This window comes from uncultured Clostridium sp., assembly GCF_900547735.1.
Taxonomy (GTDB): Bacteria; Bacillota; Clostridia; order Lachnospirales; family Lachnospiraceae; genus Otoolea.
In genome coordinates, this window is the sequence record NZ_URHZ01000007.1 from 56558 (window position 1) to 98412 (window position 41855).

At 50.1% G+C, this 41855-nt stretch carries 37 protein-coding genes and 1 tRNA gene (1 of these 38 cut by a window edge); 5 read left to right on the plus strand and 33 right to left on the minus strand.

Going from position 1 to position 41855, the window contains the following annotated elements:
- The 11 genes from rplV to QZT18_RS03680 all read right to left on the minus strand — a co-directional run.
- Nucleotides 1-252, minus strand: partial view of a 50S ribosomal protein L22 gene (gene rplV, locus QZT18_RS03630; protein WP_294144625.1) — the 5' portion only. The gene continues 135 nt to the left of window position 1, outside the view; 252 of the gene's 387 nt are visible here — the first part of the coding sequence; it begins with the start codon at nt 250-252; the stop codon falls past the left edge of the window.
- 28 nt (nt 253-280) lie between these two features.
- A complete protein-coding gene (gene rpsS / locus QZT18_RS03635; protein WP_003497851.1) occupies nt 281-562 on the minus strand; it encodes a 30S ribosomal protein S19 in 282 nt (93 codons plus the stop codon).
- A 20-nt stretch (nt 563-582) separates the two neighbouring features.
- Nucleotides 583-1425, minus strand: coding sequence for a 50S ribosomal protein L2 (gene rplB / locus QZT18_RS03640; RefSeq protein WP_294144627.1), 843 nt, complete (start codon nt 1423-1425; stop codon nt 583-585).
- A 227-nt stretch (nt 1426-1652) separates the two neighbouring features.
- A complete protein-coding gene (gene rplW / locus QZT18_RS03645) occupies nt 1653-1952 on the minus strand; it encodes a 50S ribosomal protein L23 (RefSeq protein WP_125141991.1) in 300 nt (99 codons plus the stop codon).
- Complete coding sequence (gene rplD / locus QZT18_RS03650) at nt 1952-2572, minus strand: 50S ribosomal protein L4 (RefSeq protein WP_125141990.1); 621 nt, start codon at nt 2570-2572, stop codon at nt 1952-1954. Before rplD ends, rplW begins: the two co-directional genes overlap by 1 nt.
- Nucleotides 2573-2599: 27 nt before the next feature.
- Nucleotides 2600-3235 carry a 50S ribosomal protein L3 gene (gene rplC, locus QZT18_RS03655; RefSeq protein WP_294144630.1) on the minus strand — a complete coding sequence of 212 codons (636 nt, stop codon included), beginning with the start codon at nt 3233-3235 and terminating at the stop codon, nt 2600-2602.
- 124 nt (nt 3236-3359) lie between these two features.
- The gene (gene rpsJ / locus QZT18_RS03660) at nt 3360-3677 is read right to left on the minus strand and encodes a 30S ribosomal protein S10 (RefSeq protein ID WP_125141988.1); all 318 of its coding nucleotides are present in this window, start codon (nt 3675-3677) and stop codon (nt 3360-3362) included.
- A gap of 304 nt (nt 3678-3981) precedes the next feature.
- The gene (locus QZT18_RS03665; protein ID WP_294144632.1) at nt 3982-5136 is read right to left on the minus strand and encodes an ATP-NAD kinase family protein; all 1155 of its coding nucleotides are present in this window, start codon (nt 5134-5136) and stop codon (nt 3982-3984) included.
- Between the two features lie 243 nt (nt 5137-5379).
- On the minus strand, nt 5380-6942 hold the full coding sequence (gene gcvPB / locus QZT18_RS03670; RefSeq protein WP_294144634.1) for an aminomethyl-transferring glycine dehydrogenase subunit GcvPB: 1563 nt from the start codon (nt 6940-6942) through the stop codon (nt 5380-5382).
- 95 nt (nt 6943-7037) lie between these two features.
- On the minus strand, nt 7038-8429 hold the full coding sequence (gene gcvPA / locus QZT18_RS03675) for an aminomethyl-transferring glycine dehydrogenase subunit GcvPA (RefSeq protein WP_294144636.1): 1392 nt from the start codon (nt 8427-8429) through the stop codon (nt 7038-7040).
- A 45-nt stretch (nt 8430-8474) separates the two neighbouring features.
- Nucleotides 8475-9269, minus strand: a complete 795-nt coding sequence (locus QZT18_RS03680) for an SDR family NAD(P)-dependent oxidoreductase (protein WP_294144637.1) — start codon at nt 9267-9269, stop codon at nt 8475-8477.
- 759 nt (nt 9270-10028) lie between these two features.
- Between QZT18_RS03680 and QZT18_RS03685 the strand changes: the two genes are divergently transcribed.
- The gene (locus QZT18_RS03685) at nt 10029-11771 is read left to right on the plus strand and encodes a sigma-54-dependent Fis family transcriptional regulator (protein WP_294144638.1); all 1743 of its coding nucleotides are present in this window, start codon (nt 10029-10031) and stop codon (nt 11769-11771) included.
- Between the two features lie 288 nt (nt 11772-12059).
- A complete protein-coding gene (locus tag QZT18_RS03690) occupies nt 12060-13670 on the plus strand; it encodes a Na+/H+ antiporter NhaC family protein (RefSeq protein WP_294144642.1) in 1611 nt (536 codons plus the stop codon).
- Between the two features lie 88 nt (nt 13671-13758).
- Here the strand turns inward: QZT18_RS03690 and QZT18_RS03695 are convergent, their stop codons facing one another.
- From QZT18_RS03695 to QZT18_RS03755, 13 genes are all read right to left on the minus strand, one after another.
- Nucleotides 13759-14901 carry an aminotransferase class V-fold PLP-dependent enzyme gene (locus QZT18_RS03695; protein ID WP_294144644.1) on the minus strand — a complete coding sequence of 381 codons (1143 nt, stop codon included), beginning with the start codon at nt 14899-14901 and terminating at the stop codon, nt 13759-13761.
- A gap of 15 nt (nt 14902-14916) precedes the next feature.
- Nucleotides 14917-15156, minus strand: coding sequence for a DUF3343 domain-containing protein (locus QZT18_RS03700; RefSeq protein WP_294144645.1), 240 nt, complete (start codon nt 15154-15156; stop codon nt 14917-14919).
- Between the two features lie 20 nt (nt 15157-15176).
- On the minus strand, nt 15177-15380 hold the full coding sequence (locus tag QZT18_RS03705; RefSeq protein WP_294144647.1) for a sulfurtransferase TusA family protein: 204 nt from the start codon (nt 15378-15380) through the stop codon (nt 15177-15179).
- 18 nt (nt 15381-15398) lie between these two features.
- Nucleotides 15399-16496, minus strand: coding sequence for a YedE family putative selenium transporter (yedE, locus tag QZT18_RS03710; RefSeq protein WP_294144648.1), 1098 nt, complete (start codon nt 16494-16496; stop codon nt 15399-15401).
- Nucleotides 16497-16563: 67 nt separating this feature from the next.
- Nucleotides 16564-18477, minus strand: a complete 1914-nt coding sequence (gene selB / locus QZT18_RS03715) for a selenocysteine-specific translation elongation factor (protein ID WP_294144650.1) — start codon at nt 18475-18477, stop codon at nt 16564-16566.
- On the minus strand, nt 18470-19894 hold the full coding sequence (gene selA, locus QZT18_RS03720) for an L-seryl-tRNA(Sec) selenium transferase (protein WP_294144652.1): 1425 nt from the start codon (nt 19892-19894) through the stop codon (nt 18470-18472). Before selA ends, selB begins: the two co-directional genes overlap by 8 nt.
- A 32-nt stretch (nt 19895-19926) precedes the next feature.
- A tRNA-Sec gene (locus QZT18_RS03725) sits at nt 19927-20020 on the minus strand.
- A gap of 197 nt (nt 20021-20217) precedes the next feature.
- The gene (grdC, locus tag QZT18_RS03730; RefSeq protein WP_294144654.1) at nt 20218-22749 is read right to left on the minus strand and encodes a glycine/sarcosine/betaine reductase complex component C subunit beta; all 2532 of its coding nucleotides are present in this window, start codon (nt 22747-22749) and stop codon (nt 20218-20220) included.
- Nucleotides 22750-22870: 121 nt separating this feature from the next.
- A complete protein-coding gene (grdA, locus tag QZT18_RS03735; protein WP_294144656.1) occupies nt 22871-23344 on the minus strand; it encodes a glycine/sarcosine/betaine reductase complex selenoprotein A in 474 nt (157 codons plus the stop codon).
- Between the two features lie 88 nt (nt 23345-23432).
- The gene (locus QZT18_RS03740; protein ID WP_294144658.1) at nt 23433-23762 is read right to left on the minus strand and encodes a thioredoxin TrxA; all 330 of its coding nucleotides are present in this window, start codon (nt 23760-23762) and stop codon (nt 23433-23435) included.
- A gap of 28 nt (nt 23763-23790) precedes the next feature.
- Nucleotides 23791-24744, minus strand: a complete 954-nt coding sequence (trxB, locus tag QZT18_RS03745) for a thioredoxin-disulfide reductase (RefSeq protein ID WP_294144660.1) — start codon at nt 24742-24744, stop codon at nt 23791-23793.
- 14 nt (nt 24745-24758) lie between these two features.
- Nucleotides 24759-26075, minus strand: coding sequence for a glycine reductase complex selenoprotein B (grdB, locus tag QZT18_RS03750; protein WP_294144662.1), 1317 nt, complete (start codon nt 26073-26075; stop codon nt 24759-24761).
- 56 nt (nt 26076-26131) lie between these two features.
- Entirely contained in the window at nt 26132-27412 is a 1281-nt protein-coding gene (locus QZT18_RS03755) for a glycine/sarcosine/betaine reductase component B subunit (protein ID WP_294144664.1), read from the minus strand.
- Between the two features lie 384 nt (nt 27413-27796).
- Here QZT18_RS03755 and QZT18_RS03760 point away from each other — a divergent pair, with 384 nt between their 5' ends.
- The gene (locus QZT18_RS03760; RefSeq protein ID WP_294144666.1) at nt 27797-27940 is read left to right on the plus strand and encodes a hypothetical protein; all 144 of its coding nucleotides are present in this window, start codon (nt 27797-27799) and stop codon (nt 27938-27940) included.
- Between the two features lie 410 nt (nt 27941-28350).
- On the opposite strand, the gene QZT18_RS03765 is transcribed toward QZT18_RS03760, so the two are convergent.
- Nucleotides 28351-28752: a GrdX family protein gene (locus tag QZT18_RS03765; protein ID WP_294144668.1), complete on the minus strand. Its 402-nt coding sequence runs from the start codon at nt 28750-28752 to the stop codon at nt 28351-28353.
- Nucleotides 28753-29107: 355 nt separating this feature from the next.
- Here QZT18_RS03765 and selD point away from each other — a divergent pair, with 355 nt between their 5' ends.
- Complete coding sequence (gene selD, locus QZT18_RS03770; RefSeq protein WP_294144670.1) at nt 29108-30145, plus strand: selenide, water dikinase SelD; 1038 nt, start codon at nt 29108-29110, stop codon at nt 30143-30145.
- Nucleotides 30146-30359: 214 nt separating this feature from the next.
- On the opposite strand, the gene QZT18_RS03775 is transcribed toward selD, so the two are convergent.
- Entirely contained in the window at nt 30360-31745 is a 1386-nt protein-coding gene (locus QZT18_RS03775) for a cell wall-binding protein (protein WP_294144673.1), read from the minus strand.
- Nucleotides 31746-31993: 248 nt separating this feature from the next.
- Between QZT18_RS03775 and QZT18_RS03780 the strand changes: the two genes are divergently transcribed.
- The gene (locus QZT18_RS03780) at nt 31994-32863 is read left to right on the plus strand and encodes a class I SAM-dependent methyltransferase (RefSeq protein WP_294144675.1); all 870 of its coding nucleotides are present in this window, start codon (nt 31994-31996) and stop codon (nt 32861-32863) included.
- Nucleotides 32864-32872: 9 nt separating this feature from the next.
- Here QZT18_RS03780 and QZT18_RS03785 read toward each other — a convergent pair whose 3' ends face one another.
- The 7 genes from QZT18_RS03785 to QZT18_RS03815 all read right to left on the minus strand — a co-directional run.
- Entirely contained in the window at nt 32873-33934 is a 1062-nt protein-coding gene (locus QZT18_RS03785; RefSeq protein ID WP_294144678.1) for an acyltransferase, read from the minus strand.
- 26 nt (nt 33935-33960) lie between these two features.
- Nucleotides 33961-35319 (minus strand): S8 family peptidase, encoded by a 1359-nt coding sequence (locus tag QZT18_RS03790; protein ID WP_294144680.1) that lies wholly within the window; start codon nt 35317-35319, stop codon nt 33961-33963.
- A gap of 30 nt (nt 35320-35349) precedes the next feature.
- Nucleotides 35350-37206, minus strand: coding sequence for an alpha-amylase (locus QZT18_RS03795; protein ID WP_294144683.1), 1857 nt, complete (start codon nt 37204-37206; stop codon nt 35350-35352).
- A 77-nt stretch (nt 37207-37283) separates the two neighbouring features.
- Nucleotides 37284-39125, minus strand: a complete 1842-nt coding sequence (locus QZT18_RS03800; RefSeq protein ID WP_294144685.1) for an ABC-F family ATP-binding cassette domain-containing protein — start codon at nt 39123-39125, stop codon at nt 37284-37286.
- Between the two features lie 122 nt (nt 39126-39247).
- Entirely contained in the window at nt 39248-40003 is a 756-nt protein-coding gene (locus QZT18_RS03805) for an exodeoxyribonuclease III (RefSeq protein WP_294144687.1), read from the minus strand.
- 435 nt (nt 40004-40438) lie between these two features.
- Nucleotides 40439-41632: a dicarboxylate/amino acid:cation symporter gene (locus QZT18_RS03810; protein WP_294144689.1), complete on the minus strand. Its 1194-nt coding sequence runs from the start codon at nt 41630-41632 to the stop codon at nt 40439-40441.
- Between the two features lie 43 nt (nt 41633-41675).
- On the minus strand, nt 41676-41855 hold a 180-nt coding region (locus tag QZT18_RS03815), incomplete at its 5' end, for a hypothetical protein (RefSeq protein WP_294144692.1).

Genomic DNA, 41855 nt, shown 5'->3' on the forward strand with positions numbered 1-41855 from the left:
CGGGTTCATCTGGTTGTTATTCTCAGCATTGGCAATTGCTGATTCGAGTAATTTCTTTATTAAAGTAGAAGCATATCTGGTATTGTAAGTTACAATACCGAGTGCAGTCTGCACATCTTTGCCTCTAATGGCATCTAATACGAAACATGCTTTCTGAACAGATACTCTGGCATAAGACAGCTTAGCTGATGGTCTTGTGTCCTTCTGCGCATTTCTCTCTCTCTTAATTTGGGATCTATGTCCTTTAGCCATTGGTGAAACCTCCTTTCAAAAGCGTAAATTACTTACGGCCTGCTTTCTTTTCGTCTTTTCCGTGGCCTCTGTAAGTTCTTGTAGCAACGAACTCTCCGAGTTTATGTCCAACCATGTCCTCTGTAACATATACCGGAACGTGTTTTCTGCCATCATGAACTGCGATTGTATGACCTACCATCTGTGGGAAGATTGTTGAACGGCGGGACCAGGTTTTGATAACCTGCTTCTGGCCTGCTGCGTTCATATCATCCACTTTCTTTAAAAGATGAGCGTCTGCAAATGGTCCTTTTTTAAGTGAACGACCCATTGAATTACCTCCTTGATAACTTACTGTTTACCGTTTCTTCTTCTTACGATTAACTTGTTGGAATGTTTGTTTTTCTTTCTTGTCTTAAGACCAAGTGCTGGTTTGCCCCATGGTGTACATGGACCTGGACGGCCGATACCGGTCTTACCTTCACCACCACCGTGTGGATGGTCATTCGGGTTCATAACGGAACCGCGGACTGTAGGTCTGAAGCCCATATGACGTGTTCTACCAGCTTTACCGATATTGATCAGGTTGTGGTCTCCGTTTCCTACAACGCCGATTGTTGCACGGCAGATGCTCGGAACCATTCTCATTTCACCGGATGGTAATCTAAGGGTTGCGTATTTTCCTTCTTTAGCCATTAACTGGGCGGAGTTTCCTGCGGAACGAACTAACTGTCCGCCTTTACCCGGATAAAGTTCAATGTTGTGAATCTGAGCACCGACCGGAATCTGGCTGAGTGGTAAACAGTTACCAACTTTTGCTTCTGCCTGTGGGCCGCTCATTAATTTTGTTCCTACCTGTAAACCGGCCGGAGCAAGGATATATGCTTTCTCGCCGTCTGCGTAGCAGATTAAAGCGATGTTTGCTGTTCTGTTCGGATCATATTCGATTCCCAGTACGGTTGCCTGAATTCCATCTTTGGAATTTCTCTTGAAATCGATGATTCTGTATTTTCTCTTAGCACCGCCTCCGCGATGTCTAACTGTAATCTTACCCTGATTATTACGACCTGCGTTCTTCTTACCTAACGCTACAACTAATGATTTCTCCGGTGTTGTCTTAGTAATCTCAGAGAAATCAGAGCCTGTCATCTGTCTTCTGGAAGGTGTATATGGGCTGTATGTTTTAATTCCCATGACTCTAACTCCTTTCGTTCAACGCCTCCTGGCGTTTCTTTTCATTTTTAGAAGCCGCCCTGCGGACTTACGGATTCCTCCGTCTGTCCTTTGCAGACTTCATTCTTTATCACGGCATAGTGTTCGCCGTATAGTTGCCAAACAACGAAAAGCGCGCTTCGCGAACTTTTCATTGCCGCTCAATCAAAGCCGTCTCCGGTATTCCCTTCAACTAAGCTGTTCTCGTCCTACAGACCGCTGAAGATTTCAATCTCTTTGCTGTCTTCTGTGAGCTGAACGATTGCTTTCTTTGTCTTAGCTGTTTTACCGAAGGTCATACCTCTTCTCTTTGTCTTACCGTCGAGATTCATGGTATTAACGCTCTTTACTTTTGTTCCCGGGAACATTTTTTCAACAGCCTCTTTGATCATGGATTTGTTTGCTTCCGTATGAACTAAGAAAGTATATTTCTTATCGCTCATAGCGTTCATGCTTTTCTCAGTTACCACTGGTTTGAGGATTACGTCATAGTACTGTACGTTTGCCATTATGCATACACCTCCTCGATAGAAGCTACAGCAGCCTTAGTTGCCACTACTGTGTTATATTTTAAGATATCGTATACGTTGATTGTGTTTACGGATGCAGTCTTAACTGTAGGAATGTTTCTTGCAGATAATACTGTGTTGCCGCATTCGTCGTCTAAAACAACAAGTGCTTTGTTCACTTTGAGGTTGTTCATAACGCTCTGGAATTTCTTTGTTTTGATCTCGTCGAAGTTCATTGCATCTACAACGATGAATTTATTCTCGTTTACTCTGCTGGATAATGCAGACTTAAGAGCAGCTCTCTTCTCTTTCTTGTTTAACCGGATTGTGTAATCACGTGGTGTTGGTGCAAATACCACACCGCCGCCTGTCCACTGAGGAGCTCTTGTTGAACCCTGTCTTGCATGACCGGTTCCCTTCTGTCTCCACGGTTTCTTACCGCCTCCGGAAACTTCGGAACGTGTTTTAGCTTTCTGTGTTCCCTGACGTTTGTTAGCTAACTGAGCTACAACTGCAAGGTGTACTAAATGCTCATTCACTTCTACACCGAATACAGCATCGTTTAACTCTAATGTGCCAACTTCGTTGCCTTCAATATTGTAAACAGATACGTTTGCCATCTGTATGTTCCTCCTTTCCTTTAAAGCTTACTTACCAGCTTTTACCGTTTCTTTAACTGTTACTAAGGATTTTTTAGGTCCTGGCACTGCGCCTTTAACAAGGATTAAGTTGTTGTCAGTATCTACTTTGACAACTTCCAGATTCTGGATAGTAACTCTTACGCTACCCATATGTCCTGGCATTCCTTTGCCCTTGAATACGCGGCCTGGTGTGGTTGCAGAACCGTTGGAACCCTGATGACGATGGAATTTGGAGCCGTGAGCCATAGGTCCTCTGCTCTGGCCATGTCTCTTGATGGCGCCCTGGAAACCTTTACCTTTGGAAATAGCAGTTACGTCAATCTTATCGCCTGCTGCGAAGATTTCTGCCTTGATTTCGTCTTTTACGGAATACTCTTCAGCATTCTCAAAACGGAACTCTCTTACATATCTCTTGTAAGCAACGCCTGCCTTGTCAAAGTGTCCCTTAACTGGCTTTGTAACAAGTTTTTCTCTCTTGTCAACGAAACCAACCTGTACTGCTTTGTAACCGTCGTTCTCTTCCGTCTTAACCTGTGTAACAACACATGGTCCTGCCTGAAGAACAGTTACTGGAGTTAAAACTCCGTCTTCGTTGAAGATTTGAGTCATTCCGACTTTCGTAGCTAAAATCGCTTTCTTCATTTTTTGACCTCCTGTCTTTTTCTACAGCGGAACGCGGGATTCGCGTTCATCCTAGAACAGTCCAGAAATCTATCTAAATCTGTTAGGATATGCATTGAATGCTTAGCTGCTGAATATTCGCAGCTTATTTTGTTTTCATCTTTACGTCGATGTAAACACCAGCCGGCATTTCGAGTCTCTGCAGTGCATCAACTGTCTTCTGGTTTGGAGCAATGATATCGATGAGTCTCTTGTGAGTTCTCTGCTCGAACTGCTCTCTGGAATCTTTGTACTTATGAACAGCTCTCAAAATTGTTACTACTTCTTTCTTTGTTGGTAACGGCACCGGTCCGCTCACCTTTGATCCGTTTTTCTTTACAGTCTCGATGATTTTTGCAGCGGAGCTGTCTACCAGCTGATGCTCATAAGCTTTTAATGTGATTCTCATTACTTGACTTGCCATAAAAAAAGTCGCCTCCTTTTCGTACTATTTAAGCACGACAAGCGGTGACTGTACACATGCCCGGGTGTGTCATCTAAGACCTCACACGGAATCCTTCTTTATTATCGGGATATTTCTGTAGTTGTACAGTGACTTGTCGCCAGTTTCTTCGACTTGACATTCGCTCCACGGAAAACCTGCCTTATTCTCAGGCAGCAACCTCACGCTTCATAGCTATCATGCCACAGCTTTGATAGCATATCATACATTTACAGGGATTGCAAGGATTTTTTTTATTTTTTTTTGGCTTTTTTTCAAAGCTGAGTCAGTCCATTGCAACTCTGCACATTGTATATTCACCATACCCCGTGACTGCCCGGTAATACCCGCAGAGGGAAAGGTTACACGCTTCATCATAAGTGTCCACCAGCAGCGGCCTGCCTCCCAGCGCAGCCAGTTTTGTTTTCGTAGCTAAGATAATTATATTTTCTCTGCCAATCTCTTTTAGTACCTCCGGCGTAAGCTGCTGGTTGCCGCGGCCGAACAGAAACCCCTGGCCTCCGGTTACCGTCACTATCAGTTTTGTCCTTTTTCCCTGGATTTGCGATAAGATACCGTTCCCGTACAGATCGGACGCCACGAGTTCTTTATTGCGGACCAGATCCACTCCAATCAGAGTGTTATTAAGGCCGAGAAGATGCATAATCCCCCTGGTCGTGGTTCCGGCTCCGATGAGGTAACATGTCTCCGGCTCCATTGCTTCAATTATATCCCAGGCAATCGACTCAATCGATGCCGTCTCGGAGACCGGGGTCGGCGCTTTGCGGTTCTGGGTCAGAGTCCTCTCCTTCGGCACCTGAAGATAACCGTAAAGCCTTGTGCCGATTACCTCTCTCCGGTATTCCTCCTCGTTAATATCAAGGACTTCCAGTTCCTCTGTTTTCTGCACCTTCCCGCTGAGCCACATGGAAGCCAGCCGGCCGGCAGCCGTGGGATTTTTTGCATAGACCGGCGAATGTATCTTCACACCGGCCGGGATCCCCACACAGGGCAGGTTAAGCCCCACCGCCTGATAAATATCCCTGGCCGTCCCGTCGCCTCCCGCAAACAGAAGTAAATCCACATTCTCCTCCAGCAGCTTTTCTGCCAGTGCAATTGTATCTCCGGCATCCGTATGAACGGGGGCTTCATAATCGGGGGCTTCATCAGCCGCATCCACATCCAAATTTCCCGATGCCAGAAGCGCCGTAGTAAATCCCAGTTCTTTTGCCGCCTCTCCCCCCATTTTGCCCGGATAAGTATAAACCGTAATATTAGCCCTGTTGTCTAATAGCTCTTTCAGCGCTGCTTTTACCCGCTCCCCTGCTCTCGGCTGCGCTCCGCGCCTGATCGCCTCGTCCGCCACATAATCAGTGCCTTTCAAGCCCACACTTCCGCCCATGCCGGCAATGGGATTAATAATGAGTCCCAGCTTCTTCATTGGCCCTCCTTATAATAAACAGGACTGCTTCAAAATGATACTTCACTCCAAAGCAGTCCTTCTTAATAATATCATTTATTCATAACATCTTTTATTCATAACATCTTTTATCACATCGGCACAAGGCATATCCGCCGATAATACCTTCTACATATTAGCGCTTTCCTGCCGTATTGTCGGCAGTCCTGTTACCAGTTTCTTCTATATATAATAGCATTTCAATAACCGTGTCTCGCAATGTATCTACTCACTGTATTTCTTCAGGTACGTCTTCCATGTTGTTGCCCATCTCGCCGGATCATCCATGCCGGATTCATCGACCTGATGGATAACGCTCCTGTGAGGCGCGGTCTTAATGATATCAGGATTTTCATGAGCCTCTTTAAATACATATTTTAGGGTTTCGATGTATTCGTCAATGTCTTTTTTGGAAGGTGTCTCCGTAGGCTCCAGTGTCATCGGTTCAGGCAGATAGAAGGGGTGGTGGGAAGTCCAGTAATGCATACCAAAATCCATCATACGCCTCTGTATATCCAGTGTTCCGATACCGGTTTCTTTTTCCATCGTCTCCAGGGAATAACGGGCCTGCTCGATCCGCTGGTTGCTGCCGTCCTCATAGTAAGCAGTCACCTCCGGAAGCTCCATCAGCTTCTTAAACATATAATTGTTGTTGAGAACTGCCGTCTTTGCCACCTGATACAGTCCGTCCGGACCCATACTGCGGATCCAGCAGTATGCTTTCAACACGACAGGAGCAACGCCGTACCATTCCCTCACTTTGCCCACTGCGCATGAATTGCTGCAAATATCATAGTTCAGGAAATATTTCTCCCCGTCATAGTCTACAATCGGGGCCGGCAGATACTGAACCAGTTCTTTCTGTACTCCCGTCGCTCCGCAGGCGGGGCCGCCGCAGCCGTGAGGCGTTGAGAACGTCTTATGGAGGTTGAAGAAGCACATATCAAAGCCAGCGTCTCTTGCCCTTGTGACCCCTAAGAGTCCGTTTGCATTTGCCTGATCATATCCACAAAGCCCGCCGATGGAATGAATATAATCCACAAATTCCTTCACATGGCTGTTATAAACTCCCGTATCCTCCGGGTTTGCCACAATATATCCGGCTGTTTTCGGGCCTGCCGCCGCTTTCAACTGCTCTAAATCCGGTATGCCCGTCGTCTGATCCGGCTGCAGGTAAACAATCTTGAAGCCGGCTACCGCGGGAGCGGCTGCATCGGAGGGATGTGAATAAATGGTAGTGATAATCTCATCCCTGTCTTCACCTCTATCTTTAAAATATGCCCTCATAACAGAGGCCATCGTCAAAATACCCTGGGAACCTCCGCCCGGCTGGAAGGTAAAATGATCCATGCCGGAAATTTCACTCATATATTGATCGGTTTCATGGAAAATCTCAAGCATCCCCTGTACGGTATCCACATCCTGTAGCGGATGATACTCCCGGATTAGGGCGGATAACTGCTCGTTTACCTTTGGGCTGTATTTAACGGTACAGGTACCCTGACCAATCTCAATATTCACATCTGCGCCAAGTGTCTGCTGCGCCAGCCTGGCATAGTGTCTTAAGACACGGCTCTGTGACAGTTCCGGCAGGTTCAGCTTCGTATTTCGCCTCATGCTGTCCGGGAGAGCGGCAGCTCCTTTTGTCTCTCTTGCTATCTCTTCCTCCGGCTCCCCCACTAAGATTCCGCGTTCGCCCGGAGTGCTAAGCTCATAAATTATCGGCTCATCCCATTTTGCCTGGTGGAAATGAACTCTGACCTTTTCTGATCTATCTATTCTTTTCACGTTATCATTCCTTTCTGAAAGCTTATTCAGTGATACTGTCCACAGCCCTGTCTAAGGGCAGAGGCTGATTCGTGAACAGCAGCAGTTCCTATCGGCTATTCGGTGACCTCTCTAAGCGCCGCGATCAAAGTATCGATATCTTCTTTTGTATGGATTTCGGTTACACAGTAAAGAGCTGACTCCGAAAGCCCCGGGAAATCCTTCGACAGGTCCTTTCCGCCGAAAATACCTTTTTCAAGCAGAGCCTTGTTGATCTGTTCCACTGTCTTTCCGGTTTTGCTGAAATCCACGACAAATTCTTTGAAGAATACGCTGCCGAACGGATTGGCCCTCACACCCGGAATCTCACTCATCTTACCGGCTGCATACTGTGCGTTGGACATAATAATCTGCCCCACTTCTTCCATGCCCCGGGGACCCATGGTAGCCAGGTAAACACCTGCCGTGATGCCCCAAAGAGCCGACTGGGTTCCCACATACTCTTTTCCATGCTCCCTGTGATGTCCAAAGGAAGTCCTGTCATAGGCCACATCGCCAAAGCCGTATTCCCCGGGTTCTGTCGTGGGAGCAATGCCAAACAGGCGTGACGGGAATTCCATGACAAATTTTTCTTCATCTCTTGTCGCCATGAAGCCGGACTGGCCACCGCCGTAATTCATGTGGATGCCGAGAGGCTGCAAATCACCGCAGACAATATCCGCGGCGTAGGATGCCGGCGACGCAAGTACTCCCAGGGAAATCGGGTCAATGCCGACCAGGCTCAGCCCTCCGGCCTCGTGTACCATATCCGATATCTTCTGCCCGTTTGTCTCAATCACACCGAGATATCCCGGGTTCTCAAAGTAAATACCTGCCGTATCCTCATTCAGCTTTCCTTTTAGATCCGTCAAATCGATGAGTCCGTTCCCATCGCATTTTACCTTCTCAAAACGGAGGCATGATTCCGCATAGTTTTCCATGATTTTCAATTTCTCGGCATCGATATATTCCGATACCAGGAGAACAGAACGGTTTGTAATCCGCTGTGCCATTCTGACCGTGGTGGCCGCCGCCTGCGCCCAATCCATGGTCGGTACATTGACCACTTCCATATCCACCAGCTCCGCCACCATGCTGGCATACTCGAACAAAGTCTGGAAACGGCCTTCATCGTTGTAAGGCTCCCCGCCGTACGCGGTCAGGAATTCACCCTTCCCGTTCACCTCGTCGCAGATGGCAGGGACGTAATGCTGCCAGCAGCCGGCGCCCAGGAAATTAAGGTTTCTGCGGCAGTCCGTATCCTTTGAAAGAATACGCTCCACATGTCTTCTCAACTCATACTCAGAGCCAAATGCCTTCGGCAGGTTCATCTCATTTTTTAACTTTAAAAGTTCAGGTACATTCTTATGGAGTTCCTCTATGGAACTAAGGCCGATTTCACGGAGCATTTCCTCCTGCACTTCCGGAACCGAGTTTGGTATGTAAGGATGGCTTTCAAATCCTTTCATGTGCTTGTTTCCTCCTTTTTATGCTGATTATCTCTATTTGGTTATTTAAGCGATTCCGCCGCCGTCCACCACTAATGCGGCTCCTGTCACCCAGCTTGCCAGATCGCTTGCCAAAAATAATACGGCATTGGCAATATCTTCCGGCATTCCGATCCGTTTGAGCGGCCTGTCTGTTCCGCAGTCCTTTAAATAAGCATCCTGATCCGCTTCCTCTTTTACAATTCCCGTCTGCCGGCCTTCGTCGCGCAGCATAGCCGTATCGGTATCTCCCGGGTTTACGCTGTTGACCCTGATGTTCTTCGGGCCGTGGTCGATTGCCATGGCCCTCGTAGCATTGACAATGCCGCCCTTCACCGCACAGTAGGCAACCGCCTGGTCTCCGCCCTTAATCCCCCAGCCTGAACCGGTATTGATAATGCTGCCGCCGCCGTTTGCTTCCATCACCGGAATGACATGCTTGGAGAACAGGAACATGCCCTTAAGCCCTACATCCAGCACGAAATCCCATTCCTTCTCCGTGAGGTTGTCGATGGTTTTACGCACCGTAACGCCGGCATTGTTATGTAAAATATTGATTGGCCCATATTTTTTAACCACTTCTTCCACCGTTTTTTGAACCTGCTCTTCGTTCGTCACATCACACTGAAAGAAAGCAACGTCTCTGCCTGCGTCTCTCAGTTCCTGTACTTTCTCTTCCCCTCTGGGGCTGATGTCCACCATGGCGACTTTCGCTCCATATGCCGATAGAATCTCCACAACACCCAGCCCGATTCCAGAACTTCCGCCCGTGACAACTGCAACCTTACCCGTCAAATTCAATGGTTCTTTCTTTTCGATCATTATTTTCCTCCTTTATTTCTACTGCCTATCCCTTTTGTTTTTAACCAATCAGGAGCCGGCGCCTTCTGCCCTACTATTTAGCAATCATCATGCCAACTTTTACACCGTTTTAGTCCAAACTCACTTTTTTCCTTGAAAATATTTCTGAAGTCTAATATATCCCCTTAGAATCCAGGTGTTTTTTCAATCATAAAAAAATACCGAATTACATTTCACCATATCATTTCTCAATTTTCCCTTTGCAATCCCAAATAAAATTGCCAAAAAATACAAACCAAAGCGTGTCATTTGTCAATTATTGTCAAATGACACACATTTGCCAAATTTGCCATTTTCACTGTCACTCCCAGTAATTCTATGGTATAATGTGCGCATAGCGGACATTATACCTGCGCATGCCGGATTCTGCGTCTACCGCAGAATTCGGGCGCTAAGTTCCGTCGGAGACACCGTATTCACGAAGTGGATACGGTATAATGTGCGCATAGCGGACATTATACCTGCGCATGCCGGGTTCTGCGTCCACCGCAGAATTCGGGCGCTAAGTTCCGTCGGAGACACCGTATTCACGAAGTGATTACGGTATAATGTGCGCATAGCGGACATTATACCTGCGCATACCGGGTTCTGCGTCCACCGCAGAATTCGGGCGCTAAGTTCCGTCGGAGACACCGTATTCACGAACTTAGTGGGAGTCATGCCTGAATACATATTACAGCAAAGTGCGTTTTATCACCACCATCAAAAAGGAGGGCTAACATGGCAAATCTGGAGGAAATCCGTACCTCGGCCGAAAGGCTGGTGACCGCAGTCAGCGATGCGCTCCGTCTGGAAATCGCTATCTTTGACGACAGCAGCAACCTTTTCTTCTGCACCCCTACCTACTTAAAGAAAAAAGGCCGCGTGGTACACGCGCCGTTTATACGGGAAGTCATTGAAAACGGCAGTGTTCTTGTCAACAAGCCTGGCGAAATGCCGTCCTGCATCGGCTGCCGATTTAAAGAACACTGTCCATCCACAATTGAAGTCCTTTGCTGTATCCATGCCGGCACTGAGATTGTGGGAGTAGCGTCATTTACTTCTTTTACAAAGGAGGGACAGCGGCGCATTATTGATAATACGGCCGTTTACCTGAATGCAATCACCGAGTTTGCCAATCTGATCGGGGATCTTCTGGCTAATAAGACAGGAAAAAGCGGATTTGCCAATCTGGACGCCACATTAGTCGCCTCCATGGAGCTTTGCCCCCAGCCGGTGCTTCTCACCGATCCCCACGGGGTTATCCTTCAGTATAACCAGATGGCTTCCAATTTTCTTAAGTTCTGCAACAGCACAAGCTCCTCTCTCTGGCAGATCTTTCCGGAGGCCGTTGTCAGAAAAATCATGGACGGAAATAACCTGTTTGAGAAAAATGTAACCATTGGAAATATGGCGACAAAGGTTACCACGCGAACCGTCATGAACGGGGAGCAAATAAACGCCTTTTTCATCCGGTTGTCCGGGGAGCTTTCCGAGCCGCAGGAGGAATCGGGATTTTTCGGAAAAATCGTAGGCCACAGCCCTCAAATAGAAACGGTACAGAGGCTGATTAAAAAAGTAGCAGACAGCCCTACCCCTGTCTTAATTACAGGGGAAACCGGAACCGGCAAGGAGCTGGTGGCCCGCGCCATCCACGAACAAAGCAGCCGAAATAAATATCCCTTTGTCGCGGTGAACTGTTCAGGGATTCCCGATACGTTATTTGAAAGTGAGCTGTTTGGCTATGAGGAAGGAGCTTTTACCGGAGCAAAAAAAGGCGGTAAAATCGGTAAGATAGAAATGGCGCAGGGAGGAACCCTGTTCCTGGATGAAATAGGAGAGCTGCCGTTGTTTGCTCAGCCCAAGCTTCTGAGGGTGCTGCAGGAATATGAACTGGAACGGGTGGGATCGAATAAGAAGGTCCACCTGGATATCCGGATTATCGCCGCGACAAACAGGAGCCTCAGTGATATGGTGGCGGAACGCACATTCCGCGGGGATTTATTTTACCGGATTAATGTGATTAATCTGAAGCTGCCGCCTCTGCGTGCGCGGAGGGAAGATATCATGCCTATCGCAGCCAATTATCTTGAGACTCTCCGCACCAGAATGCGCACCCCTCTTAAAAAATTCGCCCCGGAAACCGAGGAGCTGCTGGTGTCTTACGACTGGCCCGGCAATGTACGTGAACTTCAGAATATGCTTGAATATGCCGCCAATCTCTGTGAGACGGATACACTGGCCCCGGCAGATCTCCCGGAAATCCTGACGCTGAAAACACAGACTTTTGAAAAGATGGCGTCGAGGCCCATACCTGCGCGAAGCAGCAGTGAACAGGTACTCACCGGACTGCTGGAAAAATACGGATATACGTTAGAGGGGAAAAAGCAGATCGCGTCCGAGCTGGGAATCAGCCTCAGGACCCTCTATCGGAAACTCAACCGGCTCAACATACAGCAGCCGGATATCACGCTGCCACGCTAAAGTTTATTGGGTTTAATTGACAGACTTTACCAATTGTCATTTCAAAATGTCATTTAACTGTCAATTAATATTTCGTTTTAATGAAACCTAGCTTCATAATATATTTTCTATCTGTCCCTTTTTGCTTGTTAATCATATATATTTACATGTTTCCTCATTGCATTTGTCCTTTTTGGCACGTTATTTGCTTTTAAAATGAAGCATCAATGGCTGGCTTAACAAAGGGGCGCATACCTGATAACGAAAATGAGGGTGCCGCCTGCCGGCCGACAAAAAGGAGGAAGATATATGGATATGCAAGTCAACTATGGGATACTGGCCTTAGTTCCGCCTATTATCGCTATCGGTCTATGTTTTGCGACAAAGCAGGTTCTAATCTCCATGTTCGCAGGCCTCTTCGCCGGTTCACTGATCATCAGCAGCTGGAACCCGCTGGGGGCATGCTCCTATGCATTATCTGTCATTTCCACAAATATGGCGGATAATGTGATACTGTTACTGTTTACCCTCTTTATGGGTGTCGGAATTTCCTTTATATGGAAACTGGGCGGAAGCTTTGCCCTGGCGGAGGCCGCAAAGAGACGATTCAAAAAGAGGCGTTCTGTCTGCCTGGGCACGTGGGGTCTTGGAATGGCGTGCTCTGTCAACGACTGTCTGGTTGCCGCCGTAGACGGCAATGTATTCCGTGACATTTGTAAGGATTACAGAATCTCTTCCGAGAAGCTCTCCTACGTACTGGATTCTACTGCAGCCCCCGCGGCGGCCCTGTTTATTTCCGACTGGATTGCCTATCAGATCAGCATGATCGATCAGGGGCTGGAACAGGCCGGTATCACCGGAATCTCACCGGTCAGCGCATACATAAAGGGACTTCCGTTTAACATGTATTCTATTTTTACCCTCATTTTCGTAGGTATGTTAATGTACACCGGCCGCGATTACGGCCCTATGCTGAAGGCGGAGGTCCGCGCCCTGAAGACCGGACAGTACACAAAACCCGAGGCGAACCCAATGCTTGATGTCGGCAATGAACTGGGTGAGCCGAAACGTACAAAACCGATGATCCGCTCCTTCGTCCTCCCGATCGCAGTGGCATTTACAATTATTATATCCGGTATTATTTACACAGGCTACACGAATCCGGCCAGAACCGCCTCTGGCGTAATGGCAATCCTCGACGCATGTGACGCACAGATGGCTCTTTACTGGGGTTCCTTCGGTATGGCGGTAACGGGCATCGTAATCGCTCTCACCAGCCATATTATGACCTTCGAAGAAACGATGAATACTATCGTTGACGGTTTCAAGCTCATGGCCTTAACCGGCGCCATCCTCGTTATGGCATGGTCCTTAGGGTCTGTAACCAAAAGCATGGGGCTGGGCGCTTTCGTAGCCCAGTATGTCGGCGCCAGCATCCCGACCGGCTTCCTTCCGCTTCTCGTTCTCGGCTGTTCCATTCTTGTTGCATTCGCAACCGGAACCTCCTGGGGGACAATGGCCATCATGACGCCTCTGGCCATCCAGTTGGGCTATACGCTCACCGGCGATGTGGAATTCTCGGTCGGTATGTGCGGCGCAGTCCTTTCAGGCGCAATTTTAGGCGATCATGCATCTCCTGTATCCGATACCACGGTTATGGCTTCCATCTTCTCAGGCGCCGACCATATCGACCATGTGGCGACACAGCTGCCATATGCCCTTACCGTCGGAGGTGTTATCGCAGTTTTATACCTGATATTCGGTTTCACCGAGGTGTCACCGTTTGTTCTGCTTCCAATCGGCGTGGTCATACTGTTTTTCCTGCAGATCATTCTGCATAAGTTCTATATGAAGCGCTACGGCATCGATCCGAATTATTCCAAGTCCATGACGGAAGATCATGTGAAGCAGGAAGCCTGAATCATCGGGCCAGGCAGTGATAAAAGGCAGTAAGAGGCGGCCGCAAAATGGATATTCAGCAGGATAACCCATTTTGCGGCCGCCTCTCTTATTCTATCTCCGCCAGTTCTTTCACCGCACGGATTCCCTCTTCTATCTCCTCCTCCGTATTAAACCAGGAAAAGCTGAACCGCACCATTCCCTGATGCACCGTCCCCATAGACTGGTGCATCAGGGGGGCGCAGTGGGCGCCGGGCCTGGTGGAAATCCCGTAGACGTCCGCCAGCTCATCGCTGACTCTCGCCGAATCGTAATCCAGGATATTGAGGGCCACAATCGGCGCCCGGTTATCAGTTGAAAAATCTCCATAAATACGCACCCCGGAAATCTCTCTCACGCCGTCGTAGAACTTTCGCATCAGCTTCATCTCCCTGCTGTGAATCACATCCATGCCCGTCCCGTCGATAAACTCCAGGGCGGCATGCAGCCCCGCGATCCCATGGCCGTTCAGGGTTCCTGCCTCCAACGCGGCGGGCATCTCCAAAGGCTGTTCTTTATTATAAGTCTGGATGCCGCTTCCGCCTGACTTCAGCGGTGATATCCTCAATCCCTCACGGACGCAGAGCCCTCCGGTTCCCTGGGGACCAAAAAGGCCTTTGTGCCCGGTAAAGCAAAGCACGTCTATATTCATGGCCTGCATATCAATCTCCAGGGTCCCCGCTGTCTGGGATGCGTCTACCAGAAACAGCAGATGATGTTTCCGGCAAAAGTTTCCTATCCTCTTTAAATCCACGCTGTTGCCGGTCAGGTTGGATGCATGGGTGCAGACCACCGCTCCGGTATCGGGACGCCGGACGGTTTCCAGCGCATCGTAGCAAAGCTCCCCCCTGTCCCCGCAAGGCAGAAACGAAAGATCCGTCCCCGTTTTTTCCAGCCGGTAAAGCGGGCGCAGAACCGAATTATGCTCCATCACCGTCGTGATCACATGCCCGGAGCCCTGCAGCAGGCCGAGAACCGCCGTATTCAGCGCCTCCGTGGAATTAGATGTAAAAGCCGTCTGCCCCGGCTCCCCGGCGTGAAACAGCTTTGCCAGCCGCGCACGCGTCTCATAGATAAGGCGGGAGGCATCCATTGAGGATTCATGGGCCCCGCGGCTGGAATTCCCAAGGTGATTCATTGCGCGGACCACTGCCCCGATCACGCAGTCCGGCTTTTTCAGCGTAGTTGCGGCATTATCAAAATAGATTCCCATCCGGTTTCCTTCCTTTCAAAACATCATCTGCACCATGTCTTCCCATTCAATCTTTCTCTGCTCCAGCAGAGCGCCCAGCCGCTCTTTTTCACCTTCAGGCGAACACCACGCCAGGCCGCAGCCCGCCGATATCTCCCTCGGTACGGGTATAATCCGGCCTGGAACCTCCTGTGCTCTGCAGTTTTTCTCCATCTCAATGGCTCCTGCCGTCGTATGGAACGTAATGATTACCTTCGGTTCTTTTTTCCGTATCATGGCGCTCTCCCTTTTTTTCCTTAATAAATTCGTACTTCAAATTCCGCATTCCGTTCCGTCACGGCCACCTGCCGGCCCTGGTTTCTCGCATACTTTTCCACATTCTGCCTGGCATACGGTTCACTGACCAGCACCTTTATTTCTTCGTTCCCTGATTTTAAAGCCTGTGCCGTAAGCAGCACAGGTTCCGGACAGGACAGTCCCCTTGCATCAACCTCGTACATCTCTGCTCCTCCTGAATATTATATTTTATCTGTTCTTTTTTTCTTCACAAAACCTATCAGAAACAACACTGCGATACAGAGAACGAGCGCCGTCTTACCGGCCGCATTGAGTCCGCCGGCCGTCGCTTCCGTGGTCTGTGTCGCTGCCGCAGCCGCTCCCGCCGCAAGTCCGAAATTATGGCAGAAGGCCGCACCCACAAGCAGTCCCAGGAAAGTCACCGCCGAATCGGAAGAGCCCTGGCCGGCCAGTACAAGCTGCCTTAAGGGACAGCCTCCGGCCAGTACGGCCGCAAATCCCACCGCATACAGCCCAAGGAAATTCCAAAGATGGTCAGAATGCGAAATTGGCTGGCCGTCGAATGAAAGTTTGAAGCCGCCTGTAGTCAGGTTAAAGAGAAGCATTACGATAAAAAAGCCGCCAATGACCGATAGCAGGTCAAAGTTCTTCATTAAAATTACATCTCGGATGCTGCCCGCAAAGCAGGCCCTGTTTTTCTGGGCAACCGCACCGAATAAAAGGCCCGCGATCAGTGAAATAAGCACAGGCGCATGCATGCTGCCGGGACCTTTCTCACTGAAGGCAAATAATGCCGTAATATTACACAGCAGCAGCAATAATGCCAGGACGATGGGAAGAACTGCACCCGACCCGGTTGACGCCGGATAAGCCCTGCCCAGGGAAAAACCTTTTTTCAATGCCGCCGTTCCGGTGAATACGCCTGCGCCAAACCCCAGCAGCCCGACGTAGGCATTCAGGTCCCCTGCCGACATGCGGATGAGCATGCGCAGCGGACAGCCGAGGAATGCCAGGGAACCTGTCATCATGATGACTCCTAAAAGGAAACGAATCATCGGTGAAGAACCTGCCGTAGAGCGGTATTCCTTCGTTGCAAGCGCAATCAGGAACGCTCCGCAGACAAACCCCACTATTTCCGGCCTCATGTACTGTACTATGGGGGCTGTGTGGAGTTTCATGGCCCCGGCGGAGTCCCGGATAAAGCAGGCGACACAAATCGCCATGTTTTTCGGATTGCCTGAGCAGGCCAGGAGGGCGCCAAGCAGCCCCATCACTGCCCCGCTTATCAATAAAGTTCTTTTATTCTGACAGATATTCATATAATCCACTCTCCTTTTATTTTTTTGGAGCATCCTGAATTCCTATTTCCCTGTGAACTCAGAAACTTTATTTTATGTACAGAACGCGGACCTCCCCCTGTTTTTTCGTAATCTTTTTCTGATCAAACGCATCCAGCAGCATGACCGCGTATTTTCTGGACGTTCCAAGCATATCCCTGTACTCACCGAGTGAGATATCAGGATGATTTTCCAGATGGCCTTTGAGGAGGGCAACCGCCTTTTCCCATTCGGGTTTTTCCATATAGATCCCCGGCGCGGTTTTGACCAGAGCTTCTTTTTTAACCAGTTCCGCAATAATCTGCCTGGCCTGCTTTTTATCTTTAAAACCTTCAATCACCTCATCGACCGACGGGGCCTCGACACCGGCCGTCCGGTAACGTTCCCGGATGGCTGCCATCATACCGGACAGCTCATTGGAATAACCGGCTGAAAATCCATCCAGGGCGGCCGTACTCCCGGAGACCGTCACGATACCGCGTTTGACCAGCTCCTGGAAAAGCTCCTCGGACCGTTTCGCATCCCTCAGGTAAAAATGTTCCGTCAGACGGCTTTTCAGTTCTTCCTTTTCCATACCGGACGCAATGGGGTTTGCCTCATGAAAGCGGTTCAGGCAGTTCTTTGTAAACTCGATTATTACGTTCCAATATTCTTTGTGAATACAGCTCTTACCGTTTACGGCCAGTATTTTCTTCTGCTTCTTTAGTTTTTCTAAAAGCCCCTCCGTATAAGAGGCTGCGGCATTCAGCCTGAGTGACAAGTCATGGAGATCCGGGAAATGCCTGCTTCTTTCTTTTATTATCACTTCCAACACTTCTTCGTCACTGCCGTGTTCCTTAATTTTGAGAGCGGCGATTGCCTCCTCCTGAAAACGCTTGTGTTTGCCTGCCTCCGAGTCCAGGATGATTCCGCCTCCAAATGTCTCCACCGGCGAATAGAAGCGGATAATAAAGCGGTCTCCCCGTTTAACGGAAACCGGCCCGTCAAACCGAAGCTGTGCATATGCCTCTTCCCCGGCTTTTATTTCATCGCAGTCCAGCAGAACCGCTTTACAGATGGACTGGGCCGAACCATAGCTGATGTGCACCCGGTCTCCGTTCCGGAGCAGGCGTCCGGAGCTTTTAAAAAGACGCACTCTGACATCCATCTGGCGGCTGACCGGCATGGAATCCACAGCCGCCAGGATCTCCCCGCGCTCCAGCTCTTCCTTCTTTATTCCCGCCAGATTGAGCGCCGTGCGCTGGCCTGCATAAGCGGTCTCCGACTTTTCTCCGTGATTCTCAATCCCCCGAATCTTTACGACACGGCCCTGAGGATAGACTTCTATCTCCTGTCCCAGCCGGCAGTACCCCTCCAAAAGTGTACCGGTCACCACGGTACCAAAACCCTCCATAGAAAACACCCTGTCTATCGGGAGGCGGAAAAGCTCCTGCTCTTCTCTGCGTTTCACCGTATCCCGTACCGCTTCCAGAATCATATTGCGCAGTGTCTCAATATTTTGTCCCGTATAGGAGGAAACGCGGACCGACCGGGCATTCTCAAGAAAACTTCCCTTCACCATCTCCCTGGTATCCTCTTCCACCATATCCGCCCATTCCCCGTCCACCATGTCTGCTTTGGTGAAAACGAGTATTCCCCGCCTGATGTTCAGCATTTTAAGTATCTCAAAGTGTTCCGTGGTCTGGGGCATTACCCCCTCGTCAAGCGCTACTGCCAGCAGCACCAGATCGATCCCCCCGATACCCGCAAGCATATTTTTGACAAACCGCTCATGTCCCGGCACATCGATGATTCCGATATGCTGCCCTTCTTCACCCGGCATACCGGCAAATCCCAGTTCAATTGTGATGCCTCTCTTTTGTTCTTCTTTCAGACGATCGGTGTCCGTCCCTGTCAATGCCTTAATCAGACAGGTTTTCCCGTGATCCACATGGCCTGCCGTACCGACTATTACATTATGCATCCTGTTCCCCCATCTGATTTTGTTCTAAAAATGCTTTTCGGACCCATTCAAATTCATCCTCCCCGATAGTTCTCACCGACAGCCAAAGCTTATCCCGGGCTATTCTTGCAATGACAGGGATTTCTGCTCTTCGGAGCAGCCGCTCCGAGCGTTCGGCATTAAAACCGTTTCCGGATACCGTTACCGCATAGCCCTCAAGCAGCACCGACGGCGCAGAGCCTCCTCCCACCTGATCCCTGCAGGGTACGGCCGTAAACTCCAGGGACGGAACTGCCTGTGAAAGCAGTCCGCACAGCATTTCGGCCTTTTCCTTCAACCGGTTTCCCGTCTCTGTAAGCATGCGCAGCACAGGAATTTCACGCAAAGCCCGCTTCGTATCCTGGTATTCGAAGAACGTTGCCTCCAGGGCGGCCAGCGTCATTTTATCCACCCGGAACGCTCTCGCCAGGGGATGCCCTTTCATCCGGTCCACATATTCCTTTTTACCGATAATGACACCGCACTGCGGTCCGCCGAGAAGCTTATCCCCGCTGAAGAGCACCACATCGGCCCCCTCTTTCAATGCCTCGGCCGCCGTAGGCTCTGCGATGCCGCAGCCGCTCAAATCGGCCATCAGCCCGCTTCCCATATCGTAAATCACAGGAACCTTAAATTCACCGTACTCATCCCTCAGGGCCGAAAGCTCTCTGACCGACACTTCCTGTGTAAAACCGATGATCTTGTAATTGCTTGTATGTACCTTTAAAAATGCACCGGTCGTTTCCCCGTGGAACGCCTTCCTGTAATCGGCCGGTTTTGTCTTATTGGTTGCGCCCACCTCCAGAAGGTGCGCTCCGCTTTCTTCCATAATTTCCGGTATCCGGAAGGAGCCTCCTATCTCCACCAGTTCGCCTCTTGAGGTGATCACCTCTTTTCCCCTGGCGAGTGCGGACAGGCACAGCATGGTGGCGGCCGCATTGTTGTTCACAACCATGGCAGACTCAGCTCCTGTGATTTTTCTGATCAGCTGCTCCACATGATCGTGACGGGAGCCACGGCTCCCCTTTTTTATATCGTATTCCAGGTTTGAATAATAACCGGCCGCTTCCAATGCATTTTCGCAGGCTCTTTTCGATAGGTTGGCCCTCCCGAGGTTCGTGTGCAGGACTACGCCGGTGGCGTTGATTACGCGGCGCAGGCTTCGTTCCTGCTCATCGAAAACCCTCTGCCTGACCAGTTTGGTTAAATACTCCACTGCCGGGATTTCCTCTCTTTTTCCATCGATTATATCGCTTCTCACCTGAGCAATCACCTCCCGGACAGCCTCCACGACTACCTGGCGCGGCATCATTTCCGTAAAAAAAATAAGATGCTCATCCTGCAGCATCTCATCAATTTTAGGGATCTTTCTCAGTAATTCCTGATTTTTTCCCATCATTTTCGCTCCTTCTGCCCCGGATATGGTTTGAACGGAGGAGGTGGGAATCGAACCCACCCAGGGGGCTCTTAACCCCCCACAACGGTTTTGAAGACCGCGAGGCACACCAGCAACCTATCTGCCTCCATATCCTTAACAGTCCTAATAACAGTTCCACTTAGGCTGTCATTATACTATCATGTATTAAATTGTGTGTCAATTTTCAGGTGGGAGTAATGGATACTCCCTGTTGGCGGCAGCGCCGCCGGACCGGCCGTGGGAAGGTGGGTGGGGGAAATTCATCATGTCATAACTCAGCCGGTATCCCGCCTTCCCTCAGGCCCTTATCCGATGTATCCGTTTTTCTTCAGCTCGGCAATTGCACGCTCCTGCGCAGCCTCCGCCGTAAGCACGATTGGGCCGGTACAGCCCATTCCGCTCTCTGCATAAATACCTGCTTTCCACAGCATTTTTACCGCATCCTCCAAATCCATTACTTCAATGCCCGGAATCTGGGCGGTGCAGATTACTTTTGGCGGCATTTTTATTTCCTCTGTAACAGCTTCTTTTTTATCGGCACCGTTCAGTTCTTTTAAAATTTCCTGAAGACCCGCCCGGTCCGCCGCGGCAAACTCTTCCGCGGCAATCCGCTTCCATCCATGATTCACCAGACTTGCAGCGAACTCCACCGCTCCGGCGGTAACCGGCGCACCGGATGCCCTGGAGACAATCAGAATCAGACGGCCGTATCCGGGACCGATTCCGGGACCGTATCCAAAGCCCAGGGACTCATAGCTTCCGCCCGTCGTATGGGCGGATAACATCTTCACCATCAGGTTTCCGGTGAGAGAATCCATAACCATGATATCCGGCGTTCCGCAGAGAAGATCATTGCCGCGCATCACTATGCCTCCGTCCGCCCGCGCCGAGTCCGCAAACCGGATGCCGTATCCTCCCTCCGTCAGCTTGAGAAGGGCGCGCTCCGCCTGTCTGGCTCCGTCAATATTGGCAATTCCAACCGTTGGACTCTCGATTCCATCCGCCTTTGCCGCAATGATCCCATAAACCGCATTCTTAACCATGCCGCAGACGCGGTCTGTGTCCGAGATGCCGGTCGTGGCTGCCAGGTACATGGATTTTCCCTTCCCGGGAGTCACTGCCTTGCCCACAGTGGCAACTCCTACCGGGAAGGGATAGTGCATCGTCACCGCTCCGTCTATTTCCCCGGCATCCAGCATTTCTTCCATTTTCCTGTGGACATCGCCGCCTTCAATCAGAATTGCCTTATTTCCGGCCCTTTCAATGAGACGCATCGCCTCATCTGCCGTTTGCCTGCCATGCTCACTGCCTTCCGGAGCAAAGCCAATCACCGGCTTTTTGCCGTACCGCCCCGTCTCCAGAGCATCCGCCCCCTCTGTCTTTGACGCTCCGTCATTGGCCTGAACCACAAACGAAACACCGTCGAAGAGGTTTGTCATTCTGCCCAGGAAAAGGCTACCTTTTCCGATAATCATGGCGCGGTTTAACTCTTTTCCAAGCATTGCCTCACGCATGACCCCCAGATACGGTATCCCCGACGGAATATGCCCCTGGGTCGGCGCCCAGCCGGTCATTCCGTGTTCTTTTACAAATGCGGCGATCCCGCTCCGTTCCAGCTCACCCTTTTTAACCCCCAGCGCGGCAATCATTTTATAATTGGACTCCGGCACATCCCCGGCGCCGGCCGGTTTTGTGATATCGGGGTTTTGCATCTCGGGTGCATATTTATCAACATCCAGAATACCCAGTCCCGCTTTCTCAAGCGGCGCCGTCACAAGGGACGATATGACATTCTGCGGTGCAGAACCTGTTCCGATGGTATGATACCCCACAATATCCGTGCGAAGCTGCGGATTAACACCGTCATCGGCGCTAATCAGGGCTGAAAATCCGGCAACGGCGTCCTCCAGAACAGGAAGGCCTTTTTTCACATGATCCTTCGCATTCATTCCAAGCTTCGCCGTACAGCCTCCCGCCGTCACAACCACGTTTTTAAATGTGCCTGCCTGCACCAGCGCCGCTGCATGGATGAGTGCATGGACAGGCCCTGCGCAGAAGCCCCTGACGTCGCTTCCCGTGGCATTGACAAAACCGGCAATTTCCGCCGCTGCTTTTGCAAAGTTTCCGCCGCCCCGCTGATTCATATCGCCGCACGCCTCCTCGCAGCAGTCAATGACGTAATCGACTGAATCAGGGGCAACCCCTGCCTTGTGAACCAGCTCCAGAAGAGAAAGGACATTCGACGCTTTTGTCACAAGATTTTCCAGCATCACATGGGCGGACAGGTTCGCGTCCACGTCATGTGCCCGTTTCACGGCGCCCACAAGCTCATGCTTGTGGTACAGCCCCTCTGCATGCTCTTTTTCCACCAGCTCTGTGATGAAATCAAATGTGTTTTCATTTTTATCTAAAACCGCCAGTTGTTCCTCAGTGAATAAGCACTGTTGTTCAAGCTTTCCCTTCACTCCGGCAGCAAATTCTCTCTCTAATACCACCAGTTCAAACACATCACAGATCTGGATTACTCCGTAGAATTCATCCTGCGGCATAATCTGGCCGTATCTGCCGTCACGTGCCGCACCAAGCCATTTTTTATCGTAGTATGGAAATTCCGTGGCAGCTAAATCAGACGGTTTCGCATTTCCGATGTACACCTGATTCGGTATGTAATTAACTGCATCCTCGAAGCTTCTCAAATGTCCCGGAAGTTCTTTTAAATATTCCGAATCCGGATTTACTACCCTCTCCGTTGTCTGTGTCGTCCCATTATGCAATACCATATCGGGCGTGATTGCCAGCGTATAGCTGGCGCCTTTTATAACCGGATATCCATTCATGCTTTTACTTTCACCTCGTTCGATTTGGTAGAAAGCTGTGAAGAATCCGGGAATTGATATCTGGCAAAAACGATATTTTTCTGATATTAATCCTCCGGATTCTTTGACAGCCACTCACGGATTACAGGTATTTACAATATTCCTCACGGATGGTGGTCATTTCCTTAGCGATGTCATCGACATCTAAAACCATCTCCATCATGCTGATCTGCTCATCATAAACACCGTCATCGACCTCTGACTTAACTCCATCTTCACAGATGTGATAAACACATAGTCCCAACTGGACTCCTGCCAACGGACCTGCAAATGTGGGATCACCTGCGGTTACGGTTTCGGCAGCAAGGCCTGCTGCTTCTCCCTCCGCCGCGCCGAGAACTACAACAATGTTCTCAGGACCATACTGGTCGGCATAATCCTTCACTCTTTTCTGATTTTCCAGATCCATGGCACCCGCGCTCGTTCAGACAAAGCATTCGGTAGATGAATATACTACGTCTGCGCCTGCCGTCTTCACGCATTCTGCTATGGCAGGGCCGGGAATTCCGTCGCGGTCGCCGATAATGACGACTTTTTTGTTTTTCAAAATTGCCATATGCGTACCTCCTTACAATTTTTTAACAGTTTCAAATCTAATCCTAATCTATAACAACGCCCTAAAAAGAGCGGCTGTTACCGTATAATCAAGTTTCCATCTGTATGCTGGCCTTGATCATGGCCTCGATGTTTTCCGGCGTTGCGTCGTCTTTTACACACTCCTGGATTTTTAATCCATCCCTATAAACGGCGATTACCGGAAGTCCCAGCACCTTCTGTCCAATCGCCAGCCTGCGGGCCTTTGTCGTGTTCAGAGCAGTGAACTTCATCTGCTTTCCATAGGTGTCCTCCATCGCATGAACATGCGGCATCAATGCCTGACAGGGCGCACAGCCGTCTCCGTAGAAGTCAACGAGAACAGGCCCTTCTGCTTTCAGCACTTCCTCCTCAAAATCGTCCTTAGTTAAGTCTACCATGGTATTACCTCCTCATATATTTTGCCTGTCAATAGACGTGGCCGTCCAATTCGGCAATGTATTTTTCCGCCTGCATGGCGGCGACTGCGCCGTCTGCGGCAGCGGTCACTACCTGACGAAAGCTCTTTACGCGGACATCCCCGGCAGCATAGACACCGGCAATATTGGTATGCATATCGTCGTCCGTTCTGATATATCCTCTTTCCATATCGAGAAGCCCTTCAAACAATTCACTTCTCGGGACATTTCCGATGAAACCGAACAAACCGATCATTCCATCGTCCGGATCTGCATCCACTCTCGTGAGTTCATCTGTCTTTACATTTCTGACCGTCATGCCGGATAGGATTCCATCTCCATGAAGTTCCTCCACCACACTATCCCACATGAAATTCATCTTTGGATTCCGGAATGCCTTCTCCTGGATGGATTTCGCCGCGCGAAGCTCATTCCTGCGGTGTATTACGGTAACCTTTCTGGCAAATTTCGTGAGGTAGATGGCCTCCTCCACCGCGGAGTCGCCGCCGCCTACGACAAACACCTCTAAATCTTCAAAGAAATTGGCGTCGCAGGTTGCGCAGAAGGAAACTCCCTTTCCAACAAACTCACCTTCCCGCCTGCATCCAATCGGTCTGGCATAAGCTCCGGTGGCAATAATCAGGGCGCGGCACCGGTACGTGTCTTTTGTACCGTGCAGCATTTTAACAGGTCCGTCAAGTTCCACACTGGAAATTGTATCGCTTGCACGCTCGGCGCCGAACCTGGCCGCCTGCCTTGTCATACGGTCGATTAGGGATGGGCCGCTTTCGCCCTCTACTATCTGGCCCGGATAATTTTCAATCTCATCTGTTATAGCAATCTGACCGCCGTCCCTGGCTTTTTCAATAATCAGTGTGGACAGGCGGTATCTGCCGGAATAAAGCCCTGCCGCAAGTCCGCCGGGACCCGCGCCAAGTATGATTACATCAAAAATTTTGTCCATCTGTCATGCTCCTCTTACTTCTTCCATTCAAATACGGTCTGCTCCGTCACAGGGATCTGCAGGGCCTCAAGCGCCTTTTCGACAATCTGTCTGCGGATCTCCTTCTCCTCCTCGTGAGTCAGGGCCGGATTACCGAGAGGATGAGGAATTGCGACGGCAGGGACAATTCTGTTCGCGCCAACCGTCAGTGAGATCGGCACGACCGTGGCAATATGAACTACCGGGATACCATAAGCTTCAATCGCTTTAACCATCGTTGCACCGCAACGAGTACAGGTCCCTCAGGTGGAGGTCAGGATCACGGCATCTACATGGTCGTCAACCAGCTTCTGTCCGATTTCCTTCGCATATTTCGTCGCGTTGGCCACACTCGTTCCATTGCCGACCGTCGTATAGAAATATTTGTGAAGGCTCCCGATTTTTCCTTCCTTTAAAAATTCACGGACAATATCTACCGGCAGGACGCGGTCCGCATCCCGGTTCGCATAGGACGGATCATAGCCGCCATGGGCCGTCTCATAGGTCTCTTCCGTCAGGTCCGTTACCTCCTCGATATCGTACATGCCGTATTTGGAGGCGCTGGAGGATTCGATATGGTCCGGGTTCCCCTTCGGCACGATACCGCCGGATGTGACCAGGGCGATTCTTGCATTAACCATATTCTTTATTGCCGGCCCCGGCTCTACCCGGTCAAAGCTCGGCATCGGATATTCCGTCACGTATTCTTTTCCGTTTAATTTGTTTACCAGCATATCGACTGCCCGGCCTGCGCCTGTCTTTTCCTCAAAGAAGTTGACACGGATGCCATTAGGCATATACCCCTCTTCTTTCGACGAACCGACAGCTTCTTTTTTTACCAGCTTAAGCGCTAAGGGAGCCATCACCTTTACGGCCCCGCGCATTCCTGCCGCGCTGTTTTTGGTCTCGCAGATGTAGACTTTTGTTTTAAACATATCCGCGCCCGGATTCTCTTTATACATCCCTGTCACCACAGGGATTCCCATCTGTTCTTTTACTGCCGCCGCGACTGTGCCGCATGCCACGCCATAGCGTCCCGCATTAAACGCCGGACCGCAGATCACACCATCCGGATTTTTTTCCCTGATCATGCCTAAAATAGTTTCTGTCGCAGTATCCACATTTTCATTAAAATAGGAGTCACCGCAGATTATGGTAGCCACAATCTCCGCCTCATCGCCAAAGGCCTGGGCAAAGGCCAGACCCGGCCCCACCTTACCGTCTCTCATCTCAGGCGGATAATCCGCTTTTTCTTCGCCTCCGATGTTTGCGAAGAACTGATTTATATAATGTACAAACTTTAATTTTGCCATTTTTATTCATTCCTTTCAATCATTCCGGTTTGAAAGCGCATCGCGCTGTTTTATGATTACCGGGCGCTCAAACGGTTGAAACCCATCTCGTTGGTCGCTCCTGTAATCACCTGAAGCTCTGCTTCAATGGAGCCGTCTGCTTTCAGGCTGCCGTCAAATCCCCCGGCAATAATATCCGCCACTTCCGGATAGCCAATCACCTTGTCCATCGGCGGGAGCGTAATAAGCATATTGGCATTGCCTCCGGTTACCACGGCATCCGCCGCCGCATCCGCGTCCGCCAGAGACTGGGATGCCCCGTCGCGGCCGGCATATTCATCGGTAATGATAACGGTCCTGATGCCTTTCGCCTCGATCTTTTTGCAGTTCATGATGAGGTCGGTGTCCGGGTTTCCGAAACCTTCCTGAGAAACAATGGCCCCATCCACGCCCAGCCACTCGCATAATTTTGCCGTGGCATCCGAAGAGCGCATCTTATCGGCCAGATATACATTCTCATTCGTGATAATCACACCCACAAAATTAAGCGTCTTTCCGTGTTCCTCGAATAAATGCTTGATAACCGGATTATTCAGGTGGTGATATGTGGTGTTCTTATCGCAGGCAGACACGCAGTTGCCGCTTAATATCGCGCCGTCCATCGTCTCTGTCGGGCAGAGGATAGTCGGAAGGGACTGTTTCATGTCCACACCGTACACATAGGTGTCGTGCATGAGCCCCTGGCTCTGTAGCATCAGCACATAAGCCACCCGCGGAAGTTCGGGATACAGCCTGATCCCCTCCTTTACGGACGGTGTCTCATACGTCTCCACTGTTTCAGCCGTAATATTTTTTGCCAGCTTTCCTATGTAATCAGCCGTTTTTAATCCTGCCATGCGCACCGCTTTTTCGTGGGCATGCTTTTCGATCCCTTCGATCGGCTCACAGACAACCACCAGATTATGAAGCTGTGAAAACGGAGTATACTGCGCCCCCGTCCCGGTCATGTCGATAATCCCCTCCTGGAACCCTACAATCTTACCGGCTGTTACAACGCCGCAGCCACGCAGCACATTGGTCCTGCCGCTCCCCACTGTCGCTACTTTGGAAATAACCCCCGGGAATAATTCTCCGTCCCCGCTTGTTTTTACCCTCGGTTCAATCACATCCTTGACCGGCATGATACGGATACTGTCACCCGGATGTGCAACTTCCAGCTCCACCGACTCTAAGCTGCCGTCTTCCAGCAGAAGCGCCGTCAGTTCCTCTTTATTCACAGTAACTGTGCCGCCCTCTACCTTGGATTCGGATCCGAACCGGATATCCCTGATTGGAATAATTCCTAATTCAAGCTTCATCTTTCCGCTCCTCCTTCTTTCTCCCAAAGCCGTATATTCACTTCCTTACAGCTCATAAAAGAATTATTACTGATTCATTTTATATATAAGCAATTTGCATGCCAAAAAAACCATGGTCCTGCAAGCTCATAGAAATCATAACCTGTTACCGGTTTTATTTTCACAGTGGTGTGTAATTTTGACAATTATCTTTGAACTCTCCTGTCAATTGGCAAATAATTGGCAACAATGTCACAACTGTTTCCTGCCTTTCCTCACCGCTTTTACCCACCTCCATTCCGAATAAATTTCTTACAGAACCGGCCAGTACCGTACAATGGGCCGAATCTCCGCTTGACTTTGATACCGTGCCGCAGTTTATACTAATGACACAGGAGGTACAAAATGAAGGAAATGACTGTAAGCCAGGTATCCAGACGATATGGAATTCCTTCATCGCTTGAGAAAAAGAGATTTTGCGGCGGTTTATATGCCGCCCATATAATACCGTTTGGCAATTTTGACGAGTGGGATGCATTTCTCGAATGAATGATGAAACAGGAAAGATATGAATTGAATTTGCAGGCGGTTTGAAGGTTCAGAAGCATATGTGCGGACTCGCGGAATAAAACTTAAATTACTATAACCATATAGAACAGCCGAAACAGGATATCAAGCATCTGCAGTTGGATCTTCTAATGCCGATTAGTGAAAAGGGGAGGGCTGAAGGGATGGTGATTTAGGAACTGAGCTTGCAAAAATGATAATTAAAAGATGATTTGTGGGGAGATGAAATGTGACCGGGCTATAGATTGGGAGTGGAAACAAAGCAGCCTTACAATGAAATTTGAGAATTGGCATTAAACCGGCAATTTCATTGCAAGGCTGAACTTCTGAGGCATCGCTTTTGAAAAGCGATTGCCGCGTTATTAAATTTAAATCGTGGTCATATAAACGTTCTAAAAGGTACAGCTGACGGCGCTTTCTATCAGGGACTGATCAATATAGCGGAAATCCTTCTTCAAGTTCTCCTCCCAGTCAGGCAGTGGTTTCTCCGTGAGAAAAGCACTGCAGGTTATGATACTATTTTCCAACACCGTGATGAATTCCTGGAACTCCTCCATCTCCACCTTGCCGTCGGATATCATCACCGTCTTATATGGATTTTGGTTCGGTTTAATACTCCCCGCCATCGGATGTGTCTCCAGACGGCTTCCTCCGTGGATCGCATCCCTCGCCCTTATCAGGACATCCAGACAGCCGCCTCCCTCCAGATACTCCACCCTCAGTCCCTTTCCATATGCGCCATAGCGCTCTTTGACAAGCTCATTATTCGTGATAAGCGTATATAATCTGTGCAATGTCGTCCCCTCTTTCCTGTCAATATTTACCCCTGTTAACTCTCCTCTATCGTATCAGACTTCCCTCTTTACTTCCACCATAATTTTAAATTCCCCTGACAAGCCTCCCCGTCCCCCTCCTTGTCAACCCACCACCCCTGTGATATACTATGAGCACTTGGTGAGGTCCTTTCGAACCTAGTGCGAGTCATATCTGGACACTTAACGAGGTCTCTCACGAGTTTAGTGTACACGATATACTATGAGCACTTAGTGAGGTCCTTTCGAACCTAGTGCGAGTCATATCTGGACACTTAACGAGGTCTCTCACGAGTTTAGCAAGGCCCTATCCGGCTAAAAGTAAGGAGGTTTACACATGGCAGATATATCATTGACATCTATGACAGCGCATCGTGGCTGAGCGGCCAAAATAGGCCCTGATGCCCTGGCACAAGTTTTGTGCCATTTACCGAAATTTAACGATCCGAATCTGCTGGTGGGCTTTCAGACCAGCGATGACGCCGCCGTTTACCGGCTGAGCGACGAACTGGCCCTAATCCAGACCGTTGATATATTCCCGCCGATTGTAGACGATCCCTATTCCTACGGCAAGACAGCCGCAGCCAACGCGCTCAGCGACGTGTATGCCATGGGTGGAAGGCCCAAACTCGCCATGAACATATTCTGCTTCCCGGAGACTCTTCCGAAATCCGCGGTGCAGGCTATTTTACAAGGCGGTTATGAAAAAGTACAGGAAGCGGATGCCATTATCTGCGGCGGGCATACCATTCAGGATCCCGTCCCCAAATATGGCCTCAGCGTGACCGGTTTCGTCCATCCGGAACGCGTGCTTCGGAACAATACCATACAGAGGGGAGATATTCTGATTCTCACTAAAGCGCTGGGAACCGGAATCCTAACGACCGCATGGAAAGGAAACCTTTTAACAGTTCCGCAGCAGACGGAGCTTCTCACCTCCATGGAAATGTTAAACCGGTACGCCGCGGAAACCTTAGAGTGTTTCGCCGATATCCATGCCTGCACGGATGTCACAGGCTTTGGCCTATTAGGACATGCCTATGAAATGGCGTCCGGCAGCAATTTGAGTATCGCGATTGACTCCGTGGCTCTTCCGTCCCTGAACGGAGCCGTCGATGCGGCCGCCATGGGTCTGATTCCCGCAGGCGCTTATAAGAACAGGGAGTACTTGAATCAACTTGTAAATATACATCCTTCTGTTCCCGAATCATTGTCCGATTTAATGTTCGATCCCCAGACTTCCGGCGGTCTGCTGATCTCGGTTCCGGAAAAAACCGGCCGCGAACTTATAAAACGGCTGAACGAAAATTGTCCGGCAGCAAGGATAATAGGACGGGTGGAGGCATTTGATAAGTATCCGCTGACAGTTTTATAAAAGGATTTCCAATCCGTAAAGCGAAGCAAGGCAGCCGTAACATTGCAACAGCAATAGACCTGCTGCCTGCGCTGTCACCGGTAGGCGCGGCACGTTCCGGCAGATAACCGACCGGTGCAAAAAAGAGGATTTCTTACAATACAACCTGTAAAGAAATCCTCTTTTTTATTCATATATATTATGTCTTCAATTTTGCAGTTTACATCAGTTTCTGTTAATCTTCCCAGTAATCAGGTTCGATCGGCTCACGCGCCAGTGACTTTCCGTCATCGCTCTGCTCATCCACCTGAATAATCTGTCCGGAAGAGTTCGTCTTGTACTTTGTGCCGCTGGAATCCTTAACCGTCGTGGATTTAACAATTTTACCCGATGTGCTTACGAGGTAAACTTTGTTGTCAATCTTGATCGCCTCGTACTTGGTTCCGCTCTCCGCCTTCTGAAGTTTGCCCATGTAGAACAGGTAGTTCTCCTTGACACCTGAGTAACCGCGGCCTGCTTTGGTTCCGGATTCGGTGAAGTAGAACTCGCTTCGTGTTCCGTCGCCTTCCTCCACGGTTCCTTTCCCTTTCACAACAGAGCTTGTGGCCTTGTTGCCGAAGTAGTAGCATGCATATTCATCCGTGCTGCCCACTCTCAGACGTCTCAGTCCGTAGACCGGGTTGCCCTTCTCATTAAAGAGATAAGTAATGCCGTTAATTCTCACCAGATCACTTGTGGATGCCTCCTCGGCGGACGGTCCCACCTTCGGTGTGCCGTTGCTGGAGAAATAGTACCATTCCACCTCATTCCCCAGATCCATATTCAGATCGGAATCTTCCGGAGGCGTTGTGGAATACCAGCCGGTCTGTACCTTTCCGTTGTCCTGGAAATAACGGTAGTTTTCAAAGCTGTCGTCAGACTTGTCACCCATGTTCACCCAGCCGGTCTGCATTGCTCCCGTCTCGCTGAAACAGTAGTAAACTCCGTCAATCTTATATAACTTATAGTCTCCGCCGCTGATATTCGGCACATATTTCTTACCGGAGCTCTGGAAGTAATACCAGTGCTTGTCCTCATCATCACCAAACGGCACCGTCTTGTCATCAAATGAATCATCATCGTCCGGATCTTCCAGATACTGCCATCCGGTGCGCATCGCCCCATCGGAACCGGTATAATAGGTATCGTCATCCACCCAGCCGGTCTGCATCGCTCCGTCGCTGTCAAAATAATAATATTTATTATCTATCTTGGACCAGCCGTCCGTCACTACCTTGCCGCTGTTTGCAAAATAATACCAGACAATCGTATTCTCCTCATCCCAGCCCGGATTCTTCTTCTGAAGCTTAATCCACTTATTCGTTGTCATGATACCATTGCTGTCCACATAATACTCATCATCAACCCAGGAATTCACTGCCATTACTCCCTGAGAATTCAGGTAACGCCAAAGACCGTCGGCACCCTTCTTCCACTCATTTGTAACCTTATAATTATTAGAATCGTAATAAACCCAATCAGATCCCGACTGCTGCCAGCCTTCCGCATATGCAGTCAGAGACGCTGTTCCCAATGCAAGCATCATGGAGAGGGCAAAGACCGTGATTCCTCTCTTCCTCATATAAATTCCTCCCGTTGTATACAGTACTCTACAATACATTCTATCAGGGGAGGGGGAAATGTTCAAGCAGAATTATCTTTCAATTTGATTACAATTTGAGAAAGGAGGACGCGGCCGTAAGGCGCGGGGATGGGATGGCGGCTTCTCCTTTTGCCAATTATGTTTGACACCTCCACCTCCACCAGATATAATTATCTGAGGAAACATGAATACTATGGTATCTGCCAATTGAAAGGATAAATAAAACTATGTGGATTGCCGACGGCTGGAATGATTATGAAGTAATAGACTGTTCCAAAGGAGAGAAGCTGGAGCGTTGGGGGAAGTATCTGCTTGTCCGCCCCGATCCCCAGGTAATCTGGGACACCCCGAAGGAACATAAAGGATGGAAAAAGATGAACGGCCATTATCACAGAAGCGCCAAGGGCGGCGGAGAATGGGAATTCTTTGATCTGCCGGAGCAGTGGACGATTGGTTATAAGGGACTCACTTTTAACCTGAAGCCGTTCAGTTTTAAACATACCGGGCTTTTCCCGGAGCAGGCTGCGAACTGGGACTGGTTTGGGAATAAGATTCGGGAGGCCGGACGGCCTGTGAAGGTTTTGAACCTCTTTGCCTATACCGGAGGGGCAACTCTGGCCGCCGCTAAGGCGGGCGCCAGCGTGACCCATGTGGACGCCTCAAAGGGCATGGTGAACTGGGCCAAAGAAAATGCCCGTTCTTCCGGGCTGGCGGAAGCTCCTATCCGCTGGATTGTGGATGACTGTGTGAAGTTCGTGGAGAGAGAAATCCGCCGCGGCAACCGCTATGACGGAATTATCATGGATCCTCCGTCCTACGGAAGGGGACCCAAAGGTGAGATCTGGAAGATCGAAGAAGCGATTCACCCCTTTGTCAAACTGTGTGCACAGCTTTTGTCGGAGGAACCGCTTTTCTACCTTATAAATTCTTATACAACCGGACTGGCTCCTTCCGTGCTGACCTACATGCTCTCCACGGAATTGCCGCCAAAATATAAAGGGATTGTCCGCTCCGATGAGCTTGGACTCCCCGTAACAAAAAGCGGGTTGATTCTCCCCTGCGGCGCTTCCGGCCGATGGGAATCCTCCCCCCGCTAAATATCCGTATTAACGGCCGCCGCTCAGCAGTTTCCAGAGTGGCGGCATTTTTCTTTTCAAAAATTCCGAAGTTCCCCATGCGAGCAGCACCGCAGCCACAAGAACGGCCAGATACATCAGAAACGCCATAGCCGCCGTATGAGGCAGGACAAATGAGGCCGCCTTGTTAAGCGTCCTGACCACAAGGAAATGGAACGCGTATAAGAAGAAACTCTCTTTCATCCAGGGCGCAGGGGACGGCAGTCTGCCCGACGGCAGTGCAATCCAAATCGTCACAGGCGCCAGCAGGCCGTAAAGGACGGCGGTCAGAAAATTTGCATCATGGTGCGTCGTCCAAAACATCCAGATGCAGAGCAGTACGCCCGCTATGGCCGCGCCTTCCTTCAAAATCCACGACACCGCTCCGCTGCCGTCCCTTTTTTCAACAAATCTGCCGCCGTGGAGCGCCATATAGGCCCCCGAGGAAAAGTACAGAAGTGCATCCAGGTTCAGCACAGGAATGACGGTAGCCCGGCCGAGAAAATACAGCATGACCGCTATCGCAGCCGCCCCCGCCCACGCATTTACCATTACCGCATAGACAACCGGGGCCAGGGCTATCAAAAGAATTAACTGCTGCATATACCACAGCACCGGATTATATGTATAATTAATGATGGCATCCGCCAGGTTTTCTAGGGAGAACGTCACCGTTCCTTTCCCCGCCACTGCGGACAGGACCGGTATCCTCGACACGATCAGAAAGAGCAGATAGTAGAGGGCATTCCATACGATATACGGTATTAATACACTCCTGACCCTGCGTGTCATTTTGCCCGGAATCTCCTTCCACGAGATACCTCTGTAAAACAGATAAGCCGATATGATAAAAAAGCCCGGCACGGCAATCGATGGCACAGCAAGAGAAACCAGACTCTGCGCCAGCTTAAGGCCCTCTGCAAACAGTCCGGTTTCTTCCGCTTCTATAAACAAGTCCGCATTATAGCTGTGAATCATCACAACCAGGCAGCTCAGGATAAAAGTCATCCAGGTAATCTTATTTCTGAATTCCGCCTCCGTAAGTCGCTTCATAGATTCGTTCTTTCACCATTTCATGATTAATTATCAGAGAAATTTAAGGCTGCCGAAACATCCAGCATTCCTCCGGTTGCCGTTTTTCCGGACAGGCTCTCCAGCCTGTGCACCGAGTTCAATATTCTTCCCTTGATTTCCGTCAGGGACAGGCCGGGATCATAGGAATACAGCATGGCCGCTGCTCCCGTCACCATCGGCGCCGCCATGGAGGTGCCGCTCATATAGCTGTATTTATTGCCGGTAACCGTACTTAATATGTAACTGCCCGGCGCCGCCAGATCCACACTCTTCACGCCAAAGTTGGAGGCCGGGTCTATCTTGCCGTCAAACCGTAAATTGGCCACCGAAATAATATTGTCGAGATCAAAGCTGGCCGGATAGACCGGCAGACTGTCTATGTTATACCCGTTGCCCGAACTGTCGCCATTTCCCGCCGCGACAACAAAGAGCATGCCGGAATTTTTCATCGTCTGGTACAATTCTTCGCTGTACTTGTTCGTGCCGAAGCTCAGATTGCAAATCACCGCTCCATTATCCTGGGCGTAACGGATCGCCTTGGCGACATTGTCAGCCGTTCCGACTCCGGAAGGCGTTCCAAGCGCCTTGATGCTCATCACTTTCACATACGCCGGATCGCAGATGCCAATCGTTCCCACCCCGTTTCTCGCCGCGGCAATGGTGCCCGCGGAATGAGTGCCGTGATCGTCGTCCGAACCTGTAAAGACCTGATTGTTGTTGGAATAAAAATTCCATCCGTAAACATCGTCGATATATCCGTTGCCGTCATTATCGATTCCATCACCCGGGATTTCATCCTCGTTAATCCAGATGGAACCCGCCAGATCCTGATGGCTGTAATCAATTCCCGTGTCAATCACCGCAACGACCACCTGGCGTTTATCTCCTTTTGCGTCGTATTTCTTCCAGGCAGGTATGATATTAATATCAATTCCCGCCAGAGCCAGCGTTGTTCCATCGCTCTCCCTTGCGGGCCCCGGCCGGTTTTCTCCGGTGTTCCGGTTCCCCAGCCATCCCTGAAAAACATTGTCCAGGGGCATCTTCGTGCTGGGCACCAGCTTAAATACACCGCTGTTAAGTAATGCCCACTGATAATCCCCGTAGGTGTCGGAATACGGCAGCGACTGGTAGCCGGGCCCTAAGGAGAATACGCTCATCCCCGTCCCCTCCGCAGAGCCAAACGCCTCCGCACCGTACCGGCCGGCGGCAAAATTACCCTCTGCCTCCACAACCTGTACCGGCGCAGGCCCATCGGTTGCCACTCCTGCTGCGGTAAAACCGGTCAGCATCGGAACGGCCAGCGCCGCCGCCAATGCGGCAGTCCATATTCTGTTTTCCAGTAACCGTTTTTGATTTTTTCTCATCGTCACTCCTGAAATTATAACTTAATGATATTACTTCTGAACTCTCTTTAAGCCGATAAATACAACCACGCTTCTCGGCGGCACGACAAACTGTTTCTGGTTTTTCAGCACCGGTTCTTCCCCATTTCCGTAAATGCCGTTATTCTCCCCGTCATCCGTATTAAAGGCCAGGTGCCACTTCATGCCCCGCGGCAGCTTGGGCAGGGAGAACTCATGGGGTTCCCAATGCATATTATAAGCCGTGTAAAAATAATCGTCGGGCGTTCCGTCAGCCTTCTGTCCGTATTCGCCGCAGTACATAATGCCTAACTGGCGGCGGAAGTTCTCAAACTCCGGACACCAGGTTTTCACACCGTGGTATGACACGTCGGGATGGCCGCAGACAAGGTAGTCCGTATTCTTCGGCTCCGTCTCCATGTGAAATACGGGATGCTCTTTCCTGAACGCAATGACATATTTGACAAATTCATAGATATCGCGGTTGCTTTCCAGAAGGTTCCAGTTGAGCCATGAGACCTCATTATCCTGGCAATAAGAATTATTGTTCCCGCCTTTTGTGCAGCCGAACTCATCTCCCGCCTGGATTAAAGGGGTTCCCTGGCTTAAAAACAGAAGCAGATACGCATTTCTGAGCTGTTTTCTGCGCATTTGTACAATCTTTTTTTTGCGGCTCGGTCCTTCCGCCCCGCAGTTCCAGGTAAAGTTATAATCGGTTCCGTCCCGGTTATCTTCCCCATTGGCCTCATTATGCTTTACCTCATAGGACACCATATCCATCATCGTAAAGCCGTTTGTATTCGCCATATAATTTATAACGCCGCAGCCGGGCGGATTCCTTCGGTTTCTGAATATCAGGTTATTCATCTGATCTTCATCTCCCTTCAGAACGCGGCGCATGTCCGTCAGAAAGCCATCGTTATACTCTCCCAGATGGCGTTCTCCGACGTTCTCCGCCAGCTCCCAGGACGTTGCGAGAAGCTTTGTCTCCGAGAGATAGGGATCGCATAAAAGCAGTCCCGCCGGTGCAAAACCGGAAAGATGGACCCCATCCACATGATAGCGCGAAACCCAGAAGCGAACCGCATCCAGAATCATGGACGGACTTTCTTTTCCGGTAAAATACAGCTCCACGATCACTTCCAGTCCGTTCTTATGAAGCTCCTTCACCAGACGGCAGAACTCGGCCGCCGGTGTTTTCCCGGCTCCTGACGTATAGGAAGACTTGGGCGCAAAATAGAATCCCTTTTCATATCCCCAGTAATTTAGTTTTCCTGTCGGCTCCGTGCTGCGGTAGGGATTTCCGTCCGACTGGTCCGGCATCATCACCTCGGAAAACTCGTACGGCGGAAATAATTCGACTGAAGTAATCCCCAGTCCCTTCATATATGGGATTTTTTCCGCGATCGCCTTAAATGTTCCACGGTCCTCCACACGGGAAGATGCATGCTTTGTAAAACCCCTGGGATGGATTCTGTAGATAACCGTCTCATTAAAAGGACGGTTCAGGGGCCTGTCGCCCTCCCAGTCGAAATCACCGGAGATAAACCGGCTTCTTAAGGGGCGGTTCACCGAGGTCAAATCCCCCCACTTCTCCCGGCCGCTGAATTCCCGTCCGTAAACGTCGGGGAATTCGCCCTCCTCCGTCTCAAGGCAGTATTCAAGATCTTTAAAGTCCTCCCCGCAAAGTTCCATGAACCATACATTGCCCACCCTCTCCTCGGTTGAAAACGGTATCGTCTCTGTCTTACTTCCGTCTCTGTAAATTACCAGGCTGCATTTATCACCGGAGGCCACGGTGCAGATGTGGACTCCCTTTTCCGTCTCCGTGATTCCCAGAGGGAAATTACCGTGGCCGTTTTGCACTTTTTCTATTTTGCCTGTCTTCACTCGCCCATCTCCAATCCGGCCGTGTAGGCCGAGGTTATTGTGCTTCTAAAATGTTTAACTTCCCCAAACTGCGCTTTTTAGCGGGGCTGGGAATCGTAAGCTTCTATCTGTTCCGCCAGATCGTTTAAATACATCCAGCGCTCCATCTTTTCTTCCAACTGTGATTCTTTTTCTTCTTTCTCCTGCATCAGGCTGTTCAGGCGGCTGTAATCTCTGGCCGCTTTGAGAATTTCCTCCTCCAGTCCGGCCACGGCCGCTTCCAGGGAGGCAATGTCATCCTCTATGGTCTCCCACTCCCGCTGTTCTTTATAGGAGAACTTCGGTTTCTTATCCCGCTGCTGTCCTTCCTTCCAGTTTTTGCGTCCGCCCGTCTGCGCATCCTGTCCGGCCTGTCCCGCTTTGCCTTCTGCTGCGGGGTTCTCTTCCCGGCTTCTCTCATCAAGAGCCGCCTGGTAATCCGTATAACCGCCTTCATACTGCTTCACAACGCCGTCTCTCTCGAAAGCAAAGATACGGCGCACCACCCTGTCCAGGAAATACCGGTCATGGGATACCGTTATCACAATCCCCTGGAAATGATCCAGATAGTCTTCAAGGATCGTCAGAGTCCTGATATCGAGATCATTGGTCGGCTCATCCAGAAGCAGGACATTGGGAGCATCCATCAGAATATGAAGCAGGTAAAGCCGCCTTCTCTCCCCACCCGAAAGTTTTCCAATCGGTGTGTACTGTACGCTTGACGGAAAGAGGAAACGTTCCAGCATCTGCGATGCGGACACGCTGCCTTCGGGCGTCTTCACATACTCTGCGACATTCTTTATATAATCGATCACCTTGAGGCTCTCGTCCATGTCTTCATTTTCCTGGGAAAAATACCCCATTTTAACGGTCTGTCCAATTACGGTTTCTCCCGAATCGGGCTGAACCCATCCCACGATCATTTTCATCAGGGTGGATTTGCCGCTTCCGTTCGGTCCGATGATTCCAATTCTGTCGTTCTTTAAAAAGATATAGTTAAAATCGCTTAAAAGAACCTTATCCCCATAGCTTTTGCTCAGATGGGAGATTTCCACGGTCGTTCTGCCGAGACGGCTGGACAGAGAGCTCATCTCCACGTCCCCGTCCTCCTCGGGACCCTTTCTTGCGCTCAGTTCTTCAAATCTCTGGATACGGCCCTTCTGCTTTGTCGATCTGGCCCTGGCGCCCCGCCTGATCCACTGAAGCTCCGTCCTCAGGATGGTCTGGCGTTTCCGTTCGGAAGCCTCTTCCATTGCCATGCGTTCCTCTTTCAGTTCGAGATATCCCGCGTAGTTTGCCTGATAGCTGTATAATTTGCCCTTGTCCAGCTCCACGATCCGGTTGGACACACTGTCCAGGAAATAACGGTCATGGGTAATCATAAGGAGCGCTCCCCTGAATTTCTTCAGATACTCTTCCAGCCAGTCCGCCATGCTGCTGTCCAAATGGTTCGTCGGCTCATCCAGCACCAGCAGATCCGCCGTGGACAGAAGGACGCTTGCGAGGGCCACCCTCTTTTTCTGTCCGCCGGACAGCGTGGAAATTACCGCTCCATACTCCGTAATTCCAAGCTGGGTCAGTATATTCTTGGCCTGGCCTTCCAGATCCCAGCTGTGCTCATGTCCCTCATTCTCCTTTATGACGCATTCGAGAACGGTAAGCTGCGGCTCAAACACTGGGTTTTGCGGCAGAAAACGGATATAGAGGTTCCTGCCTCTCACCACGGTGCCCTGGTCCGGCTCCTCCAGCCCTGCGGCAATCTTTAAAAGAGTAGACTTGCCCGTGCCGTTGATTCCGATCAGGCCGATCTTCTCCCCTTCATTGATGGAAAACGACGTGTCGTCAAACAAGAGCCGTTCTGTGTATGATTTTGTCAAATGCTCTATTGTAAGTATATTCATGGTATTCTGCTTCCTGGTTACTATTCACAGCGCTGTGCTGTGAATAGTAACGCCTCCTGAATTCTATAATCTGTTTTCCCGCACGCGGGCTTCTCCGCCTGTGCGGCCGTATCTTTTGTCCGTTATTTGATGATAAGCTCCACCGGACAATGATCCGATCCCATGATTTCCGTGTGGATCTTCGCACTCTCCAGCCTGTCCTCCAGGATCTTCGACACACAGAAATAATCGATGCGCCACCCTGCGTTCTTCTCTCTGGCCTTAAACCGGTAGGACCACCAGGAATAAACTCCCTCCTGATCCGGATAAAAATGTCTATAGGTATCAATAAAGCCCGACTCCAGAAGTTTGGTGAATTTACCCCTCTCTTCGTCCGTAAAACCGGCATTCTTCCTGTTGGTTTTCGGATTTTTCAGATCGATCTCCCTGTGGGCCACGTTCAGATCCCCGCAGAAAATCACCGGCTTTGTCTCTTCCAGTTTCTTGAGATAGGCAAGGAAATCATCCTCCCATTTCATCCGGTAGGGAAGTCTTGCCAGTCCGTCTTGTGAATTGGGTGTATAACAGGTGAGTACATAATATTCCGGAAATTCCGCCGTGATGACGCGCCCCTCGTGATCATGCTCGTCAATGCCCAGGCCATACGTCACGGACAGAGGTTCTTCCTTTGTAAAAAGCGCCGTGCCGGAGTAGCCCTTCTTGTCGGCATAACTCCAGTACTGATAATAACCGTCCAGTTCCAAATCGATCTGGCCGCCCTGAAGCTTACTCTCCTGAATGCAGAGCACATCGGCGTCCAGCTCTTTAAAAATATCTAAAAATCCTTTTCCCACGCAGGCGCGCAGGCCGTTTACGTTCCAGGAAATTAATTTCTTCATAATTGATCTCTCCTTGCTGTCAAACTGTGATAGATAATCCCCGCGGGATAGTGTGGATAGTGTCTGTAAATGGAACAATCTGTTTTCAGTATATCATTTTGTCAGAAAATATGGAAGGGGGAAAGTTGCCGGGCGCGGAGCGGACAATTCGCGAACTGTTACTGTTCACACCCCAGCTAAAAGCGGCTGTGCTGCGAACAATAACACGCTTCGCGATGCACAGAAACGGCAAAAAAACGCTGTTTCGCGCCGCAACCCTCGGGTTTTCTGTGACTTTCGCTATGCTCCACCCACAAAAAACACCTCGCGGAATACTGCCTGTGAACAGTAACCGCGGACTTTCATTGCCGCTCAAAAAAAGGAAGACCAGGCGGAGCCATACAGGCCCGCCTAATCTTTTCACAATCCGCTTTCAATTTCCGCTTTCAATTTAACTTACAAATCCACGCTGATTTTCTGTTTTTCGATTTTGTGGCGTTCCACATATCCGGTCAGGATCAGAGTCAGCGCTCCGTCTCCCGTCACGTTGCAGGCGGTGCCAAAGCTGTCCTGCAGAGCAAAAATTGTGAGCATCAGGGCCGTACCGGTTGCATCAAATCCCAGAACTCCCGTAATCAGTCCGAGGGAAGCCATAACAGTTCCTCCGGGAACACCGGGCGCGCCGACTGCAAAAACGCCCAGAAGTGCACAGAACAGCACCATCGTGGACAGTTCCGGCAGGGTGCCGTAAAGCACCTTGGATACGGTCATGACAAAGAACACTTCCGTAAGAACCGAACCGCACAGGTGAATATTGGCAAACAGCGGAATTCCGAAGTCCACCATGTCGTCCCTGAGAGTCGGTTCCGACTTTCTTGCGCATTCCAGCGCCACCGCCAATGTGGCGGCCGAAGACATCGTGCCGACTGCCGTGATGTAGGCCGGGCCGTAATTTTTCACGACTTTATACGGATTTCTTCCCGAATATGCGCCGCCCAGAGTATAGAGGAGCGCCATCCACAGGTAATGGCCAATCATTACAATGATAATGACTTTTACAAACACCGGGAACTGTTTTGTAATGGAGCCTTCATATGCAAGTGAGCAAAATGTAAATGCGATATAGACCGGCAGAATCGGGATGATAATCTTCTTAACAATATCCAGGACAATTTTCTGGAATTCATCAAGAACCTTTGTCACCGTTACTGCCCTGGTCCAGGTAGCTGCCAGACCGATCATGACGGAAAATACAAGAGCGCTCATAACTCCCATGACAGGAGGAATCGAGAGCTGGAACACCACCTCCGGAAGTTCTTTCAGTCCTTCCACTACGGGATTAATGGACAGGCCGGGAATCAGCGTATATCCGGCCGCCATGGCGAACAGGGCCGCTCCCAGTGATGAGGTGTAGGCCAGCACCAGGGCTATTCCCAGCATTCTGGACGCATTTTTCCCAAGTTTCGTGATTGATGGTGCAATAAAACCGATGATGATTAACGGAACGCAGAAAGAAATAATCTGCCCCATGATGTAATTCAGAGTCACAACGACATGCATGACTCCCTCATTTGCCACCAGTCCCACCAGGATACCGATGACAACGCCCAGCAGAAGTCTGACGGGCAGGCTTTTAAAAACTTTATTCATATTACCATCCTTTCCTTGCCGCCTCTCGCGGCAAAACTCCCCCTCAGCCGCCGTATTTTACGCCGCCTGATCTGAACATTGCCTTTTCATTATACCAATAATTATGTACATTGCAATTATTTTGTTTCAGTTTAGAGTATGGGTGTTTTTGCCAGCCCGATGTTAAATAGGGATTTAATTGAGGAATGAGAACGCCGCCGGGACGGTCGGGGTTCGGGATGGT

Excerpts from the sequence above, each read along its gene's own strand:
- QZT18_RS03775 (WP_294144673.1), bottom strand. The coding sequence starts at position 31,745 with ATGAGGAAGAGAGGAATCACGGTCTTTGCCCTCTCCATGATGCTTGCA.
- QZT18_RS03690 (WP_294144642.1), top strand. The coding sequence starts at position 12,060 with ATGGATATGCAAGTCAACTATGGGATACTGGCCTTAGTTCCGCCTATT.
- grdC (WP_294144654.1), bottom strand. The coding sequence starts at position 22,749 with ATGAATGGATATCCGGTTATAAAAGGCGCCAGCTATACGCTGGCAATC.
- QZT18_RS03705 (WP_294144647.1), bottom strand. The coding sequence starts at position 15,380 with ATGTACGAGGTTGATGCAAGGGGACTGTCCTGTCCGGAACCTGTGCTG.
- rpsJ (WP_125141988.1), bottom strand. The coding sequence starts at position 3,677 with ATGGCAAGTCAAGTAATGAGAATCACATTAAAAGCTTATGAGCATCAG.
- QZT18_RS03780 (WP_294144675.1), top strand. The coding sequence starts at position 31,994 with ATGTGGATTGCCGACGGCTGGAATGATTATGAAGTAATAGACTGTTCC.
- gcvPA (WP_294144636.1), bottom strand. The coding sequence starts at position 8,429 with ATGAAAGGATTTGAAAGCCATCCTTACATACCAAACTCGGTTCCGGAA.
- yedE (WP_294144648.1), bottom strand. The coding sequence starts at position 16,496 with ATGAATATCTGTCAGAATAAAAGAACTTTATTGATAAGCGGGGCAGTG.
- rplC (WP_294144630.1), bottom strand. The coding sequence starts at position 3,235 with ATGAAGAAAGCGATTTTAGCTACGAAAGTCGGAATGACTCAAATCTTC.
- rplD (WP_125141990.1), bottom strand. The coding sequence starts at position 2,572 with ATGGCAAACGTATCTGTTTACAATATTGAAGGCAACGAAGTTGGCACA.
- QZT18_RS03755 (WP_294144664.1), bottom strand. The coding sequence starts at position 27,412 with ATGAAGCTTGAATTAGGAATTATTCCAATCAGGGATATCCGGTTCGGA.
- QZT18_RS03740 (WP_294144658.1), bottom strand. The coding sequence starts at position 23,762 with ATGGTAGACTTAACTAAGGACGATTTTGAGGAGGAAGTGCTGAAAGCA.
- QZT18_RS03680 (WP_294144637.1), bottom strand. The coding sequence starts at position 9,269 with ATGATCGAAAAGAAAGAACCATTGAATTTGACGGGTAAGGTTGCAGTT.
- QZT18_RS03805 (WP_294144687.1), bottom strand. The coding sequence starts at position 40,003 with ATGAAGAAATTAATTTCCTGGAACGTAAACGGCCTGCGCGCCTGCGTG.
- QZT18_RS03695 (WP_294144644.1), bottom strand. The coding sequence starts at position 14,901 with ATGGGAATCTATTTTGATAATGCCGCAACTACGCTGAAAAAGCCGGAC.
- QZT18_RS03665 (WP_294144632.1), bottom strand. The coding sequence starts at position 5,136 with ATGAAGAAGCTGGGACTCATTATTAATCCCATTGCCGGCATGGGCGGA.
- QZT18_RS03700 (WP_294144645.1), bottom strand. The coding sequence starts at position 15,156 with ATGATACGGAAAAAAGAACCGAAGGTAATCATTACGTTCCATACGACG.
- rplW (WP_125141991.1), bottom strand. The coding sequence starts at position 1,952 with ATGGCAAACGTACAGTACTATGACGTAATCCTCAAACCAGTGGTAACT.
- rpsS (WP_003497851.1), bottom strand. The coding sequence starts at position 562 with ATGGGTCGTTCACTTAAAAAAGGACCATTTGCAGACGCTCATCTTTTA.
- QZT18_RS03810 (WP_294144689.1), bottom strand. The coding sequence starts at position 41,632 with ATGAATAAAGTTTTTAAAAGCCTGCCCGTCAGACTTCTGCTGGGCGTT.
- selB (WP_294144650.1), bottom strand. The coding sequence starts at position 18,477 with ATGCATAATGTAATAGTCGGTACGGCAGGCCATGTGGATCACGGGAAA.
- selA (WP_294144652.1), bottom strand. The coding sequence starts at position 19,894 with ATGATGGGAAAAAATCAGGAATTACTGAGAAAGATCCCTAAAATTGAT.
- QZT18_RS03785 (WP_294144678.1), bottom strand. The coding sequence starts at position 33,934 with ATGAAGCGACTTACGGAGGCGGAATTCAGAAATAAGATTACCTGGATG.
- QZT18_RS03685 (WP_294144638.1), top strand. The coding sequence starts at position 10,029 with ATGGCAAATCTGGAGGAAATCCGTACCTCGGCCGAAAGGCTGGTGACC.
- QZT18_RS03800 (WP_294144685.1), bottom strand. The coding sequence starts at position 39,125 with ATGAATATACTTACAATAGAGCATTTGACAAAATCATACACAGAACGG.
- QZT18_RS03790 (WP_294144680.1), bottom strand. The coding sequence starts at position 35,319 with ATGAGAAAAAATCAAAAACGGTTACTGGAAAACAGAATATGGACTGCC.
- QZT18_RS03760 (WP_294144666.1), top strand. The coding sequence starts at position 27,797 with ATGAAGGAAATGACTGTAAGCCAGGTATCCAGACGATATGGAATTCCT.
- rplB (WP_294144627.1), bottom strand. The coding sequence starts at position 1,425 with ATGGGAATTAAAACATACAGCCCATATACACCTTCCAGAAGACAGATG.
- trxB (WP_294144660.1), bottom strand. The coding sequence starts at position 24,744 with ATGGACAAAATTTTTGATGTAATCATACTTGGCGCGGGTCCCGGCGGA.